At 71.5% G+C, this 55,722-nt stretch carries 52 protein-coding genes (2 of these 52 only partly in view); 34 read left to right on the top strand and 18 right to left on the bottom strand.

Annotation, left to right across the window (positions count from 1 at the left end):
• The 5 genes in view from KAK07_RS09470 to KAK07_RS09450 are tightly spaced (at most 13 nt apart) and all read left to right on the top strand, a layout consistent with a single transcriptional unit that may run on beyond the window.
• Position 1 carries a 1-nt sliver of a TRAP transporter small permease gene (locus KAK07_RS09470; RefSeq protein ID WP_210857056.1) on the top strand. 503 nt of this gene lie to the left of the window's left edge, so a 1-nt sliver of its 504-nt coding sequence is all that appears in the window; its start codon lies off the left edge, out of view; its stop codon straddles the left edge of the window (only 1 of its three bases is visible, at position 1).
• Positions 2-14: 13 nt separating this feature from the next.
• Positions 15-1,313 carry a TRAP transporter large permease gene (locus KAK07_RS09465; RefSeq protein ID WP_210857057.1) on the top strand — a complete coding sequence of 433 codons (1,299 nt, stop codon included), beginning with the start codon at positions 15-17 and terminating at the stop codon, positions 1,311-1,313.
• Complete coding sequence (gene pxpB / locus KAK07_RS09460; protein ID WP_210860419.1) at positions 1,313-2,035, top strand: 5-oxoprolinase subunit PxpB; 723 nt, start codon at positions 1,313-1,315, stop codon at positions 2,033-2,035. The genes KAK07_RS09465 and pxpB overlap by 1 nt, the downstream gene beginning before the upstream one ends.
• Entirely contained in the window at positions 2,032-2,985 is a 954-nt protein-coding gene (locus tag KAK07_RS09455; protein WP_210857059.1) for a 5-oxoprolinase subunit C family protein, read from the top strand. Before pxpB ends, KAK07_RS09455 begins: the two co-directional genes overlap by 4 nt.
• Positions 2,982-3,734, top strand: coding sequence for a LamB/YcsF family protein (locus KAK07_RS09450; protein ID WP_210857060.1), 753 nt, complete (start codon positions 2,982-2,984; stop codon positions 3,732-3,734). Before KAK07_RS09455 ends, KAK07_RS09450 begins: the two co-directional genes overlap by 4 nt.
• On the opposite strand, the gene KAK07_RS09445 is transcribed toward KAK07_RS09450, so the two are convergent.
• Positions 3,735-5,381, bottom strand: coding sequence for a tetratricopeptide repeat-containing sulfotransferase family protein (locus tag KAK07_RS09445; RefSeq protein WP_210857061.1), 1,647 nt, complete (start codon positions 5,379-5,381; stop codon positions 3,735-3,737).
• Between the two features lie 202 nt (positions 5,382-5,583).
• Here KAK07_RS09445 and KAK07_RS25230 point away from each other — a divergent pair, with 202 nt between their 5' ends.
• Positions 5,584-7,338 (top strand): ATP-binding protein, encoded by a 1,755-nt coding sequence (locus tag KAK07_RS25230; protein WP_210857062.1) that lies wholly within the window; start codon positions 5,584-5,586, stop codon positions 7,336-7,338.
• A 16-nt stretch (positions 7,339-7,354) separates the two neighbouring features.
• Here KAK07_RS25230 and KAK07_RS09435 read toward each other — a convergent pair whose 3' ends face one another.
• Entirely contained in the window at positions 7,355-8,539 is a 1,185-nt protein-coding gene (locus tag KAK07_RS09435; protein WP_210860413.1) for an MnmA/TRMU family protein, read from the bottom strand.
• Positions 8,540-8,629: 90 nt separating this feature from the next.
• Entirely contained in the window at positions 8,630-9,112 is a 483-nt protein-coding gene (locus KAK07_RS09430; RefSeq protein ID WP_210860411.1) for an NUDIX domain-containing protein, read from the bottom strand.
• Positions 9,113-9,256: 144 nt separating this feature from the next.
• Between KAK07_RS09430 and KAK07_RS09425 the strand changes: the two genes are divergently transcribed.
• The 4 genes from KAK07_RS09425 (at position 9,257) to KAK07_RS09410 (ending at position 13,472) form a co-directional block, all read left to right on the top strand.
• A complete protein-coding gene (locus KAK07_RS09425; RefSeq protein WP_210860410.1) occupies positions 9,257-10,846 on the top strand; it encodes a Re/Si-specific NAD(P)(+) transhydrogenase subunit alpha in 1,590 nt (529 codons plus the stop codon).
• 28 nt (positions 10,847-10,874) lie between these two features.
• Positions 10,875-12,290 (top strand): Re/Si-specific NAD(P)(+) transhydrogenase subunit beta, encoded by a 1,416-nt coding sequence (gene pntB, locus KAK07_RS09420; protein ID WP_210857066.1) that lies wholly within the window; start codon positions 10,875-10,877, stop codon positions 12,288-12,290.
• Between the two features lie 161 nt (positions 12,291-12,451).
• Positions 12,452-12,673 (top strand): hypothetical protein, encoded by a 222-nt coding sequence (locus tag KAK07_RS09415; RefSeq protein ID WP_210857067.1) that lies wholly within the window; start codon positions 12,452-12,454, stop codon positions 12,671-12,673.
• Between the two features lie 67 nt (positions 12,674-12,740).
• Positions 12,741-13,472 carry a 5'-methylthioadenosine/adenosylhomocysteine nucleosidase gene (locus KAK07_RS09410; protein WP_210857068.1) on the top strand — a complete coding sequence of 244 codons (732 nt, stop codon included), beginning with the start codon at positions 12,741-12,743 and terminating at the stop codon, positions 13,470-13,472.
• 6 nt (positions 13,473-13,478) lie between these two features.
• Here the strand turns inward: KAK07_RS09410 and KAK07_RS09405 are convergent, their stop codons facing one another.
• The 3 genes from KAK07_RS09405 to KAK07_RS09395 form a co-directional block, all read right to left on the bottom strand.
• Positions 13,479-13,991: a hypothetical protein gene (locus KAK07_RS09405; RefSeq protein WP_210857069.1), complete on the bottom strand. Its 513-nt coding sequence runs from the start codon at positions 13,989-13,991 to the stop codon at positions 13,479-13,481.
• Between the two features lie 72 nt (positions 13,992-14,063).
• On the bottom strand, positions 14,064-16,784 hold the full coding sequence (locus tag KAK07_RS09400; RefSeq protein ID WP_210857070.1) for an ATP-binding protein: 2,721 nt from the start codon (positions 16,782-16,784) through the stop codon (positions 14,064-14,066).
• Between the two features lie 73 nt (positions 16,785-16,857).
• Positions 16,858-18,192 carry a S8 family peptidase gene (locus KAK07_RS09395; protein ID WP_210857071.1) on the bottom strand — a complete coding sequence of 445 codons (1,335 nt, stop codon included), beginning with the start codon at positions 18,190-18,192 and terminating at the stop codon, positions 16,858-16,860.
• 230 nt (positions 18,193-18,422) lie between these two features.
• Here KAK07_RS09395 and KAK07_RS09390 point away from each other — a divergent pair, with 230 nt between their 5' ends.
• The 7 genes from KAK07_RS09390 to KAK07_RS09360 all read left to right on the top strand — a co-directional run bounded on the left by KAK07_RS09390 (position 18,423) and on the right by KAK07_RS09360 (position 27,253).
• Positions 18,423-20,108 (top strand): long-chain-fatty-acid--CoA ligase, encoded by a 1,686-nt coding sequence (locus KAK07_RS09390; RefSeq protein ID WP_210857072.1) that lies wholly within the window; start codon positions 18,423-18,425, stop codon positions 20,106-20,108.
• An 85-nt stretch (positions 20,109-20,193) separates the two neighbouring features.
• On the top strand, positions 20,194-20,685 hold the full coding sequence (locus tag KAK07_RS09385) for a hypothetical protein (protein WP_210857073.1): 492 nt from the start codon (positions 20,194-20,196) through the stop codon (positions 20,683-20,685).
• Positions 20,686-20,728: 43 nt separating this feature from the next.
• Positions 20,729-21,460, top strand: a complete 732-nt coding sequence (locus KAK07_RS09380; protein WP_210857074.1) for a 16S rRNA (uracil(1498)-N(3))-methyltransferase — start codon at positions 20,729-20,731, stop codon at positions 21,458-21,460.
• Between the two features lie 48 nt (positions 21,461-21,508).
• The gene (locus tag KAK07_RS09375) at positions 21,509-23,335 is read left to right on the top strand and encodes an ABC transporter ATP-binding protein (RefSeq protein WP_210857075.1); all 1,827 of its coding nucleotides are present in this window, start codon (positions 21,509-21,511) and stop codon (positions 23,333-23,335) included.
• Between the two features lie 101 nt (positions 23,336-23,436).
• On the top strand, positions 23,437-24,306 hold the full coding sequence (locus tag KAK07_RS09370; RefSeq protein WP_210857076.1) for a DUF4394 domain-containing protein: 870 nt from the start codon (positions 23,437-23,439) through the stop codon (positions 24,304-24,306).
• A complete protein-coding gene (locus KAK07_RS09365) occupies positions 24,303-24,902 on the top strand; it encodes a methylamine utilization protein (protein ID WP_210857077.1) in 600 nt (199 codons plus the stop codon). Before KAK07_RS09370 ends, KAK07_RS09365 begins: the two co-directional genes overlap by 4 nt.
• Positions 24,899-27,253, top strand: coding sequence for a putative bifunctional diguanylate cyclase/phosphodiesterase (locus KAK07_RS09360; protein ID WP_210857078.1), 2,355 nt, complete (start codon positions 24,899-24,901; stop codon positions 27,251-27,253). The genes KAK07_RS09365 and KAK07_RS09360 overlap by 4 nt, the downstream gene beginning before the upstream one ends.
• Here KAK07_RS09360 and KAK07_RS09355 read toward each other — a convergent pair.
• The 5 genes from KAK07_RS09355 to KAK07_RS09335 form a co-directional block, all read right to left on the bottom strand.
• Complete coding sequence (locus tag KAK07_RS09355; protein WP_210857079.1) at positions 27,236-27,613, bottom strand: thioredoxin family protein; 378 nt, start codon at positions 27,611-27,613, stop codon at positions 27,236-27,238. The genes KAK07_RS09360 and KAK07_RS09355 overlap by 18 nt on opposite strands.
• A gap of 42 nt (positions 27,614-27,655) precedes the next feature.
• Positions 27,656-28,036 (bottom strand): rhodanese-like domain-containing protein, encoded by a 381-nt coding sequence (locus tag KAK07_RS09350; protein WP_210857080.1) that lies wholly within the window; start codon positions 28,034-28,036, stop codon positions 27,656-27,658.
• A 12-nt stretch (positions 28,037-28,048) separates the two neighbouring features.
• Complete coding sequence (locus KAK07_RS09345) at positions 28,049-29,050, bottom strand: SLAC1 anion channel family protein (RefSeq protein WP_210860407.1); 1,002 nt, start codon at positions 29,048-29,050, stop codon at positions 28,049-28,051.
• An 88-nt stretch (positions 29,051-29,138) separates the two neighbouring features.
• On the bottom strand, positions 29,139-29,936 hold the full coding sequence (locus tag KAK07_RS09340; protein WP_210857082.1) for a sulfite exporter TauE/SafE family protein: 798 nt from the start codon (positions 29,934-29,936) through the stop codon (positions 29,139-29,141).
• Positions 29,933-31,291 carry a DUF3422 family protein gene (locus KAK07_RS09335; protein ID WP_210860406.1) on the bottom strand — a complete coding sequence of 453 codons (1,359 nt, stop codon included), beginning with the start codon at positions 31,289-31,291 and terminating at the stop codon, positions 29,933-29,935. The genes KAK07_RS09340 and KAK07_RS09335 overlap by 4 nt, the downstream gene beginning before the upstream one ends.
• A 78-nt stretch (positions 31,292-31,369) precedes the next feature.
• Here KAK07_RS09335 and KAK07_RS09330 point away from each other — a divergent pair, with 78 nt between their 5' ends.
• A complete protein-coding gene (locus tag KAK07_RS09330) occupies positions 31,370-31,981 on the top strand; it encodes an SAM-dependent methyltransferase (protein ID WP_210860404.1) in 612 nt (203 codons plus the stop codon).
• 20 nt (positions 31,982-32,001) lie between these two features.
• Here the strand turns inward: KAK07_RS09330 and KAK07_RS09325 are convergent, their stop codons facing one another.
• The 5 genes from KAK07_RS09325 to gatC form a co-directional block, all read right to left on the bottom strand.
• Positions 32,002-32,490: a Spy/CpxP family protein refolding chaperone gene (locus KAK07_RS09325; RefSeq protein ID WP_210860402.1), complete on the bottom strand. Its 489-nt coding sequence runs from the start codon at positions 32,488-32,490 to the stop codon at positions 32,002-32,004.
• Positions 32,491-32,595: 105 nt separating this feature from the next.
• On the bottom strand, positions 32,596-32,853 hold the full coding sequence (locus KAK07_RS09320; protein WP_210860400.1) for an RNA-binding protein: 258 nt from the start codon (positions 32,851-32,853) through the stop codon (positions 32,596-32,598).
• A 395-nt stretch (positions 32,854-33,248) separates the two neighbouring features.
• Entirely contained in the window at positions 33,249-34,697 is a 1,449-nt protein-coding gene (gene gatB / locus KAK07_RS09315) for an Asp-tRNA(Asn)/Glu-tRNA(Gln) amidotransferase subunit GatB (protein ID WP_210860398.1), read from the bottom strand.
• Position 34,698: 1 nt separating this feature from the next.
• On the bottom strand, positions 34,699-36,189 hold the full coding sequence (gene gatA, locus KAK07_RS09310; RefSeq protein WP_210860395.1) for an Asp-tRNA(Asn)/Glu-tRNA(Gln) amidotransferase subunit GatA: 1,491 nt from the start codon (positions 36,187-36,189) through the stop codon (positions 34,699-34,701).
• Positions 36,186-36,485, bottom strand: a complete 300-nt coding sequence (gatC, locus tag KAK07_RS09305) for an Asp-tRNA(Asn)/Glu-tRNA(Gln) amidotransferase subunit GatC (RefSeq protein ID WP_210856324.1) — start codon at positions 36,483-36,485, stop codon at positions 36,186-36,188. The genes gatA and gatC overlap by 4 nt, the downstream gene beginning before the upstream one ends.
• A 307-nt stretch (positions 36,486-36,792) precedes the next feature.
• Here gatC and KAK07_RS09300 point away from each other — a divergent pair, with 307 nt between their 5' ends.
• From KAK07_RS09300 to KAK07_RS09275, 6 genes are all read left to right on the top strand, one after another.
• Positions 36,793-37,836 carry a rod shape-determining protein gene (locus tag KAK07_RS09300; protein ID WP_210856325.1) on the top strand — a complete coding sequence of 348 codons (1,044 nt, stop codon included), beginning with the start codon at positions 36,793-36,795 and terminating at the stop codon, positions 37,834-37,836.
• Between the two features lie 91 nt (positions 37,837-37,927).
• Positions 37,928-38,848 carry a rod shape-determining protein MreC gene (gene mreC / locus KAK07_RS09295; RefSeq protein ID WP_210856326.1) on the top strand — a complete coding sequence of 307 codons (921 nt, stop codon included), beginning with the start codon at positions 37,928-37,930 and terminating at the stop codon, positions 38,846-38,848.
• Positions 38,848-39,369: a rod shape-determining protein MreD gene (mreD, locus tag KAK07_RS09290; protein ID WP_210856327.1), complete on the top strand. Its 522-nt coding sequence runs from the start codon at positions 38,848-38,850 to the stop codon at positions 39,367-39,369. Before mreC ends, mreD begins: the two co-directional genes overlap by 1 nt.
• 19 nt (positions 39,370-39,388) lie before the next feature.
• Positions 39,389-41,443: a penicillin-binding protein 2 gene (gene mrdA / locus KAK07_RS09285; RefSeq protein ID WP_210860393.1), complete on the top strand. Its 2,055-nt coding sequence runs from the start codon at positions 39,389-39,391 to the stop codon at positions 41,441-41,443.
• Positions 41,440-42,594 (top strand): rod shape-determining protein RodA, encoded by a 1,155-nt coding sequence (gene rodA, locus KAK07_RS09280; protein WP_210860391.1) that lies wholly within the window; start codon positions 41,440-41,442, stop codon positions 42,592-42,594. The genes mrdA and rodA overlap by 4 nt, the downstream gene beginning before the upstream one ends.
• A gap of 156 nt (positions 42,595-42,750) precedes the next feature.
• Positions 42,751-43,140 (top strand): hypothetical protein, encoded by a 390-nt coding sequence (locus KAK07_RS09275; protein ID WP_210860390.1) that lies wholly within the window; start codon positions 42,751-42,753, stop codon positions 43,138-43,140.
• 89 nt (positions 43,141-43,229) lie between these two features.
• On the opposite strand, the gene KAK07_RS09270 is transcribed toward KAK07_RS09275, so the two are convergent.
• Together KAK07_RS09270 and KAK07_RS09265 are read right to left on the bottom strand one after the other, a co-directional pair.
• Positions 43,230-44,723 carry a sensor histidine kinase gene (locus KAK07_RS09270; protein WP_210860387.1) on the bottom strand — a complete coding sequence of 498 codons (1,494 nt, stop codon included), beginning with the start codon at positions 44,721-44,723 and terminating at the stop codon, positions 43,230-43,232.
• A gap of 26 nt (positions 44,724-44,749) precedes the next feature.
• Entirely contained in the window at positions 44,750-45,421 is a 672-nt protein-coding gene (locus KAK07_RS09265; protein WP_210803635.1) for a response regulator, read from the bottom strand.
• Between the two features lie 151 nt (positions 45,422-45,572).
• On the opposite strand from KAK07_RS09265, the gene recA reads away from it, so the two are divergent.
• The 10 genes from recA to KAK07_RS09215 form a co-directional block, all read left to right on the top strand.
• Positions 45,573-46,613 (top strand): recombinase RecA, encoded by a 1,041-nt coding sequence (gene recA / locus KAK07_RS09260; RefSeq protein ID WP_210860385.1) that lies wholly within the window; start codon positions 45,573-45,575, stop codon positions 46,611-46,613.
• Positions 46,614-46,634: 21 nt separating this feature from the next.
• Positions 46,635-47,192 (top strand): regulatory protein RecX, encoded by a 558-nt coding sequence (locus tag KAK07_RS09255; RefSeq protein WP_247664292.1) that lies wholly within the window; start codon positions 46,635-46,637, stop codon positions 47,190-47,192.
• 251 nt (positions 47,193-47,443) lie between these two features.
• On the top strand, positions 47,444-48,604 hold the full coding sequence (gene sucC / locus KAK07_RS09250) for an ADP-forming succinate--CoA ligase subunit beta (RefSeq protein WP_210860383.1): 1,161 nt from the start codon (positions 47,444-47,446) through the stop codon (positions 48,602-48,604).
• Positions 48,605-48,633: 29 nt separating this feature from the next.
• Entirely contained in the window at positions 48,634-49,527 is an 894-nt protein-coding gene (gene sucD, locus KAK07_RS09245) for a succinate--CoA ligase subunit alpha (protein WP_210856335.1), read from the top strand.
• A gap of 150 nt (positions 49,528-49,677) precedes the next feature.
• Positions 49,678-50,379: a TerC family protein gene (locus tag KAK07_RS09240; RefSeq protein WP_210856336.1), complete on the top strand. Its 702-nt coding sequence runs from the start codon at positions 49,678-49,680 to the stop codon at positions 50,377-50,379.
• A 313-nt stretch (positions 50,380-50,692) separates the two neighbouring features.
• Positions 50,693-51,439, top strand: coding sequence for a TerC family protein (locus KAK07_RS09235; protein WP_210860381.1), 747 nt, complete (start codon positions 50,693-50,695; stop codon positions 51,437-51,439).
• Between the two features lie 124 nt (positions 51,440-51,563).
• Entirely contained in the window at positions 51,564-52,544 is a 981-nt protein-coding gene (locus KAK07_RS09230; protein ID WP_210860379.1) for a serine/threonine-protein kinase, read from the top strand.
• Positions 52,537-53,367 (top strand): Stp1/IreP family PP2C-type Ser/Thr phosphatase, encoded by an 831-nt coding sequence (locus KAK07_RS09225; protein WP_210856339.1) that lies wholly within the window; start codon positions 52,537-52,539, stop codon positions 53,365-53,367. The genes KAK07_RS09230 and KAK07_RS09225 overlap by 8 nt, the downstream gene beginning before the upstream one ends.
• Before the next feature lie 37 nt (positions 53,368-53,404).
• Positions 53,405-54,040: an FHA domain-containing protein gene (locus KAK07_RS09220; RefSeq protein ID WP_210856340.1), complete on the top strand. Its 636-nt coding sequence runs from the start codon at positions 53,405-53,407 to the stop codon at positions 54,038-54,040.
• A 34-nt stretch (positions 54,041-54,074) separates the two neighbouring features.
• Positions 54,075-55,722, top strand: partial view of a CHASE2 domain-containing protein gene (locus KAK07_RS09215; protein ID WP_210860377.1) — the 5' portion only. It continues 566 nt past the right edge of the window; the window shows 1,648 of its 2,214 coding nt (coding positions 1-1,648); its start codon is at positions 54,075-54,077; its stop codon lies off the right edge, out of view.

The following is a 55,722-nucleotide window of genomic DNA, read 5'->3' as shown; positions in this document are numbered from 1 at the left end:
AGCAGGAGCGCTGCATGACCGAACTGAGCCAGGCCGCCATCCTGATGGTGGTCCTCTTCATCGCCCTGGGCCTGGGCCTGTGGGTGGCGCTGGCGCTGCTGGGCTGCGGCCTGGTGGGGCTGCTGCTGTTCACCTCCACGCCGCCGGGGCTGCTGTTCGCCACCACGGTGTGGAGCGCCACCGCCAGCTGGGCGCTGACCGCGCTGCCGCTGTTCATCTGGATGGGCGAGATCCTCTACCGCACCCGGCTGGCCGAGGACATGTTCGCCGGCCTGGGCCCCTGGGTGCGCGGGCTGCCGGGGCGGCTGCTGCATGTCAACGTGATCGGCTGCGGCATCTTCGCCGCGGTCAGCGGCTCGTCGGCGGCCACCGCGGCCACGATCGGCAAGATCACCCTGCCCGAGCTGAAGTCGCGTGGCTATGACGAGGCCATCGCGGTGGGCTCGCTGGCCGGCGCCGGCACGCTGGGCCTGCTGATCCCGCCGTCGATCGTGATGATCGTCTATGGCGTGGCGGCGCAGGTGTCGATCGTCAAGCTGTTCACCGCCGGCGTGCTGCCGGGGCTGATGCTGATGGCCCTGTTCTCCGGCTACATCGCCTTCTGGGCCTGGCGCCACCCGGACCGTGTGCCCGAGGAGGGCGAGTCGGTGCCCATGGTCGAGCGCTTCAAGCGCCTGCGCCTGCTGGCGCCGGTGACGGTGCTCATCATCGCGGTGATCGGCTCGATCTACGCCGGCATCGCCACCGCCACCGAAGCGGCGGCGGTGGGCGTGGTGGGCGCACTGGCGATTGCCGCGGTGGGCGGCTCGCTGACGCGCGCCTCGCTGGCGGCCAGCCTGATGGGCGCGGTACGCACCTCCTGCATGATCGGCTTCATCCTGATGGGCGCGGCCTTCCTGACCAGCGCGATGAGCTTCACCGGCCTGCCGGCCACGGTGGCTGGCTGGATCACTGGCCTGGGCCTGGCGCCCTGGCAGCTGCTGACCGTGCTGACCGCCTTCTTCGTGCTGCTGGGCTGCTTTCTGGACGGCATCTCGATCGTCGTGCTGACCACCGCGGTGCTGATGCCTGCGGTGCAGGCCGCGGGCATCGATCCGCTGTGGTTCGGCATCTACCTGGTGCTGGTGGTGGAGATGGCGCAGATCACGCCGCCGGTGGGCTTCAACCTGTTCGTGATCCAGGGCATCACCGGGCTGCAGCTGTTCACGCTGGCGCGCATGGCCCTGCCCTTCTTCTTCCTGCTGGTGGCGGCCACCGCGCTGATCACCATGTTCCCGCAGATCGTGCTGGTGCTGCCGGCGGCGATGGGTTGATGCGCGAAGCACCAAGCATCGAGCCGCTGGGCGACAGCGCGCTGCGCGTGCGCCTGGGCAGCGAGCCCGACGCGGCCACCGTGGCCCGTGTGCAGGCGGCGGCCCGCACGCTGCGTGAGGCGCCGCCCGCCGGCCTGCGCGAAGTGGTGCCCGCCTACACCACGCTCACGCTGCACTACCGCCCCGAGGCGGTGGCGGGCGAGCCCGACGATCTGCAGCCGCCCTGGCAGCGCCTGGCTGCCCAGGTGCAGGCGCTGCTGCGCCGTCCGCGCCGCCGTGCGGCGGTCGCCGCGCGCGAGGTGGTGGTGCCCGTGTGCTACGGCGGCGAGGCCGGTCCCGACCTGCCCGCGGTGGCCGCGCACTGCGGCCTGAGCGAGGACGAGGTGGTGCGCCGCCACCTGGCCTCGCCGCATGTGGTGTGCCTGCTGGGCTTCGCGCCGGGCTTTCCGTTCATCACCGGCCTGGACACCGCGCTGCGCACCGCGCGCCGCGCCACGCCGCGCACCCGCATCCCGCCGGGCTCGGTGGCGATCGCCCGCGAGCAGACCTGCATCTACCCGCTGGAAACCCCCGGCGGCTGGAACCTGATCGGCCGCACGCCGCTGCGCCTTTTTGACCCCGCTGCCACACCGCCCAGCCGGCTGCGCCCGGGCGACCGGCTGCGCTTCGAGCCGATCGACGCCGAGCGCTTCGCGGCGCTGTGGGCCCAGGAGCGCGCATGATCGAGGTGCTGCACCCCGGCTTGCAGACGCAGCTGCAGGACAGCGGCCGCTGGGGCTGGCAGGCCGACGGCGTGCCGGTGGGCGGTGCGATGGACGGCTGGAGCCACCGCGTGGCCAATCTGCTGGTGGGCAATGCCGACGACGAGGCCACGCTGGAGATCCTGCTGCAGGGCCCGCGCCTGCGCTTTGCGCGCGCCGCCTGCATCGCCCTGGTCGGCGCCGAGCTGCCGCTGACGCTGGATGGCCAGAGCGTCCCTGCCGGTCAGCGCCTGCCCGTGCCGGCCGGCGCCGAGCTGGCCTGTGGTCGCGCCCGCGCCGGCCTGCGCGCCTACCTGGCGGTGCAGGGCGGCTTCGACGTGCCGCCGGTGCTGGGCAGCCGCAGCACCTATGTGCGCGGCGGCTTCGGCGGCTGGCAGGGGCGCGCGCTGCAGGCCGGCGATCGGCTGCCGCTGGGGCCGGCGGGCACCGCGCCGTCATCGATCACGGCCCTGGCGGACACCAGCCCCACGCTGCCTGACGCCGACCGCATCGAGCCCGTGCTGGTGGTTCCCGGCGAGCACTGGGCGGCCTTTCCCGCGGACGTGCGCCGCGCCTTCGGCGCCACCGCCTGGCGCGTCGGGCCGCAGTCCGACCGCATGGGCTACCGTCTTCAAGGCCCGGCGCTGGGCGCGCCGGCGCTGGGCGAGCTGCTCAGCGAGGGCGTGGCCTTCGGCACCGTGCAGGTGCCGCCCGACGGCCAGCCGATCGTGCTGATGGCCGAGCGCCAGAGCACCGGCGGCTACCCCAAGATCGCCCATGTCGCCGCGGTGGACCTGCCGCTGCTGGCGCAGATGGCACCGGGCCAGCGGCTGCGCTTCGAGCTGATCAGCGCCGACCGCGCCCAGGCCCTGCTGGAAGACCGTGAACGCCACCTGGCGCTGCTGCGCCTGGCCCTGCTGGAGACACCGTGAGCACACTCGACCTGAACTGCGACATGGGCGAAGGCTTCGGCGCCTGGACGATGGGCGACGACCTGGCGCTGCTGGACCATGTCAGCTCGGCCAACATCGCCTGCGGCTTCCATGCGGGCGACCCCGCCACGATGCGCCGCGTGGTGGCGGCCGCGGTGCAGCGCGGCGTGGCGGTGGGCGCCCACCCGGGCCTGCCCGACCTGGTGGGCTTCGGCCGGCGCGAGATGAAGGTGAGTCCGGCGGACGCCTACGCGATGACGCTGTACCAGGCCGGCGCGCTGGCCGCCTTCGCCCGCGCCGCCGGCGGCCGGCTGCACCACGTCAAGCCGCACGGCGCGCTCTACAACATGGCCGCCCGCGACCGCGCGCTGGCCGACGCGCTGGCCCAGGCGGTGCACGACCTGGACCCCTCGCTGGTCTTCTACGGCCTGGCCGGCAGCGCGATGGTGGACGCCGCCCGCGCCCGCGGTCTGCGCGTGGCCGAGGAGGTGTTTGCCGACCGCGCCTATGAGGACGACGGCCGCCTGGCCGCGCGCGGCACGCCCGGCGCGATGATCGAGAACGCCGACGCCGCGCTGGCCCAGGTGCGGCTGATGCTGCAGGGCCAGGTGCGGGCGCGCAGCGGCGCACTGGTGGCGCTGCGCGCCGACACCCTGTGCCTGCACGGCGACCAGCCCGGTGCGCTGCACTTTGCGCAGACGCTGCGCGCCGCGCTGGCCACCGACGGGGTGACGGTGCGCGCGCCCTGATCAGTCGCCGCGGGTGGGCGCGTGGGGGCCCAGCGCGTCGAGCAGCGGCCCCAGCCAGGGCTCGAAGGCGCGCCACTGTTCGAGCGCGCCGCCGTGGATCGGCCGGCGCACCTGCTCGGAGCTGGGCGTGGTGACGCCGCGCGGGTTCTCGTGGAAGCGCAGACAGGCGTCATCGAAGGGCAGGTCCAGCGCGTCCAGCAGGCGGCGCGTCTGGCCCTCGGGGTCGGCCACCAGGTCCTCGTAGTGCAGCCGCGTGATGCCACCGGGCAGCACCGCCTGGAAGTGGTCCATCAGCGCCAGGTAGTCGCGGTGGTAGCGGCCCAGCTCGGCCAGGCTGAGCCGACCCTTGCTGCTGAAGGACCTGAAGATCGACAGCGCGCTGGCCACCGGCGCGCGGCGCACCTCGACGATGCGGGCGCGCGGCAGGATCAGCCGGATCAGGCCCAGGTGGAAGAAATTGGCCGGCTTCTTGTCGATGACGACCGGCCGGCCCAGGTGGCGGTGGCGCTGCAGCAGCGCCAGGTAGCGCTCGCCCAGGCCGCGCAGCCGCTCGGGCGGCAGCGCGACCAGCGCCTCCAGCCAGGCGGTGCCCAGCGCGGTGTCCTTGCGGCCGGCCAGCTCGGCGGCGATGGCGCCGATGTAGGGCAGCTCGGCCGTGGCCTCGACCTGCGGGTGGCTGGCCAGGATCTGCTCGACCAGCGTCGAGCCCGAGCGCGGCCGGCTGACGATGAACACCGGCGCCTCGTCCAGGCAGCCGTGGCCGGCGCGCTCGGCGAAGAAGGCGGGCGTGAAGACCGCGCGCTGGCGGGCCACGCCGCGGCTCAGCGTGTCGGGGTCGTAGTCGATGCGCGCGCGCAGCGCAGCCGCGCCCTGGGCATACAGCGCGAACGCGCCCTCGGCATCGCCCGCGTCCTCGCGCGCCTTGGCCAGCGCGTACTGCAGCGCGGCGCGCTCGAGCGCGGGCAGCTCGGGGCGGGCCAGCTGCTGCTGCATGGTCGCCAGCTCGGTGGCGTCGAAGGCGTGGTTGCGCAGGTCGGCCAGCGCCCACCAGGCGGCGCCCAGGGCAGGGCGCAGGCCGCAGGCGCGGCGGTAGGCGGCCACGCACGCGTCGCGCCGGCCCAGCGCGCGCAGCGCATGCCCCAGATCCAGCCAGGACAGCGCGCGCGCCGGGTGGGCATCGGCCAGGCGCTGGTAGATCGCCAGCGCCGCGTCGTGCTCGCCCAGCGCCAGGTGCAGGTGGGCCTGCAGCTCGGCGAAGAGCGGGTGGTCGGGCTCGGCCGCCAGCAGCCGGCGCGACTCGGGCTCGGCCTCGGCGGGCCAGCCCTGCTGGTCCAGCAGCTTGGCCAGGTTGTAGCGTGCGGCACTGAAGTCGGGCTGCGCGGCCACGCAGCGGCGCAACGAGGCGATTGCCTGCGCCGGCCGGCCGGTGCGCAGCTGCGCGCGGGCCTGCAGGTACAGCGCGTCGGCATCGTCGGGCTGGCGCGCCAGGTGCGGTCCGAGCAGCGGCTCGACCAGTGCGTCGCGGCTGGCCTGCAACAGCTCGGCGGCCTGGCGCAGCAGGGGGGTGGACGGCGGCCGCTGCGCAGCCAGGCGCTGCATCGCGCGGGCCCAGGGGTCCGGCGTGGAGGGAGGGGGAGCCACAGGCATCGGCCCGAGTGTATCGATCCGCCCCTGGGTATTCATCAAGCACACCGCTGGCGGGCCGATATACCTTTGAGCCACGCCGTCGCGAGGTGTCCGGTGTTCATCGACGCCCGTGGTGACGGGTCCCGATCCCATGCAGTACCCCCAGCCGCCGACTGACCCAGGCTCAGCACCCTCCATTGACCAGCAGATCGCGCTGGAGCGTGTGAGCGCCATCTACCGCCTGGCGCCCCAGCCCCAACTCGGCGCCGCGGTGTTCGGCATGGTGGTGGCCTGGGCGATGTGGGGTCGGGTCGAGGACGCCTGGGTGCTGGGCTGGCTGGCGTGGCGGCTGCTGATCAGCGCCGTGCGGGCCCTGGACACCGGCCGCTTCGAGAAAGACCCGGACCGGGCGCTGCGCCTGCGCTACTGGCAGACCCGCTTCGACGTGCTGATCACGCTGGACAACCTGTGCTGGGCCGTGATCTCGCTGGTCTTCGTGCCGGCCGTGCATGACACGCTGCTGGGCACCCTGCTGTTCGCCAGTGTGCTGTGCATCACCGCGGTCGGCGTGTTCCTGCTGGTCAGCAGCCTGCGCACGGCCATCATGAACTTCGTGATCATGCTGCTGCCGGTGGTCCTGCAGGCGCTGTGGTCCGGCCACTCGGACGCCTGGATCGTCGTGGCCAGCGTGCTGATCTATGGCGTGGTGCTGACGCAGGAAAGCTGGCGCAGCTGCCGCGACTGGACCGAGATGACACGCCTGCGTCTGGAGGCCGCGTCGGTGGCGGCCGAACGCGAGCAGGCGCGGCAGATCGCGGTCGAGGCCAGCCAGGCCAAGAGCCGCTTCCTGGCCAACATGAGCCACGAGATCCGCACGCCGATGAACGGCATCCTCGGCATGTCCGAGCTGCTGCGCGACACGCCGCTGAACGCCGAGCAGACGCGCTATGTGCAGGCCATCTCCAGTGCCGCCAACGCGCTGCACGAGTTGCTGGGCGACATCCTCGACCTGTCGAAGATCGAAGAGGGCAAGGTGGCGCTGGAGCGGGTCGACTTCGATCCGGCGCTGCTGTTGAGCAGCGTCGCTGCGATCTACCGCGAGCTGGGGCAGGCGCGCGGGGTGACGGTGCTGACCGAGCTGTCGCTGTCGGCCTTGCCCCCGGTCAGCGGCGACCCCACCCGGCTGCGCCAGGTCATGACCAACCTGCTGGGCAATGCGCTCAAGTTCACGCCGTCGGGCACGGTGACGCTGCGCGCTTGCACCGTGGCCCCGCCGGACGGGGACGCCCGACCCTGGCTGCAGGTGTCTGTCCAGGACACCGGGATCGGCATGACGCCCGAGCAGCTGGGCCAGCTGTTCCAGCGCTTCTCGCAGGCCGACAGCTCCACCACCCGCCGCTTCGGCGGCAGCGGCCTGGGCCTGGTGATCTGCCGGCACCTGGTGGTGCTGATGGGCGGCACGATCCATGCCGAGAGCCAGCCCGGCCAGGGCAGCCGGTTCTGGTTCGAGGTGCCGCTGGCGCGGGCCGAGCGCCCCGCAGGCGAGGCCGCCGCGGTCGCAGACCCCGCAGGGGGCGCCGACGCCAGCGCCCCGCGCCCCGCGCGCGTTCTGGTGGTGGAAGACAACGCCGTGAACTGCATGGTGGTCCAGGCCATGCTGGAGCGCATGGGCATGTCGGTGGTGCTGGCCAGTGATGGCGCGCAGGCGGTGGCCGCAGTGCAGTCCCAGGCCGTCGATCTGGTGCTGATGGACTGCCAGATGCCGGTGATGGACGGCTACGAGGCCACGCGCCGGATCCGGACCACTGACTCTCCGAGGGCCCGTGTGCCGATCATCGCGCTGACCGCGCATGCGCTGGCCGAGGACCGCGACCGCTGCGAGGCCGCCGGCATGGACGACTACCTGCCCAAGCCCGTCACCGCCGAGGCCCTGGGCCGCATGCTGCGGCGGCATCTGGGCCCGCCCGAAGCGGCCTGAGGCGGCCTGAGGCCCTTCAGGCCAGCTCGGCCGAGGCGATCACGCCGCCGCCCAGGCACACCTCGCCGTCGTAGACCACCGCCGACTGCCCCGGCGTGACCGCCCACTGCGGCTGGGCGAACAGCAGCGACAGGCCGGCGGGCGAATGGTCCAGCGCACAGGCGGCGTCGGTCTGGCGGTAGCGGGTCTTGGCGCCATAGCCGCCGGCGCGCGGCGCCTGTCCGGCCACCCAGCTGAGGTCGTCGGCCACCAGACTGCGGTACTGCAGCCAGGGGTGCTCGTGGCCCTGCACCACCACCAGCGCGTTGCGGTCCAGGTCCTTGCGGGCGACGAACCAGGGCAGGTGCTCGCCGCCGCCGCGCGGCGCCTTCTTGTCCTTCACGCCACCGATGCCCAGGCCCTGGCGCTGGCCCAGCGTGTAGAAGCTCAGGCCCACGTGCTCACCCAGTTTGCGGCCCCGGTCGTCGACGATCGGGCCGGGCGCGTGGCTGAGATACCGGTTGAGGAACTCGCGGAACGGCCGCTCGCCGATGAAGCAGATGCCGGTCGAGTCCTTCTTCTTCGCATTGGGCAGGCCGATCTCTTCCGCGATGCGGCGCACCTCGGTCTTGGGCAGCTCGCCCACCGGGAACAGCGTCCTGGCCAGCTGGGCCTGGTTCAGGCGGTGCAGGAAGTAGCTCTGGTCCTTCAGCGGATCCAGCCCCTTGAGCAGCTGGAACGACGTCCCCGACGCGGTCGGGCCTTCGCCGGGCCGCCCCAAGGAGGCCCGCGCCCCCTCGGGGGGCAGGAGCGAAGCGACGTGGGGGCACTCACGCACGCGCGCATAGTGGCCGGTGGCGATCTTCTCGGCGCCCAGGCGCATCGCATGGTCCAGGAAGGCCTTGAACTTGATCTCGGCGTTGCACAGCACGTCGGGGTTGGGCGTGCGGCCGGCCTGGTACTCGCGCAGGAACTCGGCGAAGACGCGGTCCTTGTACTCGGCGGCGAAGTTGACGTGCTCGATCTCGATGCCGATGACATCGGCCACCGCCGCCGCATCGACGAAGTCGACGTTCGACGAGCAGTACTCGCTGTCGTCGTCGTCTTCCCAGTTCTTCATGAAGATGCCGACGACCTCGTGCCCCTGCTGCTTGAGCAGCCAGGCCGAGACCGCGGAATCGACGCCGCCGGACAGGCCGACGACCACGCGTTGCTTGTGCATGGCGGGATTGTCGCCGGGGCCCCGGCGTCAATCATCCCGGGGCGGCTTTTCACATCATGCAACGACCGCGGGGTCGGGAAATCCCGGTGCCTATTTGTGCAGCAGCTTGACGCTCTCGTGCATGTGCAGCAAATCGAGCGCACAACCGCGTCCTGCGGCGTGATCGTCGATGCTGCATTGCAGCATTGGACTGCGATGGCGGGGGGCGCAGGCGCGCAGTTCGTCCAGGCTCATCCACAGCGTGCGCTCGATCGGTTCGTCCAATACCCGCCCGGGCACCGGCTCGCCCACGGTGCCGGCGATCGCGAAGCGCAGGTAGGTGATGTCCTCGCCGGTGCTGGCGCGCTGCATTCTCCCCAGGTAAACCCCGACCACGTGGGTGGGCGTGAAGGCGCGCGCGGTCTCTTCCAGCGCCTCGCGCACCACCGCCTCGACGATGGACTCGCCGGGGTCCAGGTGGCCGGCCGGGTTGTTGAGTTTCAGGCCCTCGGGCGTGCGCTCCTCGACCAGCAGGTAACGGCCCTCGCGCTCGATGATCGCGGCCACGGTGACGCTTGGTTTCCAACGTTCCATCGGACCATCTTAGAGCCCGGGCAAACCGCCGGACGACAGCCCCCGGCGATTGGTTAAGCTAGGCGGCAAACGACAGGGGCGCCGAGGCCGCCGCGATGATGCGGCGCCGCCGCCCCTGCACAGTGGACGTTGGAGAGGAGAGTCATGGCTCTGTTGATCGGGGTGCCGCGCGAGACCGCGGCCGGGGAAAAGCGCGTCGCGACCGTGCCGGACGTGGTCGAGAAGCTCATCAAGCTGGGTTTCTCGGTGGCGGTGGAAACCGGCGCCGGCGAGGCCGCCAATTGCGCTGATGACACCTACCGCGCCGCCGGCGCCACGGTGCTGGGCAGCGCGGCCGAGCTGTGGGGCACGGCCGACATCGTCTTCAAGGTGCGCCCGCCCACGCTGGACGAGGTGGCGCTGCTGCGCCCTGGCGCCACGCTGATCGGCTTCGTCTGGCCGGCGCAGAACCCCGAGCTGATGGCCGCGCTGCAGGCCAGGCAGGTCACCGCGCTGGCGATCGACTGCCTGCCGCGCCAGCTCAGCCGCGCCCAGAAGATGGACGCGCTGACCTCGCAGGCCGGCGTCAGCGGCTACCGCGCGGTGATCGAGGCGGCCAACGCCTTCGGCCGCTTCTTCAACGGCCAGATCACCGCCGCCGGCAAGGTGCCGCCGGCCAAGGTCTTCATCGCCGGTGCCGGCGTGGCCGGCCTGGCGGCCATCGGCACCGCCGCCAACCTGGGCGCGATCGTGCGCGCCAACGACACCCGCGCCGAGGTGGCCGACCAGGTGGTCTCGCTGGGCGGCGAGTTCGTCAAGGTCGACTACGAGGAAGAGGGCTCGGGCGGCGGCGGCTACGCCAAGGTGATGAGCGAGGGCTTCCAGGCCGCGCAGCGCGCGATGTACGCGCAGCAGGCCCGCGAGGTGGACATCATCATCACCACCGCGCTGATCCCCGGCAAGCCGGCGCCCAAGCTGATCACCGCCGAGATGGTGGCGACCATGAAGCCCGGCAGCGTGATCGTCGACATGGCCGCCGAGCAGGGCGGCAACTGCGAGTTGACCGTGCCCGGCCAGGCCGTGGTGCGCCATGGCGTGACCATCGTCGGCTACACCGACCTGGCCAGCCGCCTGGCCAAGCAGAGCTCCACGCTGTACAGCACCAACCTGCTGCGCCTGACCGAGGAGCTGTGCAAGACCAAGGATGGCGTCATCAACGTCAACTTCGAGGACGACGCCATCCGCGGTCTGACGGTGGTGAAGAACGGCGAGCTGACCTGGCCCGCCCCGGCGCCCAAGCTGCCGCCACCCCCGCCGGCCAAGGCCGCCGCGGTGGCCGCGCCCAAGGCAGCGGCCCATGGCCATGGCCCGGGCGAGCCGATGAAGGGCAGCACGCTGGCCATCGTCTTTGCCGTGGGCGCCGTGCTGTTCGCGCTGGTGGGTCTGTACGCGCCGGCGGCCTTCCTGTCGCACTTCACGGTCTTCGTGCTGGCCTGCTTCGTGGGCTACATGGTGGTCTGGAACGTCACGCCCTCGCTGCACACCCCGCTGATGAGCGTGACCAACGCGATCAGCTCGATCATCGCCATCGGCGCGCTGATCCAGGTGGCGCCGCCGCTGGACGCCACCGGCGCGGCCGACCGGCCCCACGGCCTGATCCTGGGCTGCGCGGTGGTCGCCCTGGTGCTGACCGCGGTGAACATGTTCGGTGGCTTTGCGGTCACGCGCCGCATGCTGGCCATGTTCCGCAAGTGATCGTCAGAACAAGAACAAGGAACCGGACATGACTTCCAGCCTCGCAACCGTGGCCTACATCGGCGCCACCATCCTCTTCATCCTCAGCCTGGGCGGGCTGTCGAACCCCGAAACCGCCCGCCGCGGCAACCTGTTCGGCATGGTCGGCATGACCATCGCGGTGCTGGCCACGGTGCTGGGTCCGCGCGTCACCGCGGCCGGCGTGCCCTACATCGTCGGCGCCCTGGTGGTGGGCGGCAGCATCGGCCTCTTCGCCGCGAAGAAGGTGCAGATGACGCAGATGCCCGAGCTGGTGGCGCTGATGCACAGCCTGGTGGGCCTGGCGGCCTGCCTGGTGGGCTTCGCCAGCTATGTGGACACCTCCACCGTCTTCGCCACGCCGGCCGAGAAGGCCATCCACGAGGTCGAGATCTACATCGGCATCCTGATCGGCGCGGTCACCTTCTCGGGCTCGATCGTCGCGTTCGGCAAGCTCTCGGGCCGCATCGGCGGCAAGCCGCTGCTGCTGCCGGGGCGCCACTGGCTCAACCTGGCGGGTCTGCTGGTGGTGATCTGGTTCGGCCGCGAGTTCCTCAACGCCCACGACATCGCTTCGGGCATGACGCCGCTGCTGGTGATGACCGTGGTGGCGCTGCTGTTCGGCGTGCACATGGTGATGGCCATCGGCGGCGCCGACATGCCGGTGGTGGTGTCGATGCTCAACAGCTACTCCGGCTGGGCCGCCGCGGCCACCGGCTTCATGCTCAGCAACGACCTGCTGATCGTGGTGGGCGCGCTGGTGGGCTCCTCGGGCGCCATCCTCAGCTACATCATGTGCCGGGCGATGAACCGCAACTTCATCAGCGTGATCGCCGGCGGCTTCGGCGGCGGCGCGCCGGCGCCCAAGGCTGCCGGTGGCGCGGCCGAGCCGCAGGGCGAGGTCTCGCCGATCAGCGCGGCCGAGACGGCCGAGCTGCTGCGCGAATCGAAGAGCGTGATCATCGTCCCCGGCTACGGCATGGCCGTGGCCCAGGCCCAGCACACGGTGTTCGAGATCACCAAGCTGCTGCGCGAGAAGGGCGTGAACGTGCGCTTCGGCATCCACCCGGTGGCCGGCCGCATGCCGGGCCACATGAACGTGCTGCTGGCCGAAGCCAAGGTGCCCTACGACATCGTGCTGGAGATGGACGAGATCAACGAGGACTTCCCGGACACCGACGTGACCATGGTGATCGGCGCCAACGACATCGTGAACCCGGCCGCCCAGGATGACCCCGGCAGCCCGATCGCCGGCATGCCGGTGCTCGAGGTCTGGAAGGCCCGCACCAGCATCGTCATGAAGCGCTCGATGGCCAGCGGCTACGCCGGCGTGGACAACCCGCTGTTCTACAAGGACAACAACCGCATGCTGTTCGGCGACGCCAAGAAGATGCTCGACGAGGTGCTGGGCGCGCTGAAAGCCTGAGCGCGGCGGCGGGAATCTGACCTTCCTGGATCTGGATCAAGGCCTAAAATAAGGGTTAATGCTAGGTCGCGTCACGGCGCGGCCGACCCACCCGGTTCCTTCATCCTCCCGGAGATTGTCTTGAGCGTCCTGAGCTTCCCCCGCACCGCCGAGGTGTCCGCATGACCCCCGCCCAACTCGCCCTGGGCGTCGCCGGCGTGGTCGGCGTCTTCAACGCCGCCTTCTTCAGCGTCGTGGCCTATGAAATCAGCGGCCACTCGGTGGCCGCCGGTGCCGCCGGCGCCCTGATCATCCTGGTGGCCGAAGCGCTGCTGGTGAAGAACCTGGGCCCGAAGATCGGCGCCCAGCTCAACGAGAGCCTGGCCCCGGCCAACGGTTCCTGAGCGGTCTCGCGCTCCAGCCGAGGCGCCCGCGGGGCGCCTTTTTCATGGCCGACGCACAATCGCGGCCATGACCCTTGCGATCGTCAGCGCCCTGCCCGACGAGCTGGCTGCGCTGCAGGCCCGGCTGGATGTCGACCATGTCAGCACCCTGGCCGGCCGCAGGCTGCACCGCGGCCGACTGGCTGGCCATGACGTCATCCTGGTGCTCAGCGGCATCGGCAAGGTGGCCGCGGCCACCACCGCGGCGCTGCTGCTGGACCGCTTCGACGTGCAGGCGCTGCTGTTCACCGGCGTGGCCGGCGGCCTGGGGCCGGGCGTGGCGGTTGGCGATGTGGTGGTGGGCCGGCAGTTCCTGCAGCACGACATGGACGCCTCGCCGCTGTTCCCGCGCTGGGAGGTGCCGATGACCGGGCGCAGCCGCTTCGACGCTGACGGCGCCTGGTCCGCCCGCCTGGTCACCGGTGCCGCCGCGGTGCTGGCGGCTGAGCACCCGGCGCTGGCCTCGTTCGGCATCGCTGCGCCCCGCGTGCACCAGGGCCTGGTGGTCAGCGGCGACCGCTTCGTCAGCTCAGCCGCCGAGTGCGCGCGCCTGCAGGCCGAGCTGCCTGACGCGCTGGCGGTGGAGATGGAAGGCGCCGCGCTGGCGCAGGTGGCGCATGACTTCGGCCGCCCCTGCGCGGTGCTGCGCACCATCTCCGACCGCGCCGACGACGCGGCGCATGTCGACTTCCCGCGCTTCCTGCGCGAGGTGGCGGCCGAGTACGCGCGCGACATCGTGCTGGCGGCGCTGGCCGCCTGAGGCGGCTCAGCGCGGCCGTGCGCGCAACTCGCCGCGGCCCAGGCCGGGCGCGGCGGCCGTGCCCATCGGGACCAGCGACGCGGTGAAGCTGCGCTTGCCGCTGTCGCACAGCTGGACCAGCTTGGTCGAGCTGTCGAGGTCGACGAATTCCGGCGTGCGGCCCAGGAAGCTGCCGCTGATCTGGTCGCCGGCGCCATTGAACTTCAGGCTCCAGCTCTGGTAGAGCGCGTTGCCGCGGACCTCGAAGCTGGCCTTGCGGGCGACGATGGACTGGGACACACCGGCGCCCCAGCCCACCCAGCGGCCCGGGCCGGACTTGGTGCAGGTGGCGATGTAGCCGATGCCGACCTCGTGCACCCGGGGCTGGCCGAATTCGTCGAGCTCGACCTTGATCGTCAGCGAGTCGCCGGCATCGGTGAGCCCTTCATAGGTGCCGACCTGCTGGGCCTGGGCCAGCGGTGCGCTCAGGCCCAGCAGCAGGGCGGCGGGGCGCAGGACAGGGTGCAGCGAGGGGAACATGGAGACCTCCGGAGTTGGGTTGATTGACGCCGCCACGCGGCTGGCGCAGCCATGCTGCCGCGCAGGCGTTCGTCAATCGTTAGCCAGCGCGCGCGCCACGGCCTCGTCGAGCGTCCAGCCCTCGGCGCTGGCCCACAGTCGCCGGGCCAGCGCCGGCTCGCCCTTCGCCGCCGCCAGCCGCCGCACCCGGCGCACGAAACGGCGCTCGGCGGCGGTGAGGCGGCCGTAGTGGCGGTCCCACCAGGCGGCGGCAAAGGCCAGCAGCTGCAGCGCCAGCGGCGCCTGCCCCGGCAGACGGACCAGTGCGCGGGGCAGGTTCCACAGCGCATAGGCCAGGTCCACGCCGGAGCGCACCGCCCAGGCCTGGCGCACCGCCTCGCGCAGGCTGGTGGCCGCGTCGGCGGGGCGGCGCAGGCGCAGCAGCAGGTTGCCGCGGCTGTTGTGCACGCTGCTGAGCACCTCCCAGTCGCCCAGCAGCGCGGCCTGCCGCGCCACCGCGTCCAGGCCGGCGAGCGCCTCGTCGGCCTGGTGGCGCCGGGCCTGCCAGGTGGCCAGGCGCAGCCGGCAGGATTGCTGCAGATGGGCGTTGCCGCCGGCCTCGGCCGCCGCCAGGGCCTGCTGCAGCGCCTGCCCGGCGCGCTCGGCATCGTGGTCATGGAACTCGGCCACACCGGCGGCGATGTGCAGCAGCTGGGCGCGCAGCGACGCGGCATCGGCGGGCACGGCCGCCAGTGCGCGCGCCAGGTGGCGGCGCAGGCGCGGCCCGTCCTCGCAGGTCCGCCAGTCCAGCGCCAGCAGGGTCCATCGGGCCAGCGTGCGCGCCGGCGGTCCGGCCCGGCGTGACGCCGACAGCGCGGCCCGCGCCTGAGTCCGCGCCTGCGCCTGATGGCCCGCCAGGTGCCACTGCCAGGCCAGGGCCGCGGTCGCCTCGGACAGCAGCCCGGGCCGCGTGCACGACGGCAACAGCGCCTGCAGCCGGGTCAGCGTGGGCGCATCCAGGTGCAGGTCCTGCAAGGCGGGGCGCCAGGCGGCCAGCCAGCGGGCGGCGACCTCGCCGTCGGCGTCGTCCAGGGCACGGCCCAGATGGGGCAGGCGCGTGCGGGCCTCGGACAGCGGCGGCGTGGGGGGCCAGGTCTCGGCCCAGTCCAGCAGCCCCGTGCGCAGGCGCTGGCGCAGCACGACCCGCTCGTCGGCCGTCAACTGAGCCGCCGCGAACTGCCGCACCGGCACCGACATCAGGTAGCGGGCCGGCTCACCCGGGTGCGCCGTGGGCAGGCTGTTCAGCAGCGACTGGCTGACCAGCTCGTCCAGCGCCGCGGCCAGCGCCACCGGCCCCAGCGCCGGGTCGGCCAGCGCCTGGGCCAGTCCGCGGCTGAACGGCGCCGACAGGCTGCCCAGGGTCGCGGCCAGCGCCGCCAGCGGCGGCGACAGCAGACGCCAGCTCCAGGCCACCACATCGCGCAGGCTGGCCTGGCGCTCGGACGCGGCCGAGCGCGCACGGCCCACCAGGTCCAGCGAGGCCGAGTCCGTGTCGGCCAGCAGCAGCGTCAGCAACTCGGCCGGGGGCAGGCTGCGCACCCGGGCCGCGGCCAATTCCAGCGCCAGCGGCAGGCTGTCCAGCGCACCGACCAGGGCCCGCACCGCCGCGGCGTTGCCCGGCGTGAGGTGGAAGTCCGGGCGCACCGCCCGGGCGCGGTCGACGAACAAGGCCACCGCCGGGTGCCGGGCCAGCACCTCCAGCGCGGCGTCCGCGGCGGGCAGCGGGCCCAGCGCCGGCGGCGACAGCTCCAGCGCCCCCGCCAGCGTCAGCCCGCGGCGCGAGGTGACCAGCACCCGCAGCAGCGGCGAGGTCTGCAGCCACTGGCTCAACCGGGCATCGGCGGCGGGCGGCAGCTGCTCGAAGTTGTCCAGCACCAGCCAGCCGTCGGTGGCGGCCAGACGCTCGGCCAGTGGCTGCGCGGTGGGCGTGGGGTCGGCCAGCGCGGCCGACACCGCCGCCTCCAGGGCTGCCAGGTCGCTGCAGGCACTCAGGTCGACGAACTGCACCGGCACGCCCGGCGGCAGGCCCCGCATCAGCTCGACGGCGCAGCGCGTCTTGCCCGCGCCGCCTGGTCCGCGCAGCACCAGGGCCGACGTGGCATCCAGCGCCGAGCGCAGCCGTGACAGCGCGATGTCGTCGGCAAAGAAGCGGCTCAGGTAGCGCGGCAGCGCCCCCCGGCGCGGCCGCGACAGCTCGGGCGCGGGCTGCGGGTGCGGCGCGGCCGCCGCCGCGGGCGGCTCGGGCTGGCGCTCGGTCAGTCGATCGTGCAGCGCCTGCAGGCGCAGGCGCTCGTCGACCACCCAGTCGTCGTAGACGCCGGGCAGCAGCTCCCCCGCGTAGAGCGCCAGGGCGTCGGCGTCGCGGCGGCTGGAGAGCAGCCGCTCGAAGTCGTGGGCGTCGCAGCCCAGTGCGCCCGGCAGCAGGCGCAGCGCGTGGCGGTCGGCCTGCAGCACCGCCGGCGCACCGGCCGGCTCCAGCAGCGCGCGCAAGGTGGACAGCACCTGGCGCAGGCGGTTGCGGCCGACATCGGTGGCCACGCCGGGCCAGAGCAGCTCGACCAGTTCCTCGCGCGGATGGACGCGCCGCGGCCACAGCGCCAGGCGCGCCAGCAGCAGCAGCGCGGCACGGCTGGGCCAGCGGCGCAGCTCACTGCCCTGACCGCCGTCCAGCGTGGACCCGCCCAGCAGGCGCAGGTACCAGCGCGGTGCGGCGCGGGTGGTTGGCTCGGGGGCGGCAGGTTCGGTCGGCTGCATCAGAGCCGGACACTACAAGAAAAAAGGCCCGCCAGTGGCGGGCCCTTGCTCAGCGGCGCGAGGCGCCGGCCGCTCAGGGACGCTGCACCGCCTTGGCGGCATTCAGGATGCCCGCGCCACACAGGGTGCAGGTGCCCGGGAAGGCGCGCGCGGTGCTCTGCATGCGGGCCAGCACCTGGGCCGGCGTCATCGTCGGACGGTTGGCCAGCATCAGCGCGGCCACGCCGGCCACGTGCGGCGTGGCCATCGAGGTGCCCTGGTAGTAGGCGTAGCTGTCGGCGCCCGGCGTGGACACGCCGGCGTTCAGCGTGGAGAGCACGCCGTTGGCGACGTTGCCGGTGGTGTCGCCACCCGGCGCGGCGATCTCGACCGTGGCGCCGGTGTTCGAGTACCAGGCCTTCGAACCACTGCGGTTGACCGAGGCCACCGTGATCACGTTGGCGCAGTTGGCCGGCGTGTAGTTGCCGGCATTGGAATTGTTGTTGCCCGCGGCCACGGCCACCACGGTGCCACGGCCCACGGCGTTGTTGATCGCGGTCTGCAGGCCGGCCGGGCAGGCGCCGGAGCCGCTCAGCGACATGTTGATCACCCGGGCCGGCGTCGGGTTGGCGGGCACACCGGCGACGGTGCCGCCCGAGGCCCACTCGATCGCGTCCTGGATGTCGACGAAGGTGCCGCCACCGCAGCCCAGCACGCGCACCGGCTGGATCTTCGCGCCCGGAGCGATGCCGGCCACGCCGACGCCGTTGTTGGTCACCGCAGCGATGGTGCCCGCCACGTGCGTGCCGTGCCAGCTGCTCTGGCCACCGCAGCCGTCGCCCGGGTCCAGGGCGTCGCTGTCGCGGCCATTGCCGTCATTGGCGGTGCTGGTGTTGGTGATGAAGTCGTAGCCCGGCACGATGTTGGCCACCAGGTCGGCGTGCGGACGGTAGCCGGTGTCGAGCACCGCCACCACCACGCCGGCGCCCTGCGACTTGTTGTAGGCCTTGGGCAGCTTGATGCCGGCGATGTCTTCGTAGTAGTGCCACTGGTCGTTCCAGCGCGTGTCGTTGGGCACGAGCTGGTGCGACAGGCGGATGTTGGCCTCGATGTAGGCAATCGCCGGGTTGGCGGCCTTCAGCTCCTTGGCCAGCGCCTGGGCGTCGAGGTTGGACAGCGGGCGGTCCACACGCAGGAACCGGCCTTCGATGCCGGCCAGCGACACGCCACGGGCAGCCAGCGCGGCCTGCACGCCGGCATGGCGCGCCGTCGCCTCGGCACTGGCCGTGTCGCGGAACTTGACGACGAACTCGTTCGTCATGTCGGCCTGCGCCGAGTGGACGACGGCGTTGGGGCCACCCGCCAGGGCCGGCGCGGCGATCGCCGCCAGGGCGGCGGCACAGAGCGAGGTGCGGATCAGTGCGAGCATGGGATGCCTCGTGAAGTACGACAAGAGGGTGCTGATCCTAGGCACCCGCCGCCGCCGCGAACCTCCCTAGGGTGGAGGTCTTCAGACCGTTGAAAGGTAACTCCTTGTGCCAATGCCCTGTGACAAAGGGCCGCTGGTCTAGGGAGAATCCCCGAGACGGCGCTATCGAATCCCCGGATGCCTGCGCCTGAAGCGCGCAAGGACAATCATCCATCAAGCTCGGAGAGAAGATGGATCGGATCTGGCTGAAGAACTACCCTGAAGGCGTGCCCGCCGAGATCGATGTCTCGCTCTACCCCTCGCTGGTGGCGCTGATCGACGAGAGCCTGCGCCAGCACGCCAGCCGGCCCGCCTACAAGTTCATGGGCAAGGCCTACAGCTTTGCCCAGATCGACGAGGCCTCGCGCGCCTTTGCCGCCTACCTGCAGGGCCTGGGCCTGCAGGCCGGCGACCGCGTCGCGGTGATGATGCCCAACCTGCCGCAGTACCCGGTGGCGGTGGCCGGCATCCTGCGCGCCGGGCTGGTGGTGGTGAACGTCAACCCGCTGTACACGCCGCGCGAGCTGGAGCACCAGCTGAAGGACTCGGGCGCCAAGGCCATCGTCATCGTCGAGAACTTTGCCGCCACGCTGCAGCAGGTGGCGCGCGACGTGCCCACCCGGCACGTGATCCTGGCGGCGATGGGTGACATGCTGGGCCTGGTCAAGGGCAGCATCGTCAACCATGTGGTGCGCAAGGTGAAGAAGATGGTGCCGGCCTTCGAGCTGCCGCAGGCGGTGCGCTTCAATGCCGCGCTGGCCCGCGGCCGGGGCATGACCTGGACCCCGCCGGCCACCGGCCCCGACGACATCGCGGTGCTGCAGTACACCGGCGGCACCACCGGCGTCAGCAAGGGCGCGGTGCTGCTGCACCGCAACCTGGTGGCCAACGTGCTGCAGTGCGAGGCCTGGTACCAGCCGGCGCTGCGCCTGATCCCGCCCGGCGAGCAATACACCGCGATCTGCGCGCTGCCGCTCTATCACATCTTCGGATTCAACACGAACATGATGCTGGGGCTGCGCCTGGGCGGCTGCAACATCCTGATCCCCAACCCGCGTGACGTGCCCGCGGTGCTGAAGGACCTCGCGCGCGAGCGATTCCACAGCCTGCCGGCGGTCAACACGCTGTTCGGTGCGCTGGCCAACCACGCCGATTTCGCCAGCGTCGACTGGTCGCACCTGAAGATCTCGGTGGGCGGCGGCATGGCGGTGCAGCAGGCCACGGCGCGGCTGTGGCTGGAGAAGACCGGCTGCCCGATCTGCGAGGGCTACGGCCTGTCCGAGACCAGCCCGGTGGCCACCTGCAACCCGGTCGACACCAAGGCCTTCACCGGCACCATTGGCCTGCCGGTGCCCAACACCGAGCTGGCGCTGCTGGACGACGACGGCCACGAGGTGCCCGCCGGCCAGTCCGGCGAGATCGCCATCCGCGGTCCGCAGGTGATGGCCGGCTACTGGCAGCGGCCCGACGAGACCGCCAAGGTCATGACGGCCGACGGCTATTTCCGCACCGGCGACATCGGCGTGGTGGACGAGCGCGGCTTCTTCCGCATCGTCGACCGCAAGAAGGACATGATCCTGGTCTCGGGCTTCAACGTCTACCCGAACGAGGTCGAGGACGTGATCACCCAGATGCCCGGCGTGCTCGAATGCGCCGCCGTGGGCATCCCCGACGAGAAGGCCGGCGAGGCCGTCAAGGTGGTGCTGGTCAAGAAGGATCCCGCCGTCACCGAGGCCGATGTGCGTGCCTGGTGCGAGGCCAACCTGACCGGCTACAAACGGCCCAAGCTGATCGAGTTCCGCACCGAGCTGCCCAAGACGCCGGTGGGCAAGGTGCTGCGCCGCGAGTTGCGCGACAAGCCGGCTGCACGCGCATAATGGCCCGCTGAGCTCATGGGGAGCAGCGCCAGCGCAGCGCACACAGTGAAGCGATAACGGGCAGCCACGGGCCTGACGTTGGGACATGCAAACGCGATTTGTCCGCACCACCGCGGGTCAGGACGAGATCCGCTCTCGCACGCTGGGCCTGCCGCGCCACCAGCGCAATCTGTTGCTGGTCATCTCGCCGGACAAACCGGCGGGTTTCTGGCTGTCGCAGGTCAAGGGCTGCGAGGCGGATGACCTGAGGCAACTGGTCGAGGCCGGCCTGCTCGCGCCGGCCCCGTCGCCGGCGCCCGCCCCAGCGGCGGCCGCGCCGTCGGGCGATGCCAGCGCGCCCCTGGACTTGGCCCGCCTGCGCCAGCGTTTGCGCGAAAGCAGCTACAGCCGTCTCTACGACGCGCTCAATGCCCACGGCCGCGAAACCCTGGGCCTGGTGGCCTCGTACCGCTTCGCGCTGGAACTGGAGCGCTGCGCCGGCGCGCCCGAGTTGCAGGCGCTGGCGATGGACTACCTGGACCGCATCGCCGACCACCACGGCCTGGCCTCGGTGCGCCGCCTCAGCGAACTGCTCTAGGGGCCCGCGCGGCCGCAGCGCCGCCATCGGGCACACTGGCGACATGTCCACGCGTCACCATGTCGCGCTGCCGCTGCAGGCCGGCGCCACCCTGGAACTGCCGCCCGAAGCGGCCCGCCACGTGCAGGTGCTGCGCCGCCAGCCCGGCGACACCCTGGCCCTGTTCAACGGCGACGGCCGCGAGTGGCAGGCCGAGATCACCGCGATGGGCCGGCGCGAGGTCAGCGTGCGTGTGCTGGCCGAGCGGGCCGCGCCCGACACCGAGCTGCCCTGCGCCGTCACGCTGGCGCTGGGCATGCCGGCCAACGAGCGCATGGACGCGCTGGTCGAGAAGGCCACCGAGCTGGGTGCCGCTGCGGTGCAGCCCCTGCACACCGAGCGCTCGGTGCTGCGCCTGAGCGGCGAGCGCGCCGAGCGCCGGCGTGCGCACTGGCAGGGCGTGGCCGTGGCCGCCGCCGAGCAGTGCGGCCGCCGCCGCGTGCCCGAGGTGGCGCCGGTGAACGCCCTGACCGACTGGCTGGCCGCGCTGGCCCCCGACCCGGCGCAGCAGCGACTGGTGCTGAGCCTGGCGCCCGACGCGCAGCGGCTGGCGGATCACCTGGCCGGGCGCCCGGGCCCGGTGCTGCTGCTCAGCGGCCCCGAGGGCGGCCTCAGCCCGGCCGAGGAGGCCCTGGCCCGCGGCGCCGGCTTCACCCCGGTGACGCTGGGCCCGCGCACGCTGCGCGCCGACACCGCGCCGCTGGCGGCCTTGGGCTGGATCGCGCTGCGCGGCTGAGCCGCTTCGGCTACGCTTGCGGACCTTTTTCTGCTGCACGCCCACCTCTTGTTCGCCTTCTTCGAGCGGCTGGTCCGCCCTTACCCCGACGCCATCCCGCCCGTGCCGCCGCGCGGCCTGGCCCGCTTCATCTGGGCCTGCTCCGATGGCCTGCGCGGCCACGTCGCGGCCATGGCCGCGCTGACGGCGTTGATCGGCGTCTTCGAGGCCATCCTGTTCGGCTTCATGGGCCGCATCGTCGACTGGCTGGCCGAGGTGCCGCCGGCGCAGCTGTGGGCGCAGCGCGGCGACGAGCTGCTGGCGCTGGCCGGCGTGCTGGTGGGCAGCACGGTGCTGGTGGCCGCGCAGGCGCTGCTGAAGTACCAGGCGCTCAACGGCAACTTCCCGATGCGCCTGCGCTGGAACTTCCACCGCCAGATGCTGGCGCAGAGCCTGGCCTTCTTCCAGGACGAGTTCGCCGGCCGGGTGGCCACCAAGGTCATGCAGACCGCGCTGGCGGTGCGCGACGTGGTGATGCTGCTGACCGACATCCTGGTCTTCATCATCATCTACTTCGCCACCATGCTGACGCTGGTGGGCAGCTTCGACACCACGCTGCTGTGGCCTTTCGGCATCTGGCTGCTGTGCTACCTGGCGGCGCTGCGCTGGTTCGTGCCGCGCCTGGCCAAGGTGGGGCAGGTGCAGGCCGACGCGCGCTCGCTGATGACCGGGCGCATCACCGACGCCTACACCAACATCACCACCGTCAAGCTGTTCTCGCACGCCCAGCGCGAGTCGGGCTATGCGCGCAGCGCGATGCACGAGTTCATGGGCACGGTGCACCAGCAGATGCGCATGGTCACCGCGCTGGAGTTGGTGATCCACGCGCTCAGCGTGGGCCTGGTGCTGGGCACCACCGGCAGCGCGCTGTGGCTGTGGTCCCAGGGCCAGGTGGGCGTGGGCGCGGTGGCGGCGGCCACCGCGATGGCGCTGCGCCTGAACGGCATCTCGCACTGGATCATGTGGGAGATGGCCAGCCTGTTCGAGAACATCGGCACCGTGCAGGACGGCCTGAACACCCTGACGCGCGCGCCCACCGTGGTCGACCGCGCCGACGCGAAGCCGCTGCAGGTGCCGCACGGCGAGGTGGTGTTCGACCACCTGGTCTTCGGCTATGGCGCCAGCAAGCGCGTGATCGACGACCTGTCGCTGACCATCCGCCCCGGCGAGAAGATCGGCCTGGTGGGCCGCTCGGGCGCCGGCAAGTCGACGCTGGTGAACCTGCTGCTGCGCTTTCATGACCTGGCCGGCGGGCGCATCCTCGTGGACGGCCAGGACATCGCCCAGGTCAGCCAGGAAAGCCTGCGCGCCCAGGTGGGCATGGTCACCCAGGACACCTCGCTGCTGCACCGCTCGGTGCGCGACAACCTGCTCTACGGCCGCCCCGACGCCGACGATGCGGCGATGATCGCCGCCGCCCGTCGCGCCGAGGCGCACGAGTTCATCCAGGGCCTGACCGACCCCAAGGGCCGCAGCGGCTACGACGCCCATGTGGGCGAGCGCGGCGTCAAGCTCAGCGGCGGACAGCGCCAGCGCATCGCGATCGCCCGGGTGATGCTCAAGGACGCGCCCATCCTGCTGCTGGACGAGGCCACCAGCGCGCTGGACAGCGAGGTTGAGGCCGCGATCCAGGACAGCCTGTACCGGCTGATGGAGGGCAAGACCGTGGTCGCCATCGCCCACCGCCTGTCCACCATCGCGGCCATGGACCGGCTGGTGGTGATGGACGCCGGGCGCATCGTCGAGCAGGGCACGCATGCCGAGCTGCTGGCCGCCGGCGGCCTGTATGCGCGCCTGTGGGCCCACCAGAGTGGCGGATTCCTCGGCGAGGAGTGACCGACGCCACAGGCCACCCTCAAGACCCCGGCGCCGATGCCGACACCAGAAGGTCCAGCCCCACAGCGCTGTGTTACTTTCAGTCACATCAAGGACCCGCCATGCCGCTGCGCCTGCTCCCGACCCTCGCCGCACTCGCCGCCCTGGCGCTGGGTGGCTGCAGCCTGCTGCCGATCCCGGCCACGCCGCCGGCCGCCAGCGGGGGCAGCGGCGGCGAGTTCGTGCGAGCGCTGACCCCTGACCATCGCCTGCTGGGCTTTGCCGCCGCCGCACCGCAGACCCTGGTCAGCCAGTGCGCGATCAGCGGCCTGAAGCCGGGCGAGCAGCTGCTGGGCATCGACTACCGCGTGGCGCGTGGCCAGCTCTATGCGCTGGGCCGCAGCGGCCAGCTCTACACCATCGACACCGCCCAGTGCGCGGCCAGCCCGGTGGGCACGGGCATCGGCTGGCCGCTGCTGGGCGCGCGCGTGGGCATCGACTTCAACCCCACGGTCGACCGCCTGCGCGTGGTCACCGAGGCCGGCCAGAACCTGCGCGTGCACCCCGACACCGGCCGTGTCGTCGACGGCGCCCCCGACACGCTGCTGGGCTACGTCAACACCGATCCGCACGCCGGCCACACAGTGCGCGTGGTGGCCGCCGGTTACACCTACAACAAGGACAACGAGAAGGTCACCACCAACTACGCGATCGACCTGGGTCTGGCGCAGCTGGTGATGATGGGCTCGCACGAGAGCAAGGTGCCGCCGGTCTCGCCCAACACCGGCCGGGTGATGAGCGTCGGCCCGCTGGGCGTGGACGGCGTGGTCGAGGCCGACCTGGACATCTCCGACCTGAAGAACCAGCCGCTGGCGATGCTGCGCACCGACCAGAGCCGCCTCTACCGCATCGACCTGACCACCGGCCGCGCCACGCTGATCGGCCCGATCGGCGACGGCGGTCCGATCCGCAGCATCGCGATCGAACCATGAGGTGCGCCGCCACGCTGCTGCTGACCGCCGCGGTCCTGACGGACGCGGCGACGGCGGCCAGCGTGCGCGTGACGGTGCTGAACCCGGCCGGCACGCTGCTGTCGGACGCGGTGGTGATGCTCGAATCCACCACCGGGCGCACCGCGCCCAGGCCGCTGGCCAGTGCCGAGGTGGGCCAGCAGGACAAGCGCTTCCAGCCGCAGGTGGCGGTGGTGCCGGTGGGCACGCGGGTGGACTTTCCCAACCGCGACACGGTGCGCCACCATGTCTACTCGGTGTCCGAATCCAAGCGCTTCGAGATCAAGCTCTATGTCGGCCGCCCCGAGAAGCCGGTGCTGTTCGACAAGCCCGGCGTGGTGGTGCTGGGCTGCAACATCCACGACAGCATGATCGGCTGGATCGTGGTGGCCGACACGCCCTGGTACGGCCGCAGCGGGCCCGATGGCGTGGTGCAGATCGCCGACGTGCCGCCAGGCAGCTACCGGCTGCGCACCTGGCATCCGGTGCTGCCGGCGGGCAGCATGGGCGTCGAGCAGCCGCTGGCCGTGGCCGGTGACACCGAGATGTCGGTGCGCCTGACGGGAGCCGCGCGGTGAAGTCGCGGCCGTTCTGGCGCAGCCTGGGCGGGCGCATCGTGCTGGTCTTCGTCGCGCTGCTGCTGGCGGTGCAGGGCGTGTCGCTGCTGCTGACCCGCCTGGGCATCGAGCGCAGCGCGCGCGGGCTGATCGACGTGCGGCTGTCGCACGGCGAGGCCCTGCTGCGCGAGCAGCTGAGCCAGCGCGGCGAGCTGCTGCAGGCCGCCGCGGCCACGGTGGGCGCCGACTACGGCCTGCTGTCGACGCTGCAGGGCGAGGTGGATGCCGACACCGTGCGCTCGGCGCTGGAAGACAAGCTGGGCCGCCTGCGGCCGGCGCGCCTGGCCGCGGTGCTGGACCGCCAGGGCCGCCTGCTGGCGGCGGTGGGGCCGCAGGCCGCCGCGCTGGCCCAGCAGGCCGCACGCCTGGACGACGGGCGCTGGCAAGAGGCCCGCCTGGTGCGGCTGGGCGAGCTGCCCTCGCAGGTGGTGAAGGTGCCGATCGGTCAGCGCGGCGAAGCGCCCAGCGGCTGGCTGCTGGCCGCCGTGCCGCTGGCCGACCTGCTGCCCGAGCTGGCCCGCCTGGCCCAGGCCGAGCTGAGCCTGATCGGCCCGCAGCAGGTGCTGGCCAGCACGCTCAGCCCGGCCCGCGGCACGGCTGCGCTGGCGCCGCTGCTGCGGGTCGGCCCGGCGGCGCAGGAGCTGACGCTGTCGGGCGCTGCCCTCGAGGTGCGCCGCGTCGAGCTGCCGGCGCTGGGTGACACGGCGGTGCCGATGGTGCTGTCGCTGTCGATCGACGAGGCGGTGCGCCCCTACGAGGGCCTGCAGGGCAGTCTGCTGCTGGTCAGCGGCCTGGGCCTGGGCCTGTTCGCGCTGGGCAGTCTGCTGACGGCGCGCCGCCTGACCGCGCCGATGCAGGGCCTGGTCGATGCGACACGCCGCCTGGGCCGCGGCGACTACGCCACGCCGGTGGCGGCCGTGGCCAGCGACGACGAGATGGCCGAGCTGGCCCAGGCCTTCGAGGGCATGCGCCAGGGCATTGCCGAGCGCACCGAACACATCCGCCAGCTGGCCTTCTGGGACACGCTGACCGGCCTGCCCAACCGCAGCCAGTTCGAGGACGAGGCCGGGCGCCTGCTGCCGGGCGACGGCGGCGCGGCGCTGCTGATGCTCAACATCGACCGCCTGGAGCGCGTCAACCAGGTGCTGGGCCGCGCGGCCGGCGACCAGGTGCTGCGCCAGGTGGCCCAGCGTCTGCGCGCGCTGGCGCTGGACCTGCCCGAGCGCCACCCGCTGGTGGCCCGGCTGGGGGGCGACGAGTTCGCGCTGCTGCTGCCCGGCGCCGACCTGGCCCGCGCGCGCGAGGTGGCGCGCCTGGTGCAGCGCCAGCTGACCGAGCAGGCGCTGGTGCTGGACGGCTCCACGGTGGACCTGTCGGCCGGCATCGGCATCGCGGTGGCGCCGCTGCACGCCGCCGACACCGAGACCCTGCTCGCGCGGGCCTTGCTGGCGCTGACCGAATGCAAGCGCCGCACCGCCGGCATGCTGGTCTACGACCCGTCCATCGACGCCGGCAGCGCCCAGACGCTGTCGCTGCTGGGCGAGCTGCGCCAGGCGATCCGCGGCCAGGAGCTGCGCCTGTACCTGCAGCCCAAGCTGCGCCTGGGCGACGACCAGGTGGTGGCGGCCGAGGCCCTGGTGCGCTGGCAGCACCCGCAGCGCGGCCTGGTGCCGCCGGTGCAGTTCATTCCCTTCGCTGAAGAGACCGGCTTCATCCACGAGCTGACGCTGTGGGTGGTCGACGAGGCGGCGCGCCAGGCGGCGCTGCTGCGCGCCCAGGGCCTGTCGCCGCGCATCTCGGTCAACCTGTCGGCGCACGACCTGATGAAGCCCGAGCTGCAGCAGCGCCTGCGCACCGCGCTGCAGCGCCATGGCGCCGAGCCGTCCTGGCTGTGCCTGGAGATCACCGAGAGCGCGATCGCCCACGACCCGCAGCGCGCGCTGCAGACCCTGCATGCGCTCAAGGCCGAGGGCTTCCGGCTGTCGATCGACGACTTCGGTGCCGGCCAGACCTCGCTGGCGCAGCTGATCGACCTGCCGGTGGATGAGCTGAAGCTGGACATGCTGTTCGTGCGCACCATGGACCAGGACGCCGACAAGGCCTCGATGGTGGGCGCGCTGGTGCGCATGGGCCACGACCTGCGCCTGAGCGTGGTGGCCGAGGGCGTGGAGAACGCCGCCATCCTGCAACGCCTGCGCGCGCTGGGATGCGACGAGGCCCAGGGCTGGCACATCGGCAAGCCGATGCCGGCCGAGGAGCTGCCGTCCTGGTTGCAGGCGCGGGCGCTGCTGGCCTCAGTCCAGCGCGCCTGAGTGCTGGAGCGCCAGCACGGCGCGCGCCAGCACCTGGCTGCCGGCGTCGCTCAATCGCGGCAGTGCGGCGCGCGCGGCCTCGGCCAGCATCCGCTCGACCACCGCCGCATGCGGCAGCACGGTGCCGAAAAAGCGCGGCGTGCCGTCCTGCACCAGCAGCAGCGTCGGGAAGTTCTGGATGTCGGGGGCGTGGCCGTCATCGTCCTCCAGCGCATCGGCATGGTCCTCGATGTCGACCCAGACGAAGCGGGCCTGCGGATGGCGATCGGCCAGCGCGTCAAAGGTGGCACGGTAGGCGTCGCAGGTGGTGCACCAGCCGGCGCACAGGCAGGCCACGAGCAGTTGCGGGGCGGCGGTCATGCCGCGCAGTGTGCCGCAGCTTCAAGGCCCCCACTGTGCGCCTCAGCCGAAGTTGGGCTGTTCGGGCTTGGCGACCGGCTGTCCGGCGGCCACCCAGGCATCAAAGCCGCCGGCGATCGAGCGCACGTTGAGGTAGCCCATCTCCTGCATCGCCACCGCTGCCAGCGCGGCGCGGCCGCTGGTCTTGCAGTACAGCAGCACCTTCAGGTCGCGGGCCTGCAGCGCCGGGTTGCTGCTGAGCTTGAACTCCAGCAGGCCGCGCGAGGCGTGGATCGCACCGGGGATGTGGCCCGCGGCGAACTCGGACTCCTCGCGCACATCGATCAGCACGTCGGCCTCGCGCAGCGCGGCGGGCGCCTCGACGGCGGAGACTTCGCTGACCCGTGCCTTGGCGGCCATCACCAGGTCCATGGCGTTCTTCATCGGGGGGGCTCCTCAGGCGGCAGTGACGGGAATGATCGGGGCCACCGGCTCGGGCGCCAGCAGCGTGCCATCGCGCAGGCCGCGCACCGTGCCCATGGCCAGGCCCAGGATGATGATGCTGGTCAGCGCCAGCAGCACCGGGCCGGCCACGGCCATCGGGCTGCCCACCTCGGCCAGGCGCAGCGTCAGCGAGGTGAAGGCCGCCAGCGGGAAGCTCATGCCCCAGTGCGGCAGCGCGAACGGCAGGTTGCGGATGCGCCCGGCCAGCGCATAGCCGACCCAGGCGAAGGTGAAGGCCGCCATCCCCCAGCAGGCCCAGGCCACGCTGCCGGAACCTCCCAGTTGCAGCACACCCAGCCCGGCCAGTGCCGGCGGCGCGATCAGGATGAAGGCGGTGGGCAGCAGGCGCTCGGGCACCGGACCCTGCACCACCAGCCGAACCAGCAGCAGCACCAGCACCACCGGCCAGAACAGCAGGCCGATGCCGAACTGCGCCGCGGCCCAGTGCTCGTGGCCCAGCGGCACGCCGCCCAGCGGCGCAATGATGTTGCCCACCACCGGGATGAACAGCGCCGGCGTCACCGCCATCCAGCTCAGGCCGCCCTGGGCGGCGGGCGTCCACCAGCGCGCCATCACCCACAGCGTGGTGGCCAGCTGGCCCAGCGAGCCGGCCCACCACAGCGCGCTGACCAGCGGATGCTGCACGCCCAGCTGGGCCGCCAGCGAGCCCAGCAGCATCGCCGAGACCGGCAGGGTGGCGATGAAGGCATGGCGCACCGGGTGCCTGCGGTCCTCGGCCCAGGCCTCGGGGTGGCGCTGGCCGCGCTGCACCGTGAAGACCAGCAACGTGACAAACACCAGCGCCGCCAGGCTGCCCACCACCAGCGCAAAGCCGGTGGCCATCTCGCCCATCAATGGCGCGGCGCGCAGCCAGGCCAGGGCCAGACCGGTCAGGCCCATCGGGATCGCGTACCAGCCGGGCTGGAGGAACTTCAGGGGAGTGGGATGCGCCATGGGGGAGGGGGAAGAGCGGCCTGCAGCCGGTGATTGTGCGGCGACGGTGAAGGCCTTGCAGCCGCCTGGGATGATACCCGGTTGGGTATCAGCGCAGCAGCACCCGCGCCAGCAGCAGCAGCGCCACCACCACGCACACCGCGGCGAACAGCCGGCGCAGCGTGCGCGAGGGCAACTGCCCCGCCACGCGCCGGCCCAGCAGCAGCGCGACGATCGCCGAGCCGCTGAACACGCCGGCCTGCAGCCCATCGAGCTGGCCGAACTGCAAGGCCCCGGCCAGTCCGCCCACCGCCGACAGCGCCACCGCGCCCAGCGAGGTGGTGGTGATGCTGCGCGTGTCCAGGTCGGTGGCCCGCGTGAGCGCCGGCACGATGACGAATCCGCCACCCACGCCCAGCAGTCCGCCGACCAGGCCCACCGCCACACCCGTGGTGGCCAGCACCCACGCGCAGGGCGCGGTCCAGTGCAGGCGGCCCTCGTCGGGGTTGACGCGGCAGGGCCGGCCGTCGAGGGCCTCGCTGCCGTCGCGCACCGGGTCGCGCCGCGCCATGCGGCGCGCCGTCAGCAACATCACCCCCGCAAAGCCCAGCAGCAGTGGCTCGGGAGGCAGGCGCTGCGCCAGCCAGACGCCCAGCGGCGCGGTCAGCAGCCCCAGGCCGCCGACCAGCGCGGCGGCGCGGTAGCGCAGCACGCCCTCGCGCCAGCCCAGCCAGGCGCCGGTGCCGGCCGCCACGCCCACCGCCAGCAGCGCCAGCGGCGCCGCCTGCTGCACGCTCAGGCCGGTGGCAAACACCAGCAGCGGCACTGCCAGCACGCCACCGCCGGCGCCGGTCAGCGCCAGCACGGCGCCGACCACGGCGCCCACCAGGGCCAGCGTGCCGGTCAATGCGCGTCGCCCATCAGCCGGGCATGGACGCGCTGCGTGGCCTTCCAGACCACCCACAGCACCAGCGGGATCAGCGCGCCCGCCGCCATCTCGGGGTTGATCGGCAGGCCCAGCGACTTCAGCGCCTTGCCACCGTAGAGCAGCAGACTGACCACGTAGTACGAGATGGCCGCGATCGACAGGCCCTCCACCGTGGACTGCAGGTTCAGCTGCAGCTGCTGCCCGCGGGTGAGCTTGGCCAGCAGCTGCTGGTTCTGCGTCTCGGTGGCGATGTCCACGCGGGTGCGCAGCAAGGCGCTGACGCGCTCGGTGCGCTGGCTCAGCGAGGCCAGGCGGCCGGCGGTGGCCGCCACGGTGGCCATCGCCGGTGACAGGCGGCGCTGCATGAACTCGCCGATCGTCTGCGTGCCCGGGATGGGCCGCTCGCGCAGCTCGGCGATGCGCTGGCGCACCAGCGCGTCGTAGGCCTGGGTGGCCGAGAAGCGAAAGGCGTGCTCGGCGGTGGCCCGCTCGATGCGGGCGGCGACGTGGATCAGCGCGTCCAGCAGCTCGGCCTCAGAGGCACTGCGCGCCTCCAGCCGGGCGGTGACCGAGGCCAGCTCGTCCTCGCTGCCGGCCAGCAGCGGCGCCAGCTCCTTGGCCAGCGGCAGGCCGCGCAGCGCCATCAGGCGGTAGATCTCCAGCTCCAGCAGGCGCTGCGAGATGCGGCCGGCGCGCGTCTCGCTGGTGCCCGGCGGAGCGATCACCAGCATGCGCTCGAAGCCGTCATCGGTGCGGCGGAAGTTGGTGATGGCGATCGAGTGGCCGTTGCCGGCCTCGCCATTGCCCATCAGCGAGGCCACCACGGTCTTGCCGCCGAACCAGCGCTGGCCCAGCGCCAGCGCCGCGTGCGGGTCCTCGATCGGGTGGTTCACCATCACCAGCTGCACCGCGGCCACGGTGCGGCCGGGAATCGCCTGCCACCAGTCGGTGGCGAGGCGCAGCCCGGGCAGCAGCGCCGGCTGCACCGCGCCCAGGGCTGCGTCGTCGGGCAGCGGCTGCACCAGTGCGTAGCGGGTGAACTCGGTGTGGCGCTCCCACTTCAGCGTGTGGTCGGCAAAACGCAGGCGCAGGAAGTTGCCCGCCAGGTCGGCCGGTGTCAGGTGGGCATGGCCGGGCAGGCGCTGCAGGTGGGCGCACTCGTCGTCGCGACTGACGCCCTTGTTGAGCACCGCAACGAAGACCACCAGCGCCGGCAGGCGGATGCGCGCCGAGGGGCGGGCATGCACCTCGTCGTGCAGCACGGCGCGCAGCGGGTCGTCGGGCGGCAAGGCGCGCGGGGCGCGGTCGGCGTCGGCTTCAGGGGTGTTGCTCATGGGCAATGCGGCGCAGCAGGCGGATTGGTGCGCAGTATGACCCGACAATGCCCGCTGGACCGATCAGCCGCGCACGCCATGAAAGACCAGTGGAACGACCGCTTCGCCGCCCCCGGCCACAAGTACGGCACCGAGCCGAACGCCTTCCTGCGCCGACAGGCCGCGCTGCTGGCCCCGCACTCGCAGGTGCTGGTGCCGGGCGACGGCGAGGGCCGCAACGGCGTGTGGCTGGCCACCCAGGGCCACCAGGTGCTGGCGCTGGACTACGCCGAGAACGGCCTGGCCAAGGCCCGGGCCCTGGCCGCCGAGCGTGGCGTGGCGCGGCGCTACGAGGCGCGCTGGGCCGACCTGTCCGCCTGGACCCCGCCTGAACAACGCTTCGACGCGCTGGTGCTGGTCTACTGCCACCTGCCCTCGGCCGTGCGGCGCGTGGCGCATGCGCAGCTGGCCGGGCTGCTGTCACCCGGCGGCTGGTGCATCGTCGAGGGCTTCCACCCGGGCCAGCTGCAGGGCTACACCAGCGGCGGACCCAAGGACCCGGACATGCTGCTGACGCTGGCCGACCTGCGCGCCGAGATGGGCGATGTGCTCGACGAGATCGAGGCCTTCGAGGGCGAGGTGCCGCTGTTCGAAGGCACCGGGCACCAGGGCCCGGGCTTCGTCACGCGCTGGGTGGCGCGGCGGCGCTGAGGCGCCACCGGTGCGCCGGGTCAGCGACCCGGGCCGCGCGGCGGGCGGCTGCCAGGGGCCTCGCGGTCGAACACGGCGCGCTGCTCGGTGCTGAGCACCGCGTACAGCGCCGTCATGGCCGGCTGGCCGGCCTCGAGCGCGGCGGTGCGGCGCTTGAGCGCCGCGATATGCGCCGCCAGGCGGTCGGGGGCGGTGGCGCTGCCGGCCAGCTTGTCCATCTCGTCGCGCTCGGCGCGGGCCGCCTTGGCCTGTTCCGCCACCTGGGCGGCAAAGGCCGTCCAGGCCGATTCCTGGCCGGCTTGCAGCTTCAGATCGGCCTTCAGGCGCTCCAGGTGCCGGGCCGCATGCTCGGCCGGATCGCCGTTCATGCGGGCGTGCTGGGCGCGTGCGGCCTGGCCGTCACATGGGCGGCCAGCGTCGGGACAGCCGGGCGCGGCCAGCGCGGCGCCGGCCAGGCACAGGGCGAACAGGCCGGCGGCACCAGCCTTGAATGCGGGGGAGCGAAGCATGGTGGTTCCTTTCGAGTTCAACGGGCCGATCGGCACCGTCCAAACCTATTCCAACCGGGCGATGTCAAGCCCGTGTGTCTCGCGCGCTTCGCTGGTTGCGCCAGGTCAATGCAGCGGTCGTCGGCTGAGCCAGGTCCACAGCCGGTGGCCCTGGATGCTGCGCCCGCCCACCCGCTGACGCAGTCGCTCGGCCAAGCGCAGGTCGGTGCCGATGCGGACCACCACCACCGATTCACCCGGCCCGCCCGCCGACTCATGCACGTCCAGCCGCGCTACCCCGCACGGCGCCAGCAACTCCTCCAGCACCTGCCGGTCCAGACCGCTGGGCACCCCGCCCACGATCAAGCGCCACGTCGCACCCATCACGAACCTCCCTGGTCATGAAGCTTCGGGCCCGGACTGCACCCGCAACCCGGCCATGGCCTCGTATCGGCCGCGGAGGCGGATGGTTCAGTGCGCGCGTCTGTGGTGGGTCAAAGAAACGTTGATCGACCGCTTGCTGCCCACAGCGGCCGTTGGCCGCTGTGGGCAGAGCCCTATTCCGTTGAGCTCCCCCCAGCCCCCCTCCAAGAAGGGGGCTCCAGCATGAGCTTCGGGCCGGCCTGCCGGCCGGCGTGGCGCTGGCACGCTTGGCGCACCACCTTTTGTGGTTCTGACTGGAGCCACCCTCTTGGAGGGGGGCTGGGGGGAGCCCAACGTTCGGGGCCTTGGCCCACAGCGGCCAACGGCCGCTGTGGGCAGCAAGCCGCCGTCCGCGTTCAGTTGAGCTTGGCCTTCAGCAGCTCGCTGGCCTGCGCCGGGTTGGCCTTGCCCTTGGAGGCCTTCATGACCTGGCCGACCAGGGCGTTGAAGGCTTTGTCCTTGCCGGCCTTGTACTCCTCGACCGACTTCGGGTTGGCGGCGATGACCTCGGCGACGATGGCTTCGAGCGCGCCGGTGTCGTTCATCTGCTTCAGGCCCTTGGCCTCGATGATCGCGTCGACGTCCGTGCCCTCGCCGGTCCACAGTGCCTCGAACACCTGCTTGGCGGCGTTGTTGCTGATCGTGCCGTCCTGGATGCGGCTGATCAGCGCGGCCAGCGTGGCGGGGGCCACCGGGGCGTCGGCGATGTCGCGGCCTTCGGTGTTCAGGCGCTTGCTCACCTCTCCCATCAGCCAGTTGGCCACCAGTTTGGGCTGGCGGCAGGCGTCGCGCGCGGCCTCGTAGTAGCGGGCGAAGGCCAGGCTCTGCGTCATCATCGTCGCGTCGTAGGCCGGCAGGCCGTCCTGGGCGACGAAGCGTTCGGCCATCGCGCGGGGCAGCTCGGGCATCTCGCCCTTCACACGCTCCACCCACTCTGAGGCAATCACCAGCGGCGGCAGGTCGGGGTCGGGGAAGTAGCGGTAGTCGGCCGAGTCCTCCTTGCTGCGCATCGCCCGGGTCTCGCCCTTGTCGGGGTTGTAGAGCACCGTGGCCTGCTGGATGCTGCGGCCGTCCTCGATCTCGTCGATCTGCCAGTTGACCTCGTAGTTGACCGCATCCACCAGGAAGCGGAAGCTGTTGAGGTTCTTGATCTCGCGCCGCGTGCCGTAGGGCGCGCCGGGCTTGCGCACCGACACGTTCACGTCGCAGCGGAACGAGCCCTCCTGCATGTTGCCGTCGCAGATGCCCAGCCACATCACCAGCGCGTGCAGTGTGCGTGCGTACTCCACCGCCTCCTGGGCCGAGCGCATGTCGGGCTCGGAGACGATCTCCAGCAGCGGCGTGCCGGCGCGGTTCAGGTCGATCCCCGACTGGCCGTGGAAGTCCTCGTGCAGGCTCTTGCCCGCGTCCTCTTCCAGGTGGGCGCGCGTCAGGCGGACCGTCTTCTTCGTCTCGCCGACGAAGAACTCGACGTGGCCGCCCTGCACCACCGGGATCTCGAACTGGCTGATCTGGTAGCCCTTGGGCAGGTCGGGGTAGAAGTAGTTCTTGCGGGCAAAGATGCTGAGTGGCGCCACCTTGGCGCCCACCGCCAGGCCGAAGCGGATGGCCCGCTCCACCGCGGCGCGGTTGAGCACCGGCAGCGTGCCGGGCAGCGCCAGATCGACCGGGCTGGCCTGGGTGTTGGGCTCGGCGCCGAAGGCGGTGGCGCTGCCGCTGAAGATCTTGGACTGGGTGGACAGCTGGACGTGGTTCTCCAGGCCGATCACGACCTCGTAGCCACGCACGAGTTGGGGCGTTGTCATCTCAGAAGCCCTCCGGGGTGCGGAGGTGGACATCGGTGACCTGCTGCAGCGCGTTCGCGGCGTGCAGCAAGGTGCCTTCCTGGAAGTAGTTGCCGATCAGCTGAAGACCGACCGGCATGCCGCCCGCGCCGAAGCCGGCGGGCACGCTCATGCCGGGCAGGCCGGCCAGGCTGGCGGGCAGCGTGAAGATGTCGGCCAGGTAGGCCTGCAGCGGATCGCCGCCCTGCTCGCCGATGTGCCAGGCCACCGTGGGCGCCACCGGGCCGGCGATGACATCGCACTGCGTGAAGCAGCGCTGGAAGTCGTCGGCGATCATGCGGCGCAGCTTCTGCGCCTGCAGGTAGTAGGCGTCGTAGTACCCATGGCTCAGCACATAGGTGCCGATCATGATGCGGCGCTTGACCTCAGGCCCGAAGCCCTCGGCGCGGGTCTTGCGGTACATGTCCAGCAGGTCGTCGTACTTCGCCGCACGGTGGCCGAACTTGACGCCGTCGAAGCGGCTCAGGTTGGAGCTGGCCTCCGCGGGGGCGATGATGTAGTAGACGGGGATCGACAGCTCGGTGCGCGGCAGGCTCACATCCACCAGGGTGGCGCCGAGCTGCTCGAGCTGGGCCAGCGCGGCGCGCACCGCGCCGTTCACATCGGCCGCCAGCGCCGCCGGGAAGAACTCGGCCGGCAGGCCGATGCGCAGGCCCTTCAGCGGCTGCGACGCGGTGGCGCCGGCGCGCGGCGTGTTCATCAGCGCCAGGTAGTCGGGCGCGGGGCGCTCGGCGCTGGTGCTGTCGCGCTCGTCAAAACCGGCCATCGCCGACAGCAGCATCGCGCAGTCCTCGGCACTGCGCGCCATCGGGCCGGCCTGGTCCAGGCTGGAGGCGAAGGCGATCATGCCGTAGCGGCTGCACACGCCGTAGGTGGGCTTGATGCCGGTCAGGCCCGAGAAGCTGGCCGGCTGGCGGATCGAGCCGCCGGTGTCGGTGCCGGTGGCGGCCGGAATCAGGCGCGCGGCCACCGCGGCGGCGGAACCCCCCGAGGAGCCGCCGGGCACCCGGGTGGTGTCCCAGGGGTTCTTCACCGGCTGGAAGGCGGAGTTCTCGTTGGCCGAGCCCATCGCGAACTCGTCACAGTTCAGCTTGCCCAGGCTCACCGTGCCGGCGGCCTTCAGGCGGGCCACCACGGTGGCATCGAAGGGGCTGCGGTAACCCGCCAGCATCTTCGAGCCCGCGGTGGTGGGCATGTCGGCGGTGACGAAGATGTCCTTGTGGGCGATCGGCACGCCGGTCAGCGGCCCGGCCTGGCCGGCGGCACGCGCCGCGTCGGCCGCCTGCGCGGCGGCCAGCGCGCTGTCGCGGTCCAGGTGCAGGAAGGCGCCCAGCTGTGCATGCGCTTCGGCGCGGTCCAGCAGCGCGGTGGTCAGCTCGACGCTGGAAGCCTCGCCCGCCGCCAGCGCGCGCGACGCGGCGGCCACGCCCAGGGTGTGCAGCGGCGCGCTCATTCGATCACCTTGGGCACGAGGAACAGGCCGTTCTCGACGGCCGGGGCGCTGCGCTGGTTGGCCTCGCGCTGGTTGGGCTCGGTGACGGCGTCCTCGCGCAGGCGCAGGTGCACGTCCATCGCCGCCGACAGCGGGGTGAACAGGGGCTCGACACCGCTGGTGTCCACCGCGCCCATCTGCGCGACGATGTCGAAGAAGCCGTTGAGTTGCGTGAGCATCGCCTGCTGCTCGGCGCTGGAGAGTTCCAGCCGCGCGAGGTGGGCGATGCGGTCCACGTCCTCGGGAGAGAGTGCCATGGTCGATGCGGGTGAATTGGCGCCTGGCGGTCCGGCCCTGTGTGGCCTGGAAACCGCCGGAAAGTGCCGGTTGCCGTGCGTAAAAATCGGGCAGCCGCCCCGGGTGAGCAGGGGGTGATGCGGTATTATCTCCGGTTATCCACAACCGCCCGTGGCGCGGGTGCCGGCAATGTCGTATCGCCGGCCGACAGCCACCATTGCCGCCCCACCCGATTCATGCATCGCCCCCTGGCCGATGGACCCGCTGTGCTGCCCGAAGAGGCTGCAGGGGTTCGCCTCGGGGCCGCCCTGACCTGACGCTTGTTCCATGTTCGCTTCGCTGCGCCGCTATTTCTCCACCGACCTCGCCATCGACCTGGGTACCGCCAACACGCTGATCTACGTGCGCGGCAAGGGCATCGTCCTGGATGAACCCTCGGTCGTCTCGATCCGCCACGAAGGCGGCCCGAGCGGCAAGAAGACCATCCAGGCCGTGGGCCACGAGGCCAAGGCCATGCTGGGCAAGGTGCCCGGCAACATCGAGGCCATCCGCCCGATGAAGGACGGCGTGATCGCCGACTTCACGGTGACCGAGCAGATGCTCAAGCAGTTCATCAAGATGGTCCATCCGCGTTCGGTGCTCAAGCCCAGCCCGCGGATCATCATCTGCGTGCCCTGCGGCTCCACCCAGGTCGAGCGCCGTGCGATCCGCGAATCGGCGCTGGGCGCCGGTGCCAGCGAGGTCTACCTGATCGAGGAGCCGATGGCCGCCGCGATCGGCGCCGGCCTGCCGGTGTCGGAGGCCTCGGGCTCGATGGTGGTGGACATCGGCGGCGGTACCACCGAGGTGGGCGTCATCTCGCTGGGCGGCATGGTCTACAAGGGCAGCGTGCGGGTGGGCGGCGACAAGTTCGACGAAGCCATCATCAACTACATCCGCCGCAACTACGGCATGCTGATCGGCGAGCCCACCGCCGAGGCCATCAAGAAGCAGATCGGCAGCGCCTTCCCCGGCTCCGAGGTCAAGGAGATGGAGGTCAAGGGCCGCAACCTCTCCGAAGGCGTGCCGCGCAGCTTCACGATCTCGTCCAACGAGATCCTCGAAGCCCTGACCGACCCGCTCAACCAGATCGTCAGCGCGGTGAAGAACGCGCTGGAGCAGACCCCGCCCGAGCTGGGCGCCGACATCGCCGAGCGCGGCATGATGCTCACCGGCGGTGGCGCGCTGCTTCGCGACCTGGACCGCCTGCTGGCCGAGGAAACCGGCCTGCCGGTGCTGGTGGCCGAGGACCCGCTGACCTGCGTGGTGCGCGGCTGCGGCATGGCGCTGGAGCGCATGGAGCGCCTGGGCTCGATCTTCACCAGCGAATAAGGCGCAGCCCCCGATGCAGGAGCCGGCACGTCACACACGGGGCCGGCTTCTTCGCTTCCACCCCCGCCCCCCGAACCGCGCCTGAGGCAGCATGCTGGGCACCCTCGACCGCACCCCGCCACCCTTCTTCCGCCAGGGCCCCTCGGCCCTGACGAAGCTGGTGCTGTGCACGGCGCTGGCGCTGTTCCTGATGGCGGCCGACGCCCGCTTCACGATGACCCAGCCGCTGCGCGCCGCCATGGCCACGCTGCTGCTGCCGGCGGTGCGCCTGCTCGACCTGCCGGTGGCGGGCTGGCGCGCGGCGCTGGACTATGCCGGCGGCCTGCAGGCCGCGCTGGGCCAGGTGCAGACGCTGGAGGCGCGGCTGGCCCAGCAGGCCGAGCGCTCCTCACGCGTCGAGCGCCTGACGCAGGAGAACGAGCGCCTGCGCGCGCTGCTGGAGCTGCGCCCGGCGGTCACCGTCAGGTCGCAGGCGGCCGAGGTGCTCTACGAGGCGCCCGATCCGTTCTCGCGCAAGGTCTTCCTGGACCGCGGCAGCCAGCACGGCATCGTCGCCGGCTCGCCGGTGATCAACGAGGACGGCGTGCTGGGCCAGGTGACCCGTGTCTACCCGCTGTCGTCCGAGGTGACCCTGCTGGTCGACAAGGACGCCGCGATCCCGGTGCTCAATGCCCGCACCGAGCACCGCAGCGCCGCCTTCGGCAGCGGCACCGGCCACACCATGGAGCTGCGCTTCATGGCCGGCAACGACGATGTGCAGACCGGCGACGTGCTGACCACCAGCGGCGTCGATGGCGTCTATCCCTCGGGCCTGCAGGTGGCGCGCGTCACCGCGGTGGACCGGCGCAGCGACTCGGCCTTCGCCCGCATCACGCTGGCGCCCACCGCGCTGCCCGACGGCGTGCGCCACGTGCTGGTGCTGGAGCCGCTGGCGGCGCAGCAGCCGCCGCGGCCGCAGCCGCCCGAGCCCGAGCGGGGCGCGTCCAAGCCGCACCGGGGAGGGCGCCGCTGATGATCATGCCGCGTGGCTCGGACCAGCTGCTGCTGCCGGTCAACCCCGTCTTCCTGTGGTTCACGCTGGTGATGGCGCTGCTGCTGAACATGGTGCCGCTGGGCCCGCACCCGGCGCTGCCCGACCTGGTGGCGCTGGTGCTGGTGTTCTGGAACGTGCACCAGCCGCGCCGCGTGGGGGTGATCGCCGCCTTCGTCTTCGGCCTGCTGGTCGACGTGCACCAGGGCGCGTTGCTGGGCCAGCATGCGCTGGCCTACACGCTGCTGTCCTTCCTGGCCATCACCATCCACCGTCGCGTGCTGTGGTTCAGCCTGGCCGAGCAGGTGCTGCACGTGCTGCCGCTGTTCGCCGCCGCCCACCTGGTGACGCTGCTGGTGCGCCTGGCCGCCGGCGACGGCCTGCCCGGCTGGAGCCTGCTGCTGGCGCCGGTGGCCGAGGCCCTGCTGTGGCCGGTGGCCAGCTGGCTGCTGCTGGCGCCGCAGCGCCGCCCGCCGGACCCGGACGAGAACCGGCCGCTGTGAACGCCTCCGGCGAGCGCGCATGACGGAGTTACGCAATCTTGAGCGCGAGCTGGACCGCTTCCGGCTGCGCGTGTTCGCCGCCGCGGCCTTCGTGCTGATCGGCTTTTCGCTGCTGGTGGCGCGCCTGGTCTACCTGCAGGTGCTGCGCCACGAGGAGCTGTCCACGCGGGCCGAGAACAACCGCATCGCGGTGGTGCCGATCGTGCCCAACCGCGGCCGCATCATCGACCGCAACGGCGTGGTGCTGGCCACCAACTACACCGCCTACACGCTGGAGATCACGCCCTCCAAGGTCGATGACCTGGAGGCCACGATCAACGCGCTGGCCGAGTTCATCGACATCCAGCCGCGCGACCGCCGCCGCTTCAAGCGCCAGCTCGACGAGAGCAAGAGCTTCGAGTCGCTGCCGATCCGCAACCGCCTGACCGACGAGGAGCTGGCGCGTTTCATGGCGCAGCGCTACCGCTTCCCCGGCGTCGACGTGAAGGCGCGGCTGTTCCGCAACTACCCCTACGGCGAGCTGGCCAGCCACCTGATCGGCTACATCGGCCGCATCAACCAGGCCGAGAAGCAGGCCATGGAGGACTGGGACGAGGAAACCCAGGCCAACTACCGCGGCACCGAGTACATCGGCAAGCTGGGCCTGGAGCAGGCCTACGAGAGCCAGCTGCACGGCACCACCGGTTTCGAGCAGATCGAGACCTCGGCCGGCGGCCGCGCGGTGCGCCGCCTCGACAGCCTGCCGGCCACGCCGGGCAACACGCTGGTGCTGTCGATCGACATCAAGCTGCAGGCGCTGATCGAGGAGCTGTACGGCAGCCGCCGCGGTGCGCTGGTGGCGATCGATCCGCGCAACGGCGAGGTGCTGGCCTTCGTCAGCAAGCCCACCTTCGACCCCAACCTGTTCGTCGACGGCATCGACGTCGAGAACTGGCGCGAGCTCAACGAGTCGATCGACAAGCCGCTGCTCAACCGCGCGCTGCGTGGCACCTACCCGCCGGGCTCGACCTACAAGCCCTTCATGGCGATCGCCGCGCTGAACTCGGGCAAGCGCAGCCCCTCGGTGATCATCAACGACCCGGGCTACTTCATGTTCGGCGGCCACCGCTACGGCAGCCCCGAGAACGAGCGCGGCGGCGCGATGGACATGCGCCGCTCGATCGTCGAGTCGAGCAACGTCTACTACTACACGCTGGCCAACGAGATGGGGGTGGACCTGATCCACGACCAGCTCTCGCCCTTCGGCTTCGGCCGGCGCACCGGCATCGACCTGGAGGGCGAGGTCACCGGCATCCTGCCCTCCACCGAATGGAAGCGCCGCACCTACAAGCGCCCCGAGCAGCGCAAGTGGTATGCCGGCGAGACGATCTCGCTGGGCATCGGCCAGGGCTACAACAGCTTCACCATGCTGCAGATGGCCAGCGCGATGGCCACGCTGGCCTCGGGCGGCCAGCGCTTCGAGCCGCGCCTGGTGCGCGAGGTCGAGGACCTGGTCTCGCGCGAGCGCCGCCCGGTCGAGAAGAAGACCCTGGAGCCGCTGCCGCTGCGCCCCGAGCAGGTGCAGGTGGTGCTGCAGGCGATGAACGGCGTGACGATCGGCGGCACCTCGGCCCGCGTCTTCGCCGGCGCGCCCTACCAGAGCGGCGGCAAGACCGGCACCGCGCAGGCGGTGGGCATCCGCCAGAACGAGAAGTACAGCGCGGCGCGCGTGGCCGAGCACCTGCGCGACCACTCGCTGTACGTGGCCTTCGCGCCGCTGGAGCAGCCGCGCATCGCGCTGGCGCTGATCGTCGAGAACGCCGGCTGGGGCGCGGCCGCCGCGGCACCCATCGCGCGGCGCGTGTTCGACTACGTGCTGCTGGGCCAGTACCCCAACGCCGACGACATTGCCGCCACCCAGAAGGGCCAGTCGGCGGCGCCGATGGGCCCGGCCCGTTCGGTCGACAACGTGCCGCTGCCCACCGCCAGCAACGCCTCGCTGCTGGTGGCGGGCCCGGCCGCCTCGGCGCCGCCGGCGCCGGTGTCGGCAGCGTCGGCCTCCCCGGCGGGTGCGGCCAGCGGAGGTGCACGATGAGCGTGGTGTTCGAGCGGCCGTCGCTGTGGCAGCGCCTGCGGCCGGTGTTCAGCGGCTTTGACCTGCCGCTGATGCTGGGCCTGCTGGTGCTGGCGGTGCTGGGCATGGTGACCATGTACTCGGCCGGCTTCGACCACGGCACCCGCTTCGTCGACCACGGCCGCAACATGCTGATCGCCGGGCTGGTGCTGTTCGCGGTGGCGCAGGTCTCGCCGCAGCGCCTGATGCAGCTGGCGGTGCCGCTGTACACGCTGGGGCTGGCCTTGCTGATCGCCACGGCGCTGTTCGGCATCACCAAGAAGGGGGCGACGCGCTGGCTGAACCTGGGCATCGTGATCCAGCCCAGCGAGATCCTGAAGCTGGCGATGCCGCTGATGCTGGCCTGGTGGTTCCAGAAACGCGAGGGGCAGCTGCGCACGCTGGACTTCATCGCCGCCGGCGTGCTGCTGCTGGTGCCGGTGGGGCTGGTGGTCAAGCAGCCCGACCTGGGCACGGCGATCCTGATCCTCAGCGGCGGCCTGTACGTGATCTTCTTCGCCGGCCTGTCGTGGCGGCTGATCGTGCCGGTGGTGCTGGCCGCGGCGGTGGGCGTGGCGGCGCTGGTCACCTTCGGCGACGCGATCTGCGAGCCTGACGTGAAATGGCCGCTGCTGCGCGACTACCAGAAGCACCGCGTGTGCACGCTGCTCGACCCCAGCAAGGACCCGCTGGGCAAGGGCTTCCACATCATCCAGGGGATGATCGCGATCGGCTCGGGCGGCCTGACCGGCAAGGGCCTGATGCAGGGCACGCAAACCCACCTCGAGTTCATCCCCGAGCGCACCACCGACTTCATCTTCGCCGCCTTCGCCGAGGAGTTCGGCCTGCTGGGCGTGCTGACGCTGATCGCCACCTTCAGCTTCGTGCTGCTGCGCGGCCTGACGATCGCCGCCGAGGCACCCACGCTGTTCACCCGGCTGCTGGCCGGGGCGATCACGCTGTCGATCTTCACCTACGCCATGGTCAACATGGGCATGGTCAGCGGCATCCTGCCGGTGGTGGGCATCCCGCTGCCCTTCATCAGCTACGGCGGCACGGCGATGACCACGCTGGGCCTGGCGCTGGGCATGCTGATGTCGATCGCGCGCAGCCGCCGGCTGATGCAGAGCTGAACGCCGGGCTGTCGCCCATTCGAGCGACAGGTATCGGTGAACGGCGTTCTCCAGGAGATTCGCCCCCCCCAGGGCAGGGGATGTTGTCAAGAGGGGCGGCGGCGCACGATGCGCACAACTGCACACACCGTGCAGTCCTACCCAACGGAGTAACGCATGAAGACCAAGATCCTCCTCGGCCTGTCGCTCGCCGCCCTGACCTCGTTCGCCCAAGCCGCCATCCCGAAGGACATCTCCTTCGACGGCTACTGCGACGGCATGACCTTCACGAAGAACGGTGACGGCACCGTCTCCGGCTCGTCGATCGGCTGCGTCACCGACCCGGTGCACGGCTTCATGGGCAAGGTCAAGACCCAAGGCCCGGCCTACATCGTCACCGCCTACGGTGTCGTGTTCACCGGCTCCGCCGCCCTGACCTTCATCATCCGTGACGACGGCACCTGGGCGATCGAGCGCGCCGACGGCACCGGCACCCCGGTCAACTCGGGCACCTGGACCGCCGGCGCCCCCGCCAGCCGCGCCACCAAGGCCGCTGGTCAGCAGTGATCTGACGCCGCGCCCTGCTGCAGGGCGCGCCGCCAGCCGCGAAAGGAGCCTTCGGGCTCCTTTTTCATGGGCGCTTCATCATGGGTGCTTCAGGTGCCGCCTGCGTCCGGCGGCGGCTCGGCCTGCACCGGAAAGCGCAGCGTGAAGCGCGCGCCCGGCCGCTCGCCCGCCGGCGCCAGCCGCGCCGCCGAGATGCTCAGCTCGGCGCCATGCCGCTCGGCGATCTCCTTGACGATGGCCAGGCCCAGGCCGCTGCCATCCACCTCGGTGCCCAGCGCCCGGTAGAAGGGCTGCAGCACCAGTTCGCGCTCGGCCTCGGGGATGCCCGGACCGTTGTCCTCGACCTCCAGCACCACCACCTGGCCAAAGGGGTCGGGCGTGATGCGCACGGTGACCGTGCCGCCTTCGGGCGTGTACTGCAGGGCGTTGTCGACCAGGTTGCGGATCGCCTCGCGCACCAGCAGCGGCTGGCCGGTCAGGCGCGGTGCGCCGTCGGCGCTTTCCGGCCCCTCGTAGCCCAGGTCGATGCGCTTGTCCATGGCCTTGGGCACGAAGTCCTGCACCGTCTCGGTCGCCAGGCGCACCAGGCTGTAGGCCTGCTGGCGCCGCGCCTGCTCCTGGTCCTCGGCGCGCGCCATCGACAGCAGCTGGTTGACCATGTGCGCGGCGCGCTGGCTGCTCAGCGAGATCTGCTGCAGCGAGCGCTTGACCGACTTCGGGTCGGAGCCGGCGTCGATCTCGCGCTGGGCCAGCTCGGCCTGGGTGCGCAGGCCGGCCAGCGGCGTCTTCAGCTGGTGCGCGGCATCGGCCAGGAAGTGCTTGTGGGTGGCCATCGACTGGTCCAGCCGCGCCAGCAGGTCGTTGATCGAGCGCACCAGCGGCGCCACTTCCTCGGGCGCGTCGTGCTCGTCGATCGGGCTGAGGTCGCCGCTCTCGCGCTGGCGGATGCGCTGCTGCAGCTGGTTCAGCGGGGCAATGCCGCGCGCCAGCGCAAACCACACCAGCAGCACCGCCAAGGGCAGGATCACGAACTGCGGCAGGATCACGCCCTTGATGATCTCGGTGGCCAGGCGCGAGCGCTTGTCCAGCGTCTCGGCCACCTGCACCAGCAGCACCCGCGGGTGGCTGCCGGGGCGCAGCGCGGCGATGCGCACCGACTCGTTCTGCAGCGACTCGTCCCGAAAGGCCAGCTCGCCCACCACCAGCCGCTCCAGGTCCGGCGGCGGCAGCTCGCGGTCGCCGGCCAGCAGCTCGCCGCGCGGGCCCAGGACCTGGAAGTAGACGCGGTCCACATCATCGCTGCGCAGCAGCGCGGCGGCCGATTCGGGCAGCTTCAGCGGCGCGTTGGGCGCTGCCGCGACCGACTCCACCGCCATCTGCTGGGCGATCATCCGGGTCAGCTGGCCCAGGTCGCGGTCATAGGGCCGGGCCGCGATGTTCTGCGCCACCAGCCAGGTCAGGGCCACGCTCATCGGCCACAGCAGCAGCAGCGGGGCGAGCATCCAGTCGAGGATCTCGCCGAACAGCGAGTGCTGTTCGCGCGGCGCCGGGCCCGGGGCGACGAGGGGCGGAAAGACGCGCATGCCCGCTCAGCCGCGCCCGATGCCGGTCACGCGGCGATCTTCTCGAGGCAGTAGCCCAGGCCGCGCACGGTGGCGATGCGGATCGGGCCCTGCTCGATCTTCTTGCGCAGGCGGTGGATGTAGACCTCGATCGCGTTGTTGCTGACCTCTTCGCCCCATTCGCACAGGCGCGCCACCAGCTGGTCCTTGCTGACCAGGCGGCCGGCGCGCTGCAGCAGCACCTCGAGCAGCGAGATCTCGCGTGCCGAGAGCTCGATCATCTGGTCGTTGATGTAGGCCACGCGGCCGGTGGCGTCAAAGGTGAGCGGGCCATGCTTGATCACGCTGGAGGCGGTGCCCAGCCCGCGCCGGGTGAGGGCGCGCACGCGCGCTTCCAGCTCCTGCAGCGAGAAGGGCTTGGCCATGTAGTCATCGGCGCCCAGGTCCAGCCCCTTGACGCGCTGCTCGACCGAGTCGGCGGCGGTGAGGATCAGCACCGGCATCGACGAGCCGCGGCCGCGCAGCTTGCGCAGCACCTCCAGGCCATGCATGCGCGGCAGGCCCAGGTCCAGGATCACCAGGTCGAACTCGTGGGAGGCCAGCGCCGCGTCGGCCTCGGTGCCGCTGCCGACCTGGTCCACCGCATAGCCATTGCCGCGCAGTGTGCGCAGCAGGCCGTCGGCCAGCACCTGGTCATCTTCCGCTATCAGGATGCGCATGGCATGTCTCCACGGGGCTCTCGTTATGGTCCAGCGCGGGCCGGTGGGGCGATTTTAGGCAGGGCCCGGGGCCCTGTCTGTCGACACTCACCCGGTACTGTACGAATATCCAGCTTTGCTGCCATAATCGCGCCGAACTCAGGAGATCACCATGGACGCGCCCACCAAGACCCTCAACCCGGAAAAGGCCAAGGCCCTTCAGGCCGCACTGGCCCAGATCGAGAAGCAGTTCGGCAAGGGCTCGATCATGCGCCTGGGCGAGGGCGAGGCGGTCGAGGACATCCAGGTCGTCTCCACCGGCTCGCTGGGCCTGGACATCGCGCTGGGCGTGGGCGGTCTGCCGCGCGGCCGCGTGGTCGAGATCTACGGCCCTGAATCCTCCGGCAAGACCACCCTCACGCTGCAGGTCGTGGCCGAGATGCAGAAGCTCGGCGGCGTCGCCGCCTTCATCGACGCCGAGCACGCGCTGGACACCGGCTACGCCCAGAAGCTGGGCGTGAACCTGCAGGAACTGCTGATCAGCCAGCCCGACACCGGCGAGCAGGCGCTGGAAATCGTCGATTCGCTGGTGCGCTCCGGCGCGGTGGACCTGGTCATCATCGACTCGGTCGCGGCCCTCACGCCCAAGGCCGAAATCGAAGGCGAGATGGGCGACCAGCTGCCCGGCCTGCAGGCCCGCCTGATGAGCCAGGCGCTGCGCAAGCTGACCGCCACCATCAAGAAGTCCAACTGCATGGTGGTGTTCATCAACCAGATCCGCATGAAGATCGGCGTGATGTTCGGCAGCCCCGAGACCACCACCGGCGGCAATGCGCTGAAGTTCTACTCCTCGGTGCGCCTGGACATCCGCCGCATCGGCTCGATCAAGAAGGGCGACGAGGTCATCGGCAACGAGACCCGCGTCAAGGTCGTCAAGAACAAGGTCTCGCCGCCGTTCAAGGAGGCCGAGTTCGACATCCTCTATGGCGAAGGCGTCAGCCGCGAGGGCGAGATCATCGACCTGGGCGTCAATGCCCGCATCGTCGAGAAGTCCGGCTCCTGGTACTCGTACAACGGCGAGAAGATCGGCCAGGGCAAGGACAACGCCCGCGAGTTCCTGAAGGAGAACCCCGACCTCGCCCATGAGATCGAGAACAAGGTTCGCGAGGCGCTGGGCGTGCGTCTGCTGCCCGCGCCTGTGGCCACCGAGTAATCCCCGCCCGGCGCGGTCGGCATGGCCCGCGAGCCCCTGGGCCTGAAGGCCTACGCGCTGTCGCTGCTGGCACGGCGCGAGTACAGCCGCCAGGAGTTGCGCGGCCGCCTGCTCGCCCAGGCGCGCAAGCGCGCGCTCTGGGCGGCCACCGACCCCCTGGGGGGGGCCGCCGATCCACTGCAGGCCTTCTTCGACGGCGCTGCAGAGCCACCCACCCCCGCCGAACCCGATCCCGAGGCCCTGGCCGCCGAGGTCGACACCGTGCTCGACTGGCTGGCCGAACGCCGCCACCAGAGCGACGCGCGCTTCGTCGAATCACGCGTCCATGCCCGCGCGCCCAAGCTGGGGCAGACGCGCATCCGCCAGGAGCTGGCCCGCCACGGCGTCGAGCTCGATGCCGACACCCAGCAGGCCCTGAAGGACACCGAGGCCGAGCGCGCCCGCGAGGTCTGGCGCAAGCGCTTCGGCGAGCCCGCCACCGACCCTGCCGAGCGGGCGCGCCAGATGCGTTTCCTGGCGGCCCGGGGCTTTGCGCCGGCGCTGATCCGGCGCATCGTGGGCGGGCGCGACGACGACTGAACGGCCCCCGCCCGGCTTTCACGATGCAAGATGCTGCATCGCAACATGCGTGCTACAGTGCCGGCCGGTCTGAAACCGCCCTGAAACCTGCCACTTCCCGGGCGAGGACGGGCCGACCCCGGCGGTCGACCCGTCAGCCAATTGGCAGAAAAGTGCCGCACAATCCGGCGCCGGCGAGCAGTGTGCATCGATATTCCGTCATGTGAAACGACACGCCTGCTCATTCGTCCTGAACCCACGACAAGCCTCCCATGAAGATCCACGAGTACCAAGGCAAGGAAATCCTGCGCCAGTTCGACGTGCCGGTGCCCCGCGGCTACCCGGCATTCAACGTGCAAGAGGCCGTCGAAGCGGCACAGAAGCTGGGTGGTCCGGTCTGGGTCGTGAAGGCCCAGATCCACGCGGGCGGCCGGGGCAAGGGCGGCGGCGTCAAGGTCACCAAGACGCTCGACGGCGTCAAGGACCTGGCCGGCCAGATCCTGGGCATGCAGCTGGTCACGCACCAGACCGGCGCTGAAGGCCAGAAGGTCCGCCGTCTGTACATCGAGGAAGGCGCGGACATCCAGAAGGAGTACTACGTCTCCATCGTGACCGACCGTGCCAGCCAGAAGGTGGCCTTCATCGCCTCGAGCGAGGGCGGCATGGACATCGAGGAGGTCGCGCACAGCACCCCCGAGAAGATCATCACCGAAGTGATCGATCCGCTGACCGGTCTGGGTGACGCCCAGGCACGCAAGATCGCCGCGGCGGTCGGCCTGCCGGCAGGCTCGCACGACCAGGCCGTCAAGCTGTTCCAGAACCTGTACCGCTGCTACATGGAGACGGACGCCTCGCTGGTCGAGATCAACCCGCTGAACTGCGACTCCAAGGGCAACCTGATCGCCCTGGACGCCAAGTTCAACTTCGACTCCAACGCCCTGTTCCGTCACCCCGAGATCGTCGCCTACCGCGATCTGGACGAAGAGGATCCCGCTGAAGTCGAGGCCTCCAAGTTCGACCTGGCCTACATCAGCCTGGACGGCAACATCGGCTGCCTGGTCAACGGCGCCGGCCTGGCCATGGCCACGATGGACACCATCAAGCTGTTCGGCGGCGAGCCGGCCAACTTCCTGGACGTTGGCGGCGGCGCCACCGCCGAGAAGGTCACCGAGGCCTTCAAGATCATGCTGAAGAACCCGGACGTCAAGGGCATCCTGGTCAACATCTTCGGCGGCATCATGCGCTGCGACACCATCGCCGAAGGCGTGATCACCGCCTGCAAGGCCGTCAACCTGCAGGTGCCGCTGGTCGTGCGCATGAAGGGCACGAACGAGGAACTGGGCAAGAAGATGCTGGCCGAATCCGGCCTGCCCATCATCGCCGCCGACACCATGGCCGAAGCTGCGACGAAGATCGTCGAGGCGGTCAAGTAATCCAGCCCAGAACCGACCAGGAACACATCATGTCGATCTTCATCAACAAGGACACCAAGGTCATCACCCAGGGCATCACGGGCAAGACCGGTCAGTTCCACACCCTGGGCTGCCAGGCCTACGCCAACGGCAAGAACTGCTTCGTTGCCGGCGTGAACCCCAAGAAGGCGGGCGAGAAGTTCTCCGAGATCCCCATCTACGGCACCGTCAAGGAAGCCGCCCAGCAGACCGGCGCCACGGTGTCGGTGATCTACGTGCCGCCCGCCGGCGCCGCAGCCGCGATCTGGGAAGCCGTCGAGGCTGACCTGGACCTGGCCATCTGCATCACCGAAGGCATCCCCGTGCGGGACATGCTGGAAGTGCGCAACAAGATGAAGGCCAAGGAAGCCGCCGGTGGCAAGAAGACCCTGCTGCTGGGCCCGAACTGCCCCGGCCTGATCACCCCGGAAGAGATCAAGATCGGCATCATGCCCGGTCACATCCACCGCAAGGGCCGCATCGGCGTGGTCTCGCGCTCGGGCACGCTGACCTATGAAGCGGTGGCGCAGCTGACCGAGATCGGCCTGGGCCAGTCCAGCGCCGTGGGCATCGGTGGCGACCCGATCAACGGCCTGAAGCACATCGACGTGATGAAGGCCTTCAACGACGATCCGGACACCGACGCCGTGATCATGATCGGCGAGATCGGCGGCCCCGACGAGGCCGAGGCCGCCCGCTGGGTCAAGGCCCACATGAAGAAGCCGGTGGTCGGCTTCATCGCCGGTGTCACCGCCCCTCCGGGCAAGCGCATGGGCCACGCCGGTGCGCTGATCTCGGGCGGCGCCGACACCGCCGATGCCAAGCTCGCCATCATGGAAGAGTGCGGCTTCACGATCACCCGCAACCCGTCGGAGATGGGCCGCCTGCTCAAGGGCCTGCTCTGATCTGCCAGATCTGACCGTGTCCAGGCCGCGCCGTGCGTAGTGGTACGTACGGCGGCGGCCGCCACAGTCGCTAGACTTCCGCCCAGGGCGGGAGGCCTCACGGTCTCCCGCCCTGTGTCATTCCTTACCCCCCCACACCCGGAGACGCCCATGGACCTGACCTCGCCCGCCTTCTGGGGTGCGCTCGGCTCGATCATCCTGGCCAACATCCTGCTGTCCGGCGACAACGCGGTGGTCATCGCCCTGGCGGCCCGCTCGCTGCCGCCCCAGCAGCAGAAGAAGGCCATCTTCTGGGGCAGCGGCGCTGCCATCGTGATGCGGATCGTGCTGACGATCGCTGCCGCCCAGCTGCTGCGCCTGCCCTTCCTGAAGATCATCGGCTCGCTGCTGCTGATGTACATCGGCGTCGACCTGCTCAACGAGGGCGACGACGACGGCGAGGTCGGCCACGAGGGCAACACCGGCATGTTCGCCGCGATCCGCACCATCCTGGTTGCCGACCTGGTGATGAGCCTGGACAACGTGCTGGCCGTGGCCGCCGCCGCGCATGGCGACAACACGCTGCTGATCATCGGTCTGGCCATCAGCATTCCGCTGATCATCTTCGGCAGCACCATGCTGCTGAAGGTCATGCAGCGCTTCCCGATCATCATCACGCTGGGCGCGGCGCTGCTGGGCTTCCTGGCCGGCGAGATGCTGCTGTCCGACCCGGCCGTGGTCGAGCGCCTGGGTGAGCTGCCGCACGCCCTGGTCAATGGCGTGGCCGTGGTGTGCGCGGTGGCGGTGGTGGCGATCGGCCGCTACCTGGCCGGCCGCAAGGGACGCGACACCGCCGAGACCGCGAGCGCCTGATCCGCGCCCTGCAAGGCCCGCCGTGGCGTGCGGTCTTGCACGGCGCCGCCAGCGCCGATCTGCTCTAATGGATAGCTTGAAGGGGAGTAGCCCCGTGCGGCGCGCCTGACCCGGCCGCCCCACGTGTCGCATCGTCAATACGAGGCCGAAACGGTCTCCGGTGCGACAGGCCCGCCGCCATGGCGGGCCGAGCAAGACCTTCGAACCAGCACCGTCGCACGGTGCGGCTCGAAGGTCGGCCAGCTCAGCCCTGGCCCCTGCCGATGTCTTCCGTGCGCGGTGCGTCACCCGACCCACCACCCGGAGACTCCCCATGGACTTCCTGCTCGATCCGCAACTCTGGATCGCCGTCGGTCAGATCATCATGATCGACATCCTGCTCGGCGGCGACAACGCCGTCGTCATCGCCCTGGCCTGCCGCAAGCTGCCGCCGGCCCAGCGTACCCAGGGCATCCTCTGGGGCACCGCCGGCGCGATCGTGCTGCGCGTGGTGCTGATCTTCTTCGCGCTGACCCTGCTGGCCATTCCCTTCCTGAAGCTGGCCGGCGCCGCGCTGCTGGTGTGGATCGGCGTCAAGCTGATCGCCCCGGGCCAGGACGACGGCCACGGCCAGATCGAGGGCAGCGACCGCCTCTGGGGCGCCGTCAAGACGGTCATCGTGGCCGACCTGGTGATGAGCGTCGACAACGTCATCGCGATCGCTGGCGCGGCCCAATCGGCTGGCGGCGACCACCAGATGCCGCTGGTCATCTTCGGCCTGCTGGTCAGCATTCCGATCATCGTCTGGGGCAGCCAGCTGGTGATCAAGCTGATGGACCGCTTCCCGGCCATCATCACCGCCGGCGGCATGCTGCTGGGCTGGATCGCCGGCACCATGGCGGTCACCGACCCTGCGCTGCTGGCCCACCTGCCCACCGCGCCGGCCGCCCGCCCCGAGCTGCCGCCCGAAGTGAGCGCCACGCTGCGCTATGGCGCGGGCATCGCCGGCGCGCTGCTGGTCTACCTGATCGGCCATATGGTGCAGGCCCGGCAGCAGCGCCGCCAGCACGCCACGTCCTGATCCTGGCGCACTCGTGATCCAGCGCAGCCGCATCCCCCCAACTGGGGACGGCTGCCCCCCGAAAGCCGGGGCACCCCTGTGTTAAGGTCCCACGACCTGATGACCCGAGTGGTAGGTTTGCGAGATGCCCCTGACCGGCGCCGGCTTCTGGCAGCGTGCGTTCCGCCTGTGGCAGCGGCCGCCGGACACCGAGCCCGAACCCCGCCCGCCCATGCCCGGCGAAATGCCGGGCCTGCGCATCGGCGGCTTCTCGCTGGTGCGCACCATCGCCCAGGGCGGTTTTGGCGAACTGCACCTGGCCACCGATGTCGCCTCGGGCCTGCCGGTGGCGCTGAAGACCGTGCGCTTTGCCGGCCACGACCTCACCCGCGAGCGCTTCCTGGCTGAAGCTGCCGCCGCGGCGCGTCTGAGCCACGAGGCCATCGTCGCCACCTATGCGGCCGGCATCGAGGGGCAGGGCGAGCAGGCCTTCGGCTGGATCGCGATGGAATGGGTCTCGGGCCACGACCTGGGCCGCTACGCCAGCACCCCGCGGCTGCTGCCCGAGCGCCTGGCGCTGGAGCTGCTGGCGCGGGTCGCCGACGGCCTGGCCTACGCCCATGCGCAAGGCGTGGTGCACCGCGATCTCAAGCCCAGCAACATCCTGGTCAACCTGGCGCAGAACGTGGTGAAGATCGCCGACTTCGGCTGCGCCCGCCTCAGCGACGCCGACCGCAGCCGCTCCGGTGTGCTGATCGGCTCCCCGGTCTACATGGCGCCGGAGCAGGTGCTGGGCGGGGCGGTCGATGGCCGCTGCGACCTCTACGCCCTCAGCGCCCTGAGCTGGCAGCTGCTGACCGGCCAGCCGCCACTGACGGCCACGTCGCTGGGCGAGTTGCTGCAGGCCATCGTGCACCGCGCCCCCGAACCTTTGGCCCAGCTGCGGCCCGACCTGCCGCCGCTGCTGTCCGACATCCTGCAGCGCGGCCTGGCCAAGGCCGCGGCCGACCGGCAGAGCGATGCCGCGCACTGGGCGCGCGAGATTCGCCTCGTTGCCGCCACACTGCCGACGACTCTGACCACGCCGGACGCGCCATCCTCGGGGCTCCCAAGGCACAATGACTGATTCCCCTTCCTCCCCCACGCCCGCCGCCGACGTGCCCCCCCTGCTCGAATTTGCCAGCCTGACCGACACCGGCCGCGCACGGCACAACAACGAGGACACGGTCAAGCTCGACCCCGTGCTGGGTCTGGCCGTGCTGGCCGACGGCATGGGCGGCTACAACGCGGGCGAGGTGGCCAGCGACCTGGCCGCCGGCCGCGTGCTGGAGCAGCTCTCTGCCTGGCTGCGCCAGTCGCCCGGTCCGCACGACGACGACAGCATCCGCCGCGCCCTGGCCGAGGCCACGCAGCAGGCCAACCAGGCGGTGCACGAAGCCGCCGGCAGCCGCGCCGAGTACACCGGCATGGGCACCACGCTGGTGTCGGCGCTGTTCGCCACCGATTCGGTCTGGATCGCCCACGTCGGCGATTCGCGTGCCTACCGCCTGCGGGGCGCGCTCTTCGAACAACTCGGACGCGACCACTCGCTGCTGCAGGAACAGATCGACGCCGGCCTGCTCACGCCCGAGGAAGCCAGCTACTCCATGCACCGCAACCTGGTCACCCGGGCGGTGGGCGTCGAGCCCGAGGTGCTGGCGGATGTGCACGCCCACGACCTGCGCGGCGGCGACGTCGTGCTGCTGTGCTCCGACGGGTTGTCCGACATGCTGCCGGACGTCGTCATCGCGCAGGTGATGCGCAGCCACGAGTCGCTCGAGGCCATGGCCCAGGCCCTGGTGGACGCCGCCAACGCCGCGGGTGGACGGGATAACATCGCCGTCGTGCTGGCCCGGGTGCGCGGAGGTCTGACCCGGGCCGGACGCGGCTGGTGGCCGTTCCGCCGCTGACGTCCGCCCGGTGACACGACACGAAACAAGGATTCCCATGAGCAAGCTGGTCGTCTCCCTCGACAACGTGGTGATCAAGGAGTTCCAGATCACCAAGGACCGCACCACGCTCGGCCGGCGTCCCTACAACGACATCGTCATCGACAACCTGGCGGTCAGCGGCGAGCACGCGGTGTTGCTGGCGGTGGGCGACGACGTCTACATCGAAGACCTCAACAGCACCAACGGCACCTACATCAACGGCAAGGCGATCAAGAAGCAGCTGCTGGTGCACAACGACACCGTCGAGATCGGCAAGTACCGCATCAAGTACCTGACCGAAGAGGTGGCCGACTACGAGAAGACCATGGTCCTGCGCCCCGGCCAGCAGCCCGCCAGCGGGCCGGCCACGGTGCCGCCGTCGGTGTCGATGCTGCCGGCCTCGATCAAGGTGCTCAACGGTGGCGCCGCCGGCCGCGAGGTGCTGCTCACCAAGGTCGTCACCACGGTGGGCAAGCCGGGCATGCAGGTGGCGTCCATCTCCAAGCGCCCCAACGGCTATGTGCTGGCGCATGTCGAAGGCAGCGCCCGGCCGTCGATCAACGGCAGCCAGCTGACCGAGGACGTGGCGCCGCTGAAGAACGGCGACATCATCGATCTGGCCGGCACCCAGATGCAGTTCATCCAGGGCTGACGGCACGCCGTCCGGTCGTCTGTCGGCTGCGCCCATGCTGCGCCGACTGACCCGCCGCAGCGGCCCCTGGCTGGCGGCCCTGCTGTGGTTGATCCCGCTGCTGCTGAGCGCCGTGCACGGCCCCTGGGCGCTGCTGGACCGGCTGGAATGGCTGAGCGACGACCTCCGCCTGCGGGTGCTGGCGCCCGAGCCGGCCGCACCACACCCCGACATCGCGATCGTCGACATCGACGAGGCCAGCCTGCAGGCCCTGGGCCGCTGGCCCTGGCCGCGCCAGCGTCTGGCCGCGCTGGCCGAGGAACTGTTCGCCCGCCAGCGGGTGGCGGCGCTGGGCTTCGACATGGTCTTCGCCGAGCCCGACGACGGCCACGCCGCCGCGCTGCTGGCCCAGGTGCCGGCCCACAGCCCGCTGCGCCCCGCCGCCCAGGCGCTGGCGTCCACGCTGGGCGGCGACCGGCCGCTGGCCGACGCGCTGCGCGGTCGTCCGGCGGTGCTGGGCTGGTACCTCAGCGCCGACCGCGGCGGCCAGCGCCTGGGCCCGGTGCCGCCGCCGGCCGCCACCGTGCCCGGCGGACGTCCCACCCCCGGCCTGCCGCACTGGAGCGGCCACGCCGCCAACCTCCCGCTGCTGGCCGAGGCCGCGCCCCGGCAGGGCATCTTCAACGCGCTGCCCGACGGCGACGGCGTGGTGCGCTCGGTGGCCGCGCTCAGCCGCCTGGATGATGGCCTGCACGAGTCGCTGGCGCTGGCGCTGTGGCGCGTGGCGGTGGGCGGGCCGGCACTGAGCGTGGACTGGCGCGACGGCCCGCGCGCGCTGGAGTTGGCCCGGCTGCGCTACCAGGGCGCCAGCGGCGAGCGGGTGCTGCTGCCCGACCTGCGCGGCGCGCTGCGCGTGCCCTTCCAGGGCCAGGGCGGGCCGCAGCAGGGGCGGTTTCGCTACCTCAGCGCCGCCGGGCTGCTGGCGGGCGAGCTGCCGCCCGGCAGCCTGGCCGGTCAGCTGGTGCTGCTGGGCAGCTCCGCGCCGGGCCTGGGCGACCTGCGGCCCACACCCATCCACCCGGCCATGCCCGGCGTCGAGATCCACGCCCACCTGCTGGCCGGCCTGCTGGACGGCCAGCTCAGCCACCGGCCCGACTGGGCCGGCGCCCATGCCGCGCTGGCCGGCACGCTGCTGCTGCTGGGGGCCACCGCGCTGGCCCTGGCGCTGCCGGTGCCGGCGGCGATGGCCGCGATGACCGCGCTGGCCGGCGCCACCGTCGCCGCCACGCTGTGGGCCGAGGCCCGGCTGGGCCTGTTGCTGCCGTTGACGCTGCCGCTGCTGCCGGCCGTGCTGCAGTTCATCGGCGTGATGGCCGCCAACCAGGTGCAGGAGTGGCGCCGCCGCCAGCGCGTCGAGGCGCTGTTCGGCAGCTACCTGCCCCCCGAGCGCGTGCGCCAGCTGGTGCGCCAGCCCGAGGCCACGCCCGAGCTGGCCGAGCACCGCGAACTCAGCGTGCTGTTCTGCGACCTTCAGGGCTTCAGCGGCCTGGCCGAGCGGCTCGAGCCGATGGCGCTGCGCGACCTGCTCAACCGCTTCTTCTCCACCGCCACCGAGGTGGTCCAGGCCCAGGGCGGCACGCTGGACAAGTTCATCGGCGACGCGGTGATGGCCTTCTGGGGTGCGCCGCTGCCCCAGCCCGACC

The organism is Ideonella alba, assembly GCF_018069875.1.
Lineage (GTDB): Bacteria > Pseudomonadota > Gammaproteobacteria > Burkholderiales > Burkholderiaceae_C > Ideonella > Ideonella alba.
This window is presented reverse-complemented; position numbering and strand designations above follow the sequence as displayed.

Excerpts from the sequence above, each read along its gene's own strand:
- KAK07_RS09240 (WP_210856336.1), top strand. The coding sequence starts at position 49,678 with ATGGACCTGACCTCGCCCGCCTTCTGGGGTGCGCTCGGCTCGATCATC.
- mreD (WP_210856327.1), top strand. The coding sequence starts at position 38,848 with ATGATCATGCCGCGTGGCTCGGACCAGCTGCTGCTGCCGGTCAACCCC.
- KAK07_RS09265 (WP_210803635.1), bottom strand. The coding sequence starts at position 45,421 with ATGCGCATCCTGATAGCGGAAGATGACCAGGTGCTGGCCGACGGCCTG.
- KAK07_RS09300 (WP_210856325.1), top strand. The coding sequence starts at position 36,793 with ATGTTCGCTTCGCTGCGCCGCTATTTCTCCACCGACCTCGCCATCGAC.
- KAK07_RS09435 (WP_210860413.1), bottom strand. The coding sequence starts at position 8,539 with ATGCACAAGCAACGCGTGGTCGTCGGCCTGTCCGGCGGCGTCGATTCC.
- KAK07_RS09345 (WP_210860407.1), bottom strand. The coding sequence starts at position 29,050 with ATGGCGCATCCCACTCCCCTGAAGTTCCTCCAGCCCGGCTGGTACGCG.
- KAK07_RS09230 (WP_210860379.1), top strand. The coding sequence starts at position 51,564 with ATGCCCCTGACCGGCGCCGGCTTCTGGCAGCGTGCGTTCCGCCTGTGG.
- KAK07_RS09225 (WP_210856339.1), top strand. The coding sequence starts at position 52,537 with ATGACTGATTCCCCTTCCTCCCCCACGCCCGCCGCCGACGTGCCCCCC.
- KAK07_RS09370 (WP_210857076.1), top strand. The coding sequence starts at position 23,437 with ATGCCGCTGCGCCTGCTCCCGACCCTCGCCGCACTCGCCGCCCTGGCG.
- recA (WP_210860385.1), top strand. The coding sequence starts at position 45,573 with ATGGACGCGCCCACCAAGACCCTCAACCCGGAAAAGGCCAAGGCCCTT.
- rodA (WP_210860391.1), top strand. The coding sequence starts at position 41,440 with ATGAGCGTGGTGTTCGAGCGGCCGTCGCTGTGGCAGCGCCTGCGGCCG.
- KAK07_RS09425 (WP_210860410.1), top strand. The coding sequence starts at position 9,257 with ATGGCTCTGTTGATCGGGGTGCCGCGCGAGACCGCGGCCGGGGAAAAG.
- KAK07_RS09405 (WP_210857069.1), bottom strand. The coding sequence starts at position 13,991 with ATGTTCCCCTCGCTGCACCCTGTCCTGCGCCCCGCCGCCCTGCTGCTG.
- KAK07_RS09380 (WP_210857074.1), top strand. The coding sequence starts at position 20,729 with ATGTCCACGCGTCACCATGTCGCGCTGCCGCTGCAGGCCGGCGCCACC.
- KAK07_RS09270 (WP_210860387.1), bottom strand. The coding sequence starts at position 44,723 with ATGCGCGTCTTTCCGCCCCTCGTCGCCCCGGGCCCGGCGCCGCGCGAA.
- KAK07_RS09335 (WP_210860406.1), bottom strand. The coding sequence starts at position 31,291 with ATGAGCAACACCCCTGAAGCCGACGCCGACCGCGCCCCGCGCGCCTTG.
- KAK07_RS09385 (WP_210857073.1), top strand. The coding sequence starts at position 20,194 with ATGCAAACGCGATTTGTCCGCACCACCGCGGGTCAGGACGAGATCCGC.
- gatB (WP_210860398.1), bottom strand. The coding sequence starts at position 34,697 with ATGACAACGCCCCAACTCGTGCGTGGCTACGAGGTCGTGATCGGCCTG.
- KAK07_RS09325 (WP_210860402.1), bottom strand. The coding sequence starts at position 32,490 with ATGCTTCGCTCCCCCGCATTCAAGGCTGGTGCCGCCGGCCTGTTCGCC.
- KAK07_RS09275 (WP_210860390.1), top strand. The coding sequence starts at position 42,751 with ATGAAGACCAAGATCCTCCTCGGCCTGTCGCTCGCCGCCCTGACCTCG.
- gatC (WP_210856324.1), bottom strand. The coding sequence starts at position 36,485 with ATGGCACTCTCTCCCGAGGACGTGGACCGCATCGCCCACCTCGCGCGG.
- KAK07_RS09400 (WP_210857070.1), bottom strand. The coding sequence starts at position 16,784 with ATGCAGCCGACCGAACCTGCCGCCCCCGAGCCAACCACCCGCGCCGCA.
- KAK07_RS09410 (WP_210857068.1), top strand. The coding sequence starts at position 12,741 with ATGACCCTTGCGATCGTCAGCGCCCTGCCCGACGAGCTGGCTGCGCTG.
- mreC (WP_210856326.1), top strand. The coding sequence starts at position 37,928 with ATGCTGGGCACCCTCGACCGCACCCCGCCACCCTTCTTCCGCCAGGGC.
- KAK07_RS09235 (WP_210860381.1), top strand. The coding sequence starts at position 50,693 with ATGGACTTCCTGCTCGATCCGCAACTCTGGATCGCCGTCGGTCAGATC.
- KAK07_RS09355 (WP_210857079.1), bottom strand. The coding sequence starts at position 27,613 with ATGACCGCCGCCCCGCAACTGCTCGTGGCCTGCCTGTGCGCCGGCTGG.
- KAK07_RS09415 (WP_210857067.1), top strand. The coding sequence starts at position 12,452 with ATGACCCCCGCCCAACTCGCCCTGGGCGTCGCCGGCGTGGTCGGCGTC.
- KAK07_RS09320 (WP_210860400.1), bottom strand. The coding sequence starts at position 32,853 with ATGGGTGCGACGTGGCGCTTGATCGTGGGCGGGGTGCCCAGCGGTCTG.
- pntB (WP_210857066.1), top strand. The coding sequence starts at position 10,875 with ATGACTTCCAGCCTCGCAACCGTGGCCTACATCGGCGCCACCATCCTC.
- KAK07_RS09255 (WP_247664292.1), top strand. The coding sequence starts at position 46,635 with ATGGCCCGCGAGCCCCTGGGCCTGAAGGCCTACGCGCTGTCGCTGCTG.
- sucD (WP_210856335.1), top strand. The coding sequence starts at position 48,634 with ATGTCGATCTTCATCAACAAGGACACCAAGGTCATCACCCAGGGCATC.
- gatA (WP_210860395.1), bottom strand. The coding sequence starts at position 36,189 with ATGAGCGCGCCGCTGCACACCCTGGGCGTGGCCGCCGCGTCGCGCGCG.
- KAK07_RS09455 (WP_210857059.1), top strand. The coding sequence starts at position 2,032 with ATGATCGAGGTGCTGCACCCCGGCTTGCAGACGCAGCTGCAGGACAGC.
- mrdA (WP_210860393.1), top strand. The coding sequence starts at position 39,389 with ATGACGGAGTTACGCAATCTTGAGCGCGAGCTGGACCGCTTCCGGCTG.
- KAK07_RS09430 (WP_210860411.1), bottom strand. The coding sequence starts at position 9,112 with ATGGAACGTTGGAAACCAAGCGTCACCGTGGCCGCGATCATCGAGCGC.
- KAK07_RS09220 (WP_210856340.1), top strand. The coding sequence starts at position 53,405 with ATGAGCAAGCTGGTCGTCTCCCTCGACAACGTGGTGATCAAGGAGTTC.
- sucC (WP_210860383.1), top strand. The coding sequence starts at position 47,444 with ATGAAGATCCACGAGTACCAAGGCAAGGAAATCCTGCGCCAGTTCGAC.
- KAK07_RS09445 (WP_210857061.1), bottom strand. The coding sequence starts at position 5,381 with ATGCCTGTGGCTCCCCCTCCCTCCACGCCGGACCCCTGGGCCCGCGCG.
- KAK07_RS09465 (WP_210857057.1), top strand. The coding sequence starts at position 15 with ATGACCGAACTGAGCCAGGCCGCCATCCTGATGGTGGTCCTCTTCATC.
- KAK07_RS09365 (WP_210857077.1), top strand. The coding sequence starts at position 24,303 with ATGAGGTGCGCCGCCACGCTGCTGCTGACCGCCGCGGTCCTGACGGAC.
- KAK07_RS09350 (WP_210857080.1), bottom strand. The coding sequence starts at position 28,036 with ATGAAGAACGCCATGGACCTGGTGATGGCCGCCAAGGCACGGGTCAGC.
- KAK07_RS09390 (WP_210857072.1), top strand. The coding sequence starts at position 18,423 with ATGGATCGGATCTGGCTGAAGAACTACCCTGAAGGCGTGCCCGCCGAG.
- KAK07_RS09330 (WP_210860404.1), top strand. The coding sequence starts at position 31,370 with ATGAAAGACCAGTGGAACGACCGCTTCGCCGCCCCCGGCCACAAGTAC.
- pxpB (WP_210860419.1), top strand. The coding sequence starts at position 1,313 with ATGCGCGAAGCACCAAGCATCGAGCCGCTGGGCGACAGCGCGCTGCGC.
- KAK07_RS09395 (WP_210857071.1), bottom strand. The coding sequence starts at position 18,192 with ATGCTCGCACTGATCCGCACCTCGCTCTGTGCCGCCGCCCTGGCGGCG.